This window comes from Bradyrhizobium sp. 33ap4 (assembly GCF_032654765.1).
Classification (GTDB): domain Bacteria; phylum Pseudomonadota; class Alphaproteobacteria; order Rhizobiales; family Xanthobacteraceae; genus Bradyrhizobium; species Bradyrhizobium australafricanum.
In genome coordinates this window covers 57,672-114,558 of the sequence record NZ_JAUMTJ010000021.1, presented here as the reverse complement: position 1 = coordinate 114,558, position 56,887 = coordinate 57,672, and the positions used below count along the sequence as shown (strand labels likewise).

Below are 56,887 nucleotides of genomic sequence, written 5' to 3'. Positions count from 1 at the left end.
CGAAGGGCGTCGCGAGATAGGTCCATAGGGCTTCGCCGTTGAAATAGGCGCGATGCAGGGGGTCCCAGGGCGTGTGCATCTGGTGTCCGGCAAATGAATCCCTGGGCATGCGCCGCTCGGCAACGACCGTGCCGTCCAGCTTCTCGATGGCGATCCGGTCGGGCGTGAACATCGTGCGCTGATCGGCCGCGCCGTAAGGTGCGACGGACGATCGCTCCTCGTGCAGCCATACAGTCATGCGGCGCGGATTCGCGTCCTGCAGGACGCCTTTCAAGGCAAAGAAACCGCCGCCACTGACAATCGTGGCCTCAACCTTGTTGTAGCCACGGCAGCGCTCCAGGCCGCCGTGGGCGTCGAGAACTTTCGTGAGCAACTCGTTCATGGCTTTCCCTTCCAATCCTCTAGTGCGATCGCTGGCATCTCAAAGCGCTCGCGCGTGCGCGTGTACCAACCGCCTTCCATGCGGCCGATCAGGTCAAGCTTTTCGGCATCGACGTGCTGGCGCGCCGCGTTGGTGACGGCCTCGTCCCTGACATGCACCATCAGGATCTTGCCGAGCACCAGGCTGAAGCTGCCGAGCGCGATTTCCTGCATGAAGGTGCACTCCATCGAGACCGGCGCATCCGCGATACGGGGAACGCCGACCCGCATCGAGGGCGCCAGCGACAGTTCCGCCTCTTTCGGCTCCTCGACGCCTCTGGGAAAGGCAATCGACGTGACGCGCATCTGCTCGGCCAGTGCGAACGGCACCAGATTGACGACGAACTGCTCGTTGCTGCGAATATTGGCGCGCGTGTCCTTTGGCTCAGCCGGTCCCTTGCTGCCAATGCCAATACCAACGGTCGCGGGGTCGCTGCCGAAGACATTGAAGAACGAGAACGGCGCGGCGTTGATGGCCCCGGCAGCATCACGCGTCGTCACCCATGCGATCGGCCGCGGCAAAACTGTCGCCAGCAGCAATTTGTAGCGCTCGGGCGCGCCCATCTTTTCGAAATCGAACTCCACAGCTTCTCCAGTCCTCAGCTTGCGTGGCCGATCCGGCACCATCGCGCGTTGGCTCTTTGGTTACGCATAAGCACATCAGCTTTGCGGCTTGCTTCCGATAAGCCGCTTATGCGCCGTCCCCCCGTATCGGGGAGCCGGAACGGCGCTTGAGAGCTTGCCGGACATCGCGCGGCGCGCGGCCTCGTATCTGTCCCAGTCGGCCTTGTCGGCGAGCGCGGGAATGGTGACAACCTCACCCTGGTCGAGACCGGCCAGAGCGGCGTCGACCATGTCGTCGGCGGACATCACGATCGCGGCCGGCAGGTGGTGCAACGGCACGCCGGCGGCGTCCCAGAAATCTGTCGCGGTTGCACCGGGCAGTACGGCCTGGATGTGCACACCCTTCTCGGCGAGTTCGTGATGCAGCGAGAGCGAGAAAGCCAACACGTAGGCCTTGCTGCCACCGTAAACGCCATTGAGCGTCTCGGGAGAAATCGCGACGATCGACGAAATGTTGATGATGGTGCCGACGCCACGGGCGACGAAGCCCGGGGCTGCGGCATAGCTCAGGCGCGTGAGCGCGCCGACATTGAGACGGATCATCTCATCCATTTTCGCGACGTCGGCGTTGAGCAGCGGCGCTGTGGCCCCGACGCCGGCATTGTTGACCAGGAGCGTGATGTCCGCGTTGGCGCGCAGGGTCGCCTCGACCTTGGCGAGATCCGCCTTGTCGTTGAGGTCGGCTGCGACCGTATCAACGGAGCGGCCGGTCGAGCTGCGCAGGCGCTGCGCCAGGCCGGCGAGACGGGTCTTGTCCCGGGCGACCAGAATCAGGTCATAGCCACGCTTGGCCAAACGATCGGCATAGATGGCTCCGATGCCAGCGGATGCGCCCGTGATCAGGGCAGTGCCTTTGCTCGTAATGCTCATGGACGTTCTCCTTTGCCGTCCACACCTATGATCTTCCAAAATTTGACGCTATGCGTTGATTTTGAGAGCTATCTTTCCACAAAATGGAAGGGACCGACCGATGGATCGCCTGGAGTCGATGTCGACTTTTTTGGCCGTGGTCGAGACTGGCAGCTTGTCGGCCGCCGCGCGGCGACTGAAGACGCCACTGGCAACGGTCAGCCGCAAGGCCTCCGAGCTCGAGTCCCATCTCCGGACGAAGCTGTTCAACCGTTCAAGCCGCAAGCTGGTCCTGACCGATGCTGGCAGCTCCTACTTCGCGGCGTGCAAGCGGATCTTGGCTGATGTAACCGAGGCCGAGCGCGCGGCATCCGGCGAATATTCTCAGCCGACCGGAGAGCTGATCGTAACCGCTCCGGTGGGACTTGGCCGCGCTTACCTCATTCCGATCCTCGCGGATTTCCTCAAGGCCTACCCGGATATCAAGGTGAGCTTGCAGCTCGCCGACCGCGTGCAGAGCCTGTTTCAGGAGCAGATCGACCTTGGCTTACGCATCGGTCCCCTGCCCGACAGCACCCTGATTGCGGTACGCGTCGGCACGACGCGTCGCGTGGTTTGCGCCAGTCCAGCCTACCTCGCAGCCCACGGAGCACCGCGCACGCCGGACGAACTCGCCGGGCATGATTGCATCGCCTATGCAGGTTTCATGTCGCCCGATGTCTGGACATTCTTCAAGGATAAGACAGCTGTCGCGGTGCCCGTACGCGCACGGCTCGTGGTCGGCAGCGCGGAAGCAGCCTGCGACGCAGCATGCGTCGGCATCGGCATTACCTCTGCCTTCGCCTATCATTTCCAGGCGGCGCTGAAGCGCGGTGACCTCACGACCCTGCTCGATGAATTCCAGCCCGAACCGCTGCCGGTCAATCTCGTGTACGCGGCCAACCGGTTTCTGCCGATCAAGGTCCGCGCTTTCCTCGATTTTGCTGCGCCGAGGCTCAAGACAGTTTTCGGGGAGCTCCAGCCGCCCGCTTCGGGTCAGCCACCAACAAAGAACTTGCGGAAATCTGGACCAAGATCAAGCTCGATCTGAACCACCGAACCCGCTGACGACCCAACTTCTACTCTAAGCTCCCCTGCCGTCCTGTTTGCCGATCACGCAGCGCCATGCCGCGAGACGCTCGGCCGGATGCTGCGTCATCCAGTCGGCAAGCTGCGGCGCGCCCATCAGGCATGACTGCACCGAGACGTTGGCGAAATCCGACGTGGTGACGATCTGCTCGTGGCAATTCGCCGGAGAAGACAGGCTGCAAAGCACCGCAATGATCTTAATCACGAGACAACTCCGGCATTGATGTTGCTGATTGCTTGACCCATCGGCGGCTTCTTGTCCTGCTTGCTGACGCGAGCCGGCGGGATGACGCTGTCGCTAATCGCGCAGGCTTCTTGAATCAGGCGCCTTCGTTCGCGCCCAGACGCTTGGATAAATCGAAAGAATTCTTCCATCTTCAGCCTCTTCTGAATTGCGCGCCGCCTGCCACTGCACGATCAACGCGATCGGCGTAGATGTAGAGCGGACGCGCGGTCCCCTCCGCCACTTCGCGCGAGATCACGACTTGCTCGACAGCTTCGAGGCCCGGCAGATCGAACATGGTCTCGAGCAGGATGCTTTCGAGGATCGAGCGCAGGCCGCGCGCGCCGGTCTTGCGTTCGATCGCCTTGCGCGCAACCGCGCCAAGTGCCTCGTCTGCGAAGGTCAGTTCGATGTTCTCCATCTCGAACAGGCGCTGGTATTGCTTCACCAGCGCGTTCTTTGGATCTGTGAGGATCTTCTTCAGCGAAGCCTCGTCCAGGTCCTCGAGCGTGGCGACCACCGGCAGGCGGCCGACGAATTCGGGGATCAGCCCGTACTTCGAGAGATCCTCTGGTTCGACCTGGCGGAAGATCTCGCCGGTGCGGCGGTCTTCCGGTGCGAGTACCTGGGCTCCGAAGCCGATCGAGGTCGAACGGCCGCGCGCGGAGATGATTTTCTCCAGCCCCGAGAACGCACCACCGCAGATGAACAAGATGTTGGTGGTGTCCACCTGCAGAAGCTCCTGTTCCGGATGCTTGCGGCCGCCCTTCGGCGGAACTGAAGCGACCGTGCCTTCGATGATCTTGAGCAGCGCCTGCTGCACGCCCTCGCCTGATACGTCGCGAGTGATCGACGGATTCTCGGACTTACGGCTGATCTTGTCGATTTCGTCGATATAGACGATGCCGCGCTGGGCACGCTCAACGTCGTAGTCGGCGGCCTGCAGCAGCTTCAGGATGATGCTCTCGACGTCCTCGCCGACATAGCCCGCCTCGGTCAACGTGGTGGCATCCGCCATCGTGAACGGCACGTCGAGGATGCGGGCGAGCGTCTGCGCCAGCAGCGTCTTGCCCGCACCTGTCGGCCCGATCAGCAGGATGTTCGATTTCGCGAGCTCGACGTCGTTGTGCTTGGTTTGGTGGTGGAGCCGCTTGTAGTGATTGTGGACAGCGACCGAGAGGACCTTCTTGGCGTGGCTCTGACCGATCACATAGTCGTCAAGGACCTTGCAGATATCCGTCGGGGTCGGGACACCATCACGCGACGCCACCGGCGAGGACCTGTTCTCCTCACGGATCATGTCCACGCAGAGTTCGACGCATTCGTCGCAGATGAACGCCGTCGGCCCTGCGATGACCTTGCGAACCTCGTGCTGGCTCTTGCCGCAGAAGGAGCAGTACAGCGCATTTTGTGTAAGTGAATGAACTGCCATAGCGACCTCAATGCGACTTGCCGAGCACGAAAGTGAAGGGAACAACAAACAGTTCACCGCCCTGCTCGTCGCTGACATGCAGGGCCCAGTCACGCCAATCTTCGAGGCTGCGCTCGTCGATCAAGGATCGCACGATGCGGGTCGCATGATCGCACGCCTCAGCGAGATCATCCACTAAGGCGCCGCGACGATCGACGAACACCTTCTTCGTGTTCGAGCAATGGAAGTAGACCTGGGTCACGTTCAGTCTCCTTTGGATCGAATGGGGAGCAGCGAGAGCCACGCGTAGCTCGTGTCCTCGAGGAGGCAGCGCGAGGTAGACAGCGGCGAGGCCACGAATATTTGGAACCACATCCAGGTGGTCATGAGCGAAAACAGGATCATCTGCGCACCTCTTGAGTTGCCATTGGCCACGAATATTGAGGCTCAGTTGCCGCACTTCGTCGCCAACAGGTCGTTGAAAGCGTTGATCACGGAATCGAGCGCGGCCAGGACCCGCGCGCCATCGACGCGGTTGGCTGCCATTTGCCGCAACATCACCGACTCGTAGAATGAGGCGGCGTAGGCGCGACAGCTCGTTTCCTTCTCGGCATTGGCCGGCTGGCTCTGAACAGTCGGCCAGCGCTTGCAAAAGGCATCGACGTCCCTGCTTGAGGTACATTCAGCCGCAACGGAGGGGGCCGTAGATGCGATGATCGCGGCAGAAGCGATGAGAACGGCTAATCTCCTCATGATCGAACTCCGCAAGGGGAATTGTTACGAGGAGAGTTACAGTTCTATAGGCTATCTTCCATTGCACGCGAGTCGTTCCGGGTACGGCTGTGGTTGCATCAACTGAACCTTGGCTTACCGAGCGACTCTGTATGGATGCAGCGGCCTACCTTCGTTCGAGGTGACACGAGTTGACGCAGTCAGCCCGCGCGCCAGCGAACAGGCTGACCGCGTTAAAGCTGTCGTGCAGGCTCACGCCGGGTTTGGAATGCAGCCCGGCCGCGCCGAGGCTCTGCCGATCAATCCGAAAAAGCTCGTTTCGAGTTCGGCGCGGACTCTTTGCAAGAGCGTCGCGCTCTCGCCATCCGTGCCGTCTCGAATCGTTACAGTTGCTGTCAGACCCGACACCAGCGGCACGCCGGCCGGAACGTGATCAATCGCGATCCGGACCGGCACGCGCTGCGCCAGACGGACCCAGGTGTAGACCGGATCGACGTTGGGCAAGCCTTGCGTGGCAGCGGCTGCGTTGGACACGCTGACGCCACGCGTCACTGTTGCGATATGGCCTGTAATCGGCGCCGAATAGCCCATCAGCTTGGCCTCGGCGCGGTCACCTACGCACAGCCTCGCCAGCTTGGTTTCCTCGAAATAGCCGTCGACCCAATAGCTATCTGTGTCGATGATGGAGACGTTTGCGGCACCAAGATGCGCGTAGTCACCCTCCCGGAGCAGGAGATTGGTGACGATTCCATTCACCGGACTGCGCACTTCAGTTCGCTCCAGGTTGATCTCCGCTTGCGCAACCTGCTGCTCGGCCGATTCGACAGCCGCCTTTGCCTGAAGCGCGTTTCCCTCATAGACCTGCTTCTGCTCGGTGGACGCAGCCAAATCAGACAGGCGGCTCCGCCGCTCGGACTGCAATGCCTTCACGCTCAGATCCGCCACCTTCTGCTGGAGGGCCGCCTTGTTCGTGCGCAGCGCCACCTCGAAATCAAAGGGGTCGACGACGTACAGAACGTCGCCCTTATGAACAAATTGGTTGTCGACGACTCGCAGCCCCTTGATTCTCCCGGAGATCTCCGGCGCAACACTCGCCACCTGCACGCGCAGCCGCCCATCGCGCGTCCAGGGTCCGGCGTTATACTGGTCCCAGGACACGAGCGCAGCCAATACCGCAGTGGTGGCGATTCCGAAGGTCGCCAGCTTGCGCACCAGAAGCCGCCCGGCTCGCGAGCCATCGTTTCGGAGTGGCGGCGTCGATTTCACTGGAGCCGGTGCGGTCGGCCCATCATCCGTGCGACCTTCCGATACCCTGAGCGCCGGTTGGTCGACCAGGCTCACTCGACGAACCGATTCCTCAGTTGCACTCGGCAAAGCGGCATTTGCCTGTATCTCACGAACAGTCACATCATGAACGACCGCATCCATTGCGCCCTCCTCTAGATCAACAGAATCAACAGGCCGAGAACCGTCACAAACAGGCTCATCTCGGCGATCGCGGCGTGGCTGAACATCTTCGCAAAGCCGACGGCATGCAGAAGGGGCCGAAGCGCGAGAATCATGATGAGAGCTACCGCGAGGTAAGTTACAAACGGAGCGAACAGGACGCCTCCGATCACCAGCTCTGCAAAGGTCTGTGCCATCAGGTTGCCTCCGATAAATCGAGATTTCGGCCCCAACGCCGATCCCCGGGCTGGGTCAGCTTCGTACCACCGCCCCGGATCATTGCTGATTGGTCGAAACAAGAGATCATTTCGGCGAGGGCCTCGCTGTCCTCCGCGCCGCCAGCGGAAAGAAACTGCCCAAGCCGTGAGGCATCCCGGAACATACCTTCTTCCGGCGCTTCTCCATTCTTGAAAGACGGCTCATGCAGATCGCTGCGGGCTTCCGCCAGAAGCTGCATCCTTCGTTTGTCATCGGATAAGGGAGGAATCAGTGTTTGCGTTGCGAGCAGCAGCGCGGCCGCTGCGATAATGAACACGGACGTAAAGAGGAAGGCTTGCGGATTGTAGGTCTGCGGATTACTCGGCGCCAGAAGGAGCATGATGAAGGGCAGAATGGTGCGACCAAGCGAGGACCACAGAAGATTGCTAGAGGTAACGAGGAGCCCACCGCCGATCACAAAGGGGGCAAGACCGATGGCCAGCAGCGGAAAGTCATCGGCACCATTGAGGATGAAGAACTCGAGTATGCCGGTCAGCACGATCGCGATCGGCGCAGCAACGAGTGCGATCGCCGTGAAGGCGCGCGGTTTCGGAGTTGTGGCCCCCAATCCGATCATCAGTGTCACGAACGATAGCGAAACGCTCGCGGCAGGCCACCCGGCCCACACGTAGAGCGCCGAGGCGATGGCGAGCCATAGCGCGGCGCGGACGGCGCTTTCGGCCGCAATTTGGTAGGAGCGATACAGGGGTGCACGCCACAATCGCCGCGGCCACTTCACCGAACTCAGGGCGAGCAGGTCGTGTGAGACTTGTTCGTCCCGTAGAAGCACCTCACTCCGTGCCAGAATTTCGGTTTCAGCGTCACCGCCGCGGGCACGCCCGCTGCTCAGGCTCCGAGCAGCCTGCAATTCGGCGATGAGCGAGACCGCGGTGCTGCGGGCAGCCGCGCTCCCAACCGACCCGCCGCTCGACTCCGGCGCTACGCTCGCGATCTCCGGCCGCAGCGCCACAATCTCCCGCAGCAGCATCAGGAACGTCGTCGAGTCGCCTGGTTCGCCACCGAGCGCAGCGCTGGCATAGAGGCGAACCCGGCGATGGATCACCGCTAGCTGGGTGACCAGGTGCGATCGGCGATCGGGAGCAAACATCAACGTATTCACCACTGCAATCGAGAGAATGCCGATCACGATCGCGGCGCCGCGCGCCATACCGGATTCGAAGACGTGCTGCGGGTTGTCGAGCTGCTGTGTCGCAATAAATGCTACGGTATAGCCGGACAGCACCGCCGCATAAGCCCTATAACCATCCAGGAGCTTTGCCGCGAAAACGCAGACACCAAGCCAGACCGCAAACGCTGCGAGGATCAGATCCCTCGCCTGCGAGAAGAGACCCGTGATTGCGATTGACGCTGCCACGCCCACGACAGTGGCGAGCAGACGCCAACGCGCCTTGTCCAACGCCTGACCGCGGGTTGGTTCGGCGAGAACAGCAACCGTAAGGGCGGCCGTCGTGGGCGATTCAAGCTGCAGCCAAAAACTCACGAACAGCGCCAGGATCGTGGCCAGCCAAAGCCGGATGGCGAAGCTCCAGGAGCCGACAGGTATCTTCGCTATGGTGAGCGGTTGTTCTGTTGTCGTCGCGACCACGGTTTGATCTCTACAATGCTTCACCATTCGCGCTCAGTTCGTCGACCCTGCCGACGAAGCAATAGCCACGTCCGGGAATGTTGACGATGAACCGGTGCCCGTCGCGGCCATCCCGCAGAGCACGACGTAGCGCGGACATATGGACCGTGAGGTTCGCCGGCTCGACAAAGACATTGGGCCAGACCCGCGCCATCAAGTCCTGCTTGCTGACCAGTTCACCGCGGCGTTCGAGCAACGCGATCAGGATCTCCAGGGCGCGACTTCCGAGGCAGACGGGCTTATCGCCTTCCAGGAGAAGAAGCTGCGTCGGATGTAGCCGGAACGGTCCGAAAGAAACGTCGGCTGGGGTGACGCCGGCCGATGCGGCTCGCTGCGAGACGAATGGTCTGGTCGAAACCGGTCCCTGAACCGTGTGCCCGGTGTCGAGCCTCGGTTCAGGATGAAATTGCTCCAGGCGGCCGAAAGCTGAAATCGATCGCATCGTGACCTCGAGTGCTTTTGCAGGGCTAATCCCCGCAAAGGTGCCAGTGGTCCGCAATTTGACGATTTGGAGAGCCGCGAGCTATTCCACGCTGGTCGCGCGCAATGACAGATTTGGTTGCATTAGCTAAACCTAGATTTACAGGCTGCGCGAGGGAGCGGGCCATCGATCACGAGTGCTGTGGCACGATCAAGACACCCGAGAACTCAGAGGCTAGCACGCGCCCTGCAGGGTACTTCGTGATCGATAAACCAACGTATAGCTGGCTGTGTCTAGATCATTAGCGCGGACTGCCTTCGGTACAGTCGCGCCATACCCGCGTGCAATGGTGCCGGGCATCGCTCCGCTGTAACGATCTACTCGATGCGGATCACCAGTGGATCACCAATTGCATGGTAGGCCGCTCCTTGTTTGCTCCGGCACCAACGCCGGAATCGCAGCGGAACCGGACCCACGAGCCGGCAGTTGCAAGAAACGGTCGGCGGCGTAACGCCCGCCGGCCTTTTCTGTTGGTTTGCCTGGAGATAAGCGACTGCGGATCCGAGCGTGCGAATGGCACGCATCAAAATGACCGTCAGGCGCGGTGCGTCGTGTCGGGCACCAGCTTGAGCTTGTCGGCCATCCGGCCAAGCTCGGGAAGAGAACCGGCCTGCATCTTCTGCATCGCCCTGCTCCGATGCACCTTCACAGTGGCTTCGGCGATGCCGATATCGTGGGCGATCTGTTTGCTCAGGCGGCCTCGCGCGACTTGAATCACGATTTCGCGTTCCCTGGGACTCAATGAAGCGAAACGCTCCCTCAAGGCAACCAGATCCTTGTCACTTTCACGCCGTTCACGATCGCGAGAAAGCCCGAGTTGAATGGCATCGAGGAGATCCTGGTCGCGGTACGGCTTGGTCAGGAACTCGATGGCCCCCCGTTTCATGGCCTGCACGGACATCGGTATGTCGCCGTGCCCCGTGACGAAGATGATCGGAATATCCCTTTTTGATGCAGCAAGCTCGCGCTGTAGGTCGAGGCCGCTTTGGCCCGGCATTCTGATGTCGAGCACCAGGCAGGTGGGCCCATCCGGTAGGTCGGACTTCAGGAAGTCGGGAATGGAGGCAAATAGCTGAACATTGATGCTAAGCGATCGCAGCAGCCGCCCGACCGACGCGCGGAGGTCCGGATCGTCGTCGATGACCAACACGGTGGAATCTGCACCAGGCATCGCTGCTGCTCGGAAGGCCGCGAAAATTTCGTCCTCATCTTGGACCGCGACCAGATTGCGCATTTCTAGTCCTAATCCCGGAGCCTGAACAGCCCATTTTTCCAGAGGATGCGCGCGGGGCATACACCAAAGTTTACGCAAGACCGACGCAGCTGGCGTCGCCCAACGCTGGTCGGCCTTGCCCGACCATCTACGGTTCGTCCGATAGCTGATGAGCAACACTGCCCATCAACTCATGCGCTCCACGCGCGTGCAACATCATTGGCCAATCGAGCCGACGCTTTGTCTGCATCATCGCGTGAAGCCTTCGCGGCTCGCCGCTCATAGTCGTCGGCAAGCGCCTTGAGCTGACCCGCAACCGCTCGATCAGTCATGGTTTTGGCGGTGCGGAGCAAAGTCTCCGCCGTTTTCAAATACTGCCTGCCTCGTGGTGAGATCTGGAGCGTCATGAGGCCCTCACACGGCTTTCGAGCGACTGGTCGGAGGTGACTCGGAGCCAGCCCATCCAGTTGCCGTCACTTTGGCGACGGGTCTTGAGGCGATCGACACAGTTCCGGGAGCAAAGCTGGGTTCGCCAGGAATAATGTCGGACGAGACCGAACCTGCCATCACAGACGGCGCATCGTGTGACCCTGCGAGACCCGTGACTTTCCATGCGGTAAGACATTGTTCTCTCCTCTTGGCCCCTGCGCATTCCGGACGCATGGACATTAGGAGGAACGTCACCGCCCCCTCAATTGACCGCGAGTCGATGTAGGCCCTCCGAGGGGAGCAGGACGGCGATACGAAGGCTTATGGGGTTCCGTCATGACCTGAGATCGGCACGCATGATCCCCGCGACCAGGACCGTTCAGCGGCAATTTTTCATCAGAAGCTACTTCTGCCGCGCTTGGCAATTGGTTGTCGAGATAAGCCAAAGTTTACGGGGCGCCAGCGTCGCATTGGTGTCATTCTTGACGCAAGTCAAGCAATCCCCCACGGAGTTGCGGCACGGTTACGCCGCCCGCGCGACGGGTCCTTCGAGTGGCCATAGAGGCATGATGAAGAAGGTATTGGTTTCGGTCGTCGATGATGACCGGTTCTTTCGGGACTCCATGTGCAGGCTCATGAGATCGCTTGGCCACACGGTCGATGTTTTCTCGTCTGCAGCCGAGTTTCTCGCGTCCCCACGCCTCCCGGAAACCGCGTGCCTGATCGCCGACATCCATATGCCTGGCATGACGGGACTCGAACTCCGTCGATCCATTATCGATACGGGCCTCGCGATTCCGACGATCCTTGTGACGGCGTTTCCCAATGACGTTGACCGGGCTCGCGCGCTCGAAGATGGCGCCTTGTGTTACCTGCGCAAGCCCCTGGACGAAGAGCATCTCACACGATGCGTTCGCGAAGCTCTCACACTCGCGGGCTCGCCTGAAGAGGAGCCGTGAGCTCTGTTTCGGCATCGGGCAAGGTGAACTGAAATGCGGCGCCGCGAGGCTCGTTAGCTTCGACCCACAACTTGCCTCCGTGCGCGTGGATGATGGACCGGCAGATCGACAGCCCCATACCCGTTCCACCGGACTTGGTGGTGTAGAAGGCGTCGAAGACCCGATCGAGATGCGCCGGGTCAATGCCCGGCCCGGAATCGCGTACGCCCACAATAGCGCCTGTCTGGTCGTGCTCGGTGCTGATCAACAGCTCTCTTGCTCCCTCTTCAACTGAGCTCATTGCTTCAGCCGCATTCAGAATCAGATTCAGCATGACTTGTTGCAGCTGAATACGATCCCCCAGAACCGGAGCCAATCCCTCCGCAAGCCGAACCTGGACCGAAACGCCATTCCTGACAGTCACGCTTTGCCCCAATGTGATCACCTCCCTAATAGCAGCGTTGAGATCAAACCGCCCCTTTCGCGGCGGGGCTTTCTTGATTTGCTCTCGGATGCGATCGATGATCTCCGCGGATCGATCCGCGTCCGCAACCACACAGGAGAGCGCTTCCCGGACCTCGCCCAGGTCCGGCGGCTGCATCTTCATGAAATTCTGGGCCGCCCGAGCGTTGTTGCGCGCGCTGGCGATCGGCTGTGCGATCTCGTGAGAGAGCGAAGCCGCCAGTTCTCCCATCACGCTCACGCGGTTCATGTGCGCGAGATCCGACTGCATCTGCTGCAACCGCGCCAGCGCCTGTGTCCGATCCTCGATGTCAGTAGACGACCCGTACCATTTGACAATATTGCCCAACTCATCGCGCAGCGGCACGCCGCGGAACAAAAACCGGCGATATTCACCATCGAAGCGGCGAAGTCGGGCTTCGAGCTCGCCGGGCATGCCCGACTCCCGTATTGCAGTCCATTTTTGCAACATACCCTTCTTGTCTTCCGGATGAAAGGCGCGAGGCCAGCCGGTTTCGGCCTGGTCCAATTTGAGGCCGGTGTAGTCGAGGGCCGGTTGATTGAGGAAGTCGGGAATCCCGTCCGGGCTGGCGCGCCAGACCAACGCTGGAATTGTGTCGACGACCAGTCGAAGGCGATCTTCTGACTTCTTGATATCGTTGAACGCCTTTTGCAGCCTCTCGTTTGCGAGGTGCTGCTCAGTAACATCGATATGCGTACTAACCACTTCGACTACTTCGCCATCCATTCCGAGCAAAGGATGCCCCACCGAATGTACGTACTTGATCGATCCGTCGGGCAGTGCAATGCGAAAATCGACTTCGCGACCTGCTTTCTCTTGAACCGCCTGCTGCGCCATTTCGATGACCTGCTCTCTGTCCCCGGGAAGAATACAATCATAGAAAGGCTGGGGTGATCTTATGCCCTTCTCCGGATCGAACCCAAAAAGGCGGTATGCTTCGGACGATAAATACACGAACTCTCGACGGCGCACGTCCAAGGCCCAACTGCTGGTACGACTCAAACGTTGGGCTTCAGCCAAATAGGCTTCGCTGCGTCGCAGCGCCTCCTCCGCCCGCTTGCGCTCAGTCAGATCGAGTACGAACGCAACGCCCTCGTTGCCTCCTTCCTTGAGCATCGTGGCAGCACCAACAAGCACGGGAACGCGGCTGCCATCTTTCCGGAAATATTCTTTCTCGAAGGGCTGAGCGAGCCCGGTCGAAATCAATTCTGCCCAGCGACGTTTATCGACTTCGCGCCATTCCGGCGGGGTCAGCTCGGTCAAGCTCGCCCTGCCCAAGGCCAAGTCTACACGATCATATCCCAGCATACGTAGAAATGCGTCATTGGCTTCAAGAATTCGACGTTCACGGTCAACAATGATTATCCCGATGATGTTGGAGTCGACAAGACTCCGAATCTTCTGTTCGCGATTCGCAAGGTCATGGTAGAGTCGCGCGTTTTCGAGCGAGATTGCCGCCTGCGACGCCAGTACCTTCAATAGAGCAACACGGTTTGGCGTGAAAACGTTCGGCGTTAGACTGTTCTCAAGGTAGAGTATCGCTGTGAGCTTTCCCTGATTGATCAGCGGCAAGCAGAGAATAGAACGGACGCGACTCTGAAGAATATAGCGATCGGCAGAAAATTCATTCTGAGATGACGCATCGTCGAGAATCACAGTCTCATGGGTGCGCGCTCCATAACGCACCAACGACTCCGGCAACGCGGCTGTGCTGAAGGATCCGTCCCGCAGACGCACGATTACATCGTCTCCACCAGCGATTGCTTCCGCTTCTATCTGCAGCACATCTCCTTGCGGAACGATCAAGAGACCTCGCTCGGCGCCGGCGTGCCCGATGGCCGCTCGCAGCAGCCTGTCGATAAGCTTTTCGAGAACCATCTCGCCAGAGAGTGCCTGCGAGGCTTCAATCATTGTCGCGAGATCGAGATGTTCGACCGGCGCTTCGATCGTGCCCGCTGGCCCCGGCGCGCGTCCGTCCTGCCTCAGATGCGGATAGAGCTGATCGAGTTGCCGTACCTTTCCGTCGGCGCCCCATCGAAGATAACCCTGCCGCGCGTTTCGCAGGTAGAGATGCGCAACTTCCTCGAAGCCGCGTGCCAAGTAAAAGCGCCCGGCCAGTTCATAGGCGATCGCCTCATTGTGGACAAATCCATTGATTCGCGCCGATCGGATAGCCTGTTCATACAATTGCTCGGCATCGAGCGTGCGGTCTTCGATCCTGGCGATCTCGGCGCCCACCAGCGCGGCGCGGGTCTCGAAATTTTCCGGGCAATTCGTCTCCCATGCGCGGAGCTGCCGGTGATGAGCAGTCAGTGCATCGAGATGCGGCTGCCGCTCCTCGGCAGGAGCGGTGTCGCAAAATGCGGCGCGGGAGAGCGCCGCGTAGAACTGGTATTCCGCACCTTCCCAGTACGAAGTGGCGGTCCACACCAGCGGTTGTGCCCTGGACAGTGCGTCAACGGCCGCGGCGTAGTCTCCTGCAAAAAAACTCGCCTGCAGCTTCTGAATGCAATACCAGCACGTGGCAAGCGCAAGATTCGGATTGCTGGATAACCGCTGCGCTACTTGATCTTCGTCGAATTCGTCGCAGTCCATTGAACCGAATGCTCGCGTCAACCCGCGTAACATTTTGACCAGCGCGAGCTGGGAAGCGATAACGTCAATCCCCCATCCCATCCGCGTCCTCTGCATAAACGCGTGACCACCCTCGACCGCTCGCTGCACCTCAATGAGCGGATCTCCAGCCGCCAGCATGTGGGTGACTAACTGGCTCCGGCTGTACGCCCCAATGGTGAGATCGCCGATTTGATCGGCCGACGTCACTGCGCGATGCAGCAGATCGCGTCCGGACTTCACATGTTTCGTCCAGGGTGCGACTAGGCCGAAGATCTGATAGGTCGTAGCCTGGAAGCGCGTTAATTCGTATCCTTCGCACAGTTCATAGCCAAGCTGGGCTAAGCGATACCCCGCCTCGTAATTGCCGAACGAAGGGCCGGCGAGCATGCCAACTCGAATATAGGCGACGCAAGAAGCGTCGCAGTTCCCATGCTCGATACTTAGATTGACGCCGCGGCAGGCCGCCAATGAATAGAGATTTATATCCGTGAATCGCGCGGGGGCCCCTAGCCTTACCAAAACACCGAAGGTAGCGAGGGATGAAGGATCGCTCACCAGCGGCAGTTTGATCAGATCCTCGATCGAGCGCTCGCCGAGCTGCGACCACATCAGGTCATACTCGCGCAGGGCCTCCTCTTTCGTTGGATGTGCCGACCATTCGATGCCCAGCTGGCGGAAATATTCCAGAGCCACGGCGACCGCGTCGCTGTTCCTGCCGAACATCGTATGCACGTCCATGCGTAAGCACGCGACGGTCGCACGTTCGACGGAGTTGGCGGCACGCGTTGCAAGCGCGGCGAGACGCTCATTCGCGGCGTTCAACTCGCCGGTCAGAAATTCGCATTCCGCTCGGAGCAGCTCCAGTGCGAAAATGAGCTCGTGCTGGCGCTCCCAGCAATCGTTCGTCAGCAGCGCCACGCCCGCGATGCTATATTTGAGCGCCGAGGCATAGGCGGTGGACGACCTGGCGCGCTGCCCTGCGCGCAGGTTAAGCTCGGCGAGTTGCTCACGCTCGTCTCGCGAAGCGATCAGTGCGGCGCCGCGGTCGAGCTGATTGACGATCTCGAAAATCGCCTCCGCTCGCTTAGATGTGTCTGCCGCGAGCAGCCAGCCGATCCGCAGATGCATCTCGGGGCGTAGATCCACGGGAATGAGCGAGTAGACAGCCTCCTGGACCCTGTCATGAAGAAAGCGGTAGGACCGTTCGGTACGGAAAACGAGCCCGGCACGGACCGATTCCCATAGCCGCTCATGCATTTCTTCTTGCGATAGCCGGGAAACCATGCCGAGGAGATCGAACTCCGCGCTGTTGCCGATGCACGCCAGCAGCCGCAACGCTTGCTGCGTTTCGACTGGAAGCCGCGCCAATTTGTCAACCATTAGGTCGACCACATTGTCAGTGTGGCCCTTCGCGCGGATGCTGTTGATGTCCCAGGACCACGCGCGCTCGTCATAGTTGAATGTCAGCAGATCCTCCTCGACAAGCGAAGAGATGAACTGAATGGCAAAAAATGGATTGCCTGCCGTCTTGTGATGGATCAGTTCCGCCAATGCTGCGGCACCTCCCGCTCCGCGGCGAAAACAATCGACGATCAGCTCCGTCAGATCGTCACGGGCGAGCGGCGCAAGCACGATCTGTTGAACGGGTGCTCCGGCTTTCCGGATTTCCTCCAGCTTGCGCATCAGCGGATGCGCTGCAGTGACTTCATTATCGCGATAGGCGCCGATAAGGAGAAGATTGTGGAGGTCGGACCGGGTCACCAAGTGTTCGAGCAAGTCGAGCGTTGCCGCGTCGATCCACTGCAAGTCATCGAGGAAGAGCGCCAAGGGATGTTCCGGCCGAGCGAAGACGCCTATAAACTGCCGAAGCACACGCTGGAAGCGCCGTTGCGTGTCCTGCGGCGGAAGCTCGGGCACCGGCGGGGGCTCTCCGATGAGGAGCTTCAGTTCAGGAACGAGATCCCGCATCAGTCCCGCGTTTGGTCCCAGCGTCTCACGTAACGCGTCGCGCCAGGGCGCAAGGTCCTCTTCACTCTTGCCCAGCAGCGGCCGGATCAGACTCTGAAGGGCCTGGATCAGCGTAGCGTAGGGAATGTCGCGCTTGTACTGATCGAACTTGCCGAAAGCGAACAGGCCGCGTGGCGGTACCAGCACCGGTTGCAGTTCATTGACGACCGACGATTTGCCAATGCCAGAGTAACCCGAAACCAGGACCAGTTCCGTGGGGCCATCGTTGGCGATGCGATCGAAGGAAGCGAGCAAAGCGTCGACCTCGCGTTGCCTCCCATAGAGCTTCTCAGGGATCAGGAGTCGGTCGGGCGTGTCGCGTTCGCCGAGTGAAAAGTCGTCGATCCGACCCTTCTCCTCCCATTCATTCTGGCAGTGACGAAGGTCGCTCTCGAGGCCGGCCGCGGTCTGATAGCGATCTTCGGCCCGCTTCGCGAGCAGCTTCATAGCGATCGCCGAGACGGCGCCAGGGATTTCCTTCAGCCGTTCGGCGGGCGGCACCGCCCGCCTGGCGAGATGGCAATGTACCCATTCCATCGGCTCAGCAGCGGTGAACGGCAAAGCACCGGTCAGCATTTGGTAGAACGTGACGCCGAGGGCGTACAAGTCGCTCCGGGAATCGATTGAACGATTCATTCGTCCGGTCTGCTCGGGCGCCATGTAGGCAAGCGTTCCGGCGATCGTCTCGGGAGGATGAGGCGATTGACGTTCGCGCGCGAAGCGCGAGGCGATGCCGAACCCGGTCAGCCGCACCTGGCCAGTCGCTTCGTTGAACAGGATATTGGCCGGCTTGATGTCTTTATGGACGAGCCCACGTTGGTGAAGCTTGCCCAGAGCCGATGAGATGGCGATGCCGAAGCGCAAGAAACGCCCTACATTCATGGGCACGCCGAGCAACGTCTCGAGCGGCTCGCCGCTCGCATCGTCGAGCACCAGCTTAATTCGATTGGCTTCGCGCACGAGCTCCAGTGGAAGCACCGCCCACGCGGCCTCGAGTTCATCTCTTAGGTCGTATTCGTGCGTGAGACGATCGAGGCAAGAGCGGGACGGATGCTCGGTGGCGGGAGCGACGAATAACACGCGGTGGCGCTTGCCGTCTTCATCCATTCGCCAACCGCGGTGAAAGACGCGTTCGCTGTCCCTCCATAAGACCTGAGCGTCACCGTCCGAATACGCGACATTCAGCGAATGCGGCACCATGTGAGCCTCCGGCGTTCGGCCAATCGAGCTTTACACCATGCGCGCGGCCGGTCTCTGGCCCCGCGAAAATCGTACCCGATCGGCTGAGAAATGCCAGCCGTCACTTGATCCCACCTGATCCAAATACGTCGAATCCACTGGCTCCTTAGCAGCAATTTGCCGCGATTTGGCGGGCTTTACTCGCGACGGCGGCACATTCGCGTCAAATCACGCACTGCGAAACAATGGAGATCCGCATGACCATCACCCTTGGCCTCACGCCGTCACTGAAGAAGCAACTTCCTGCATCGGAGCGGGTGGCCCCCGCACAGAAGTGGAGCAGCCCGCGCGTCGTCGAGATCGCGGTCGGCCTCGAAATCAACTCATACGCCCGCGCCGAGCTGAACTAGCACCGGCGAACGATCGTCGAGCTCTCACTGCGCATCAAGCCGGGTCGCCTCAGCGACTCGGCGTCGTTTCGAAACACTGGAAAAGGAGAACCACATGTCTTCGACAGTCCATACGGGCCCGGCCACGCCAACACGAGACCGGACCTCGGAGTTGCAGAGATACCTCGCGTGGACACCTGCGCTGTTGGGCGGCGTGATCGCCCTGCTCGGTTGCATCCTCGCGGGCGGCGGTGCTTACCTCGTCTCGCTCGGGGGCAGCCTCTACTACGTTGTCGCCGGTGCGACGCTGATCGCAGCGGGCCTGCTCATGATCAAGGGCAAGATCGCAGGCGTCTACACCTACATCGGCGCGGTCGCCTTCACGGCCGTTTGGACGTTCTGGGAAGTGGGCTTATCGGGCTGGGAGTTGATCCCGCGGCTCGTCGGACCCTTTGTCCTTCTCATCCTCGCAATCCTGGTCGCTCCCCTGCTGGACCGGACCATTGGTCGACGGGCCCGGAAGTGGGGATTGATCGGCGCCGGCGGCTTCGCTGCCGCACTCGCCGTTCTTATTCCGATCTTCAATCAGCAGGCGGCACCGAACCAGCTCCCTGAGGCGCACGCAAACGCTCCCTTCGCGGATTCCGCCTATGCTCCCAAGAAGGGTGAGTGGAACGCCTATGGCGGCGGTCAGAGCGCACAGCGCTTTTCGGACCTTGCGCAGATCACGCCCGCGAACGCCAAGGACCTCAAGCGCGTATGGACCTTCCACACGGGTGACATTCCGAAGAAATACGGATCGGAATTGACGCCGCTCAAGATCGGCAATGCGATCTACGGCTGCACGCCGATGAACAAACTATTCAAGCTGAATGCGGCGACCGGCCAGAAGGAGTGGATGTACGATCCCGAGGTTCCGGCGTCCTGGGTGCCCTACACGGCGGCCTGCCGCGGTGTGGCGTACTATGAGAACCCCAAGGCCGCAGCCGGCGAAGCCTGCGCGGCACGCATCATCGAGGGAACGCTCGACATGCGCCTGATCGCCGTGGACGCCAAGACGGGCCAGCCGTGCCAGGATTTTGGCAAGAACGGCGCCGCCGATCTCAAGGTCGGACTTGCGCAGAAGGATAGCGCCAATGGCGCCATCACCCCCGTCGTTCCGGGCACAGCGGCAATCACTGGCGTCCCTGTCATCGTGCACGGGGTCGTCGTCACCGGGCATCAGGTGCTCGATGGTCAGCGCCGCTGGGCAGCATCGGGCGTCATCCGCGGCTACGATGCTGTCACGGGTGAATTGCGCTTTGCCTGGGACATCAACCAGCCGGAGGTGACGAAGCTGCCGCCGGACGGCAAGCCGTACTCGTTAGGCACGCCGAACATGTGGACGACAGCCGTCGGCGACGAGAAACTCGGGCTCGTCTACCTCCCGATGGGCAATTCGGCCGGCGACTACTACACCTCGCTGCGCTCGGATGAGGAGAAGAAGTACAGCTCCGCGCTGGTCGCGCTCGATGTGGAGACGGGCAAGCCGCGCTGGGTGTACCAGACCGTGCATAACGACGTGTGGGACTACGACCTCGGCTCTCAGCCGACCCTGGTAGAATTCCCCACCGCCGGCGGCAAGGTGCCCGCGGTCTTGCTGCCGACCAAGCAAGGCGACATGTTCGTGCTCGACCGTGCCACCGGCAAGCCGTTGCACCAGGTCGACGAAGTTGCCGTCCCGCAGGGCGGCGCCGAGCCCGACCAGCGCTCTCCAACGCAGCCGTTCTCGCGTTACCACACGCTGCGTAAGCCCGATCTGGTCGAGCACGACATGTGGGGCATCTCGCCGATCGACCAGATGATCTGCCGGATCAACTTCAAGCGTGCTCGCTATGAGGGCCCGTTCACTCCGCCGGAGCTCGACCGTCACAACCTCGAATATCCCGGCTACAACGGCGGGTCGGACTGGGGCAGCGTCGCCGTCGATCCGCAGCGCGGGGTGATCATCGCGAACTACAACGACATGCCCAACTACGACAAGCTTGTCACTCGCAAGGACGCGGACGCGATGGGACTGTTCCCTGCCGGTGATCCGCGTGCGGCCGGAAGCGCCTCAAGCGCAGAAGGCGCCGGCGCGCAGACGGGAACGCCCTATGGCATCCTCGTCAACGCGGGCTGGCAGATGCCGACTGGCGTGCTCTGCACCAGGCCTCCCTATGGTGGCATCCGTGCGATCGATCTCGCCACCGGCAAGACGCTGTGGGATCGCCCGTTCGGTTCGGCACGCCGCAATGGTCCGTTCGGAATGCCGACCTTCATTCCGCTCGAGATCGGCACGCCGAACAATGGCGGATCGGTCGTGACGGCCGGTGGTCTGATCTTCATCTCGGCAGCAACCGACGATCTGATCAAGGCGATCGACATCAAGACCGGTGAGATCGTCTGGAGCGACGTGCTCCCCGCCGGCGGCCAGGCAGCGCCGATCGTCTACGAGCAGGATGGCAAGGAGTACGTTGTCATCATGGCGGGCGGCCATCACTTTATGATGACGCCGGGGGGCGACTCCCTGATCGCCTACGCTCTGCCGGACAAGAAGTAAGAGCACGCAATCTCCGCAACGCGCGGCATCGCCCGATGCCGCGCGTTGTGCCGTCTGCAGACCGAAGACAGCGCGCATTTGGCCGATCCGACCAACACCCGCGTACGCTTCTCGCAACGATTTGGCGCGATTTGCCGCGCTTTACTCGCGTCCACGTCACATCCGGATCAAATAACGCCCCACGCAAACACCAAAGGAGATCCAGATGACTGCAGCCGCATTGGGAGCAACGACTATTCCCGCCGCAACCCTGGCCGTGGCAATTGCGCTCGGTGCAATGTTTGCCCCGTTTGCAGCGCGCGCCGGCGAGTACTGCAGCCTGGACGGTGATTTCACAAAAGACTGCGGCTTCAGCTCGATGGAGCAATGCCAGGCAACGCGTTCCGGCATCGGTGGAGAGTGCTTCCTGAATCCATCGAACAAGGACACCAGCATCGCGACAATCAATCGCAGCACCTACGCCTACGTGCCCGGACCGATCCATCACGGGCACACCGGAAGAACAGTCAACCGAAACAAGTAAGCAAAGCGTTCTGATGCTCCGCAAAGGACAGACCATGACGGCACTCGAAGTAACCAAATCGAAGAACTCATCGGGAGTCACCCGCTCCGGTCGACTCTTCGTTCTCGAACTGAGCGGCGACCGCATTCACTCGATGAATCCCGATGGTTCCGACCGCAAGGTCATCGTTACCGGGGGCCGCTACCCCGACGGTATCGTGGTGGATGCGCAGGCGGGTCACATCTATTGGACCAACATGGGCGTTCCCCCTCACAACGACGGCTCGATCGAGCGCGCCGACCTCGATGGCGGGAATCGCAAGATCATCGTCCCGCAGGGCGGCACCCACACGCCGAAGCAGATTCACCTCGATAGGGAGAACGGCAAACTCTACTGGTGCGACCGCGAGGGCATGCGCGTGATGCGCGCCAATCTCGATGGCTCGCAGGTCGAAACGCTGGTCCAAACCGGCCACGGCGACGAGGATGCGCGCGATCAGAACCGGTGGTGCGTCGGGATCAACCATCGATCCGAAGTTCAAGAGAATCTACTGGACGCAGAAAGGCCCCGACAATGGCGAGCAGGGCCGCATCTTCCGCGCCAACATTGAGATCCCGAAGGGCGAGACCCCGACGAACCGTTCCGACATCGAGGTGCTGTTCGATCGTCTGCCGGAGCCGATCGATCTCGAGCTCGATGTGGCGAACCGTGTCCTCTACTGGACCGATCGTGGCGATGCACCGCGCGGCAACACCGTCAATCGTGCGCCGGTCGACACAAAGGCAGCGCCGGAGATCGTGGTTACGCATTTGATGGAGGGCATCGGCATCGCCCTCGACGTTCCCGGCAACCGGATGTTCGTCACCGACTTCGCCGGCTCGGTCTACTCCGCCGATCTCGATGGCAAGAACGAGCGCAACTTCCTCTACGCCCAGGGCAATCTCACCGGCATCGCCTACGCCGAAATCTGACTAACGCCTCGGAGAGATGACATGACCAACATCAAACCCATTCGCCGTATCACCATCATCGGCACCGGGGTGATCGGAGCGAGCTGGGCCTCGCTGTTCCTCGCCAAGGGATTGCAGGTCGTCGCGACCGACCCTGCGCCAAACGCAGAGACCTCGCTTCGGAAGTTCGTGGACACGGCCTGGCCGGCTCTCACGCGATTGGGCCTGTCGCCCGGAGCATCGCAATCGAATCTCAAGTTCACGGCCGACCTCCCCCAGGCTGTCGCCAACGCGGACCTTGTTCAAGAGAACGGCCCGGAGCGGATCGAGTTCAAGCAGAAGCTCTATGGTCAGCTCGACGAGCTGCTGCCAGCCGACGTGATCATCGCATCGAGTTCGTCGGGGCTCACCATGAGCGAGATCCAGAAAGGTGCCGCGGCACATCCCGAGCGCTGCGTCATCGGCCACCCGTTTAATCCGCCGCATCTGATCCCGTTGGTCGAGATTGTCGGGGGAACCAAGACTTCCGAGGAGACGATCCGGCGCGCGACGGAGTTCTACGCATCGATCGGACAGCGCCCGGTACGCCTCAACAAGGAAATGCCGGGGCATGTCGCAAACCGCTTGCAGGCTGCGTTGGCGCGTGAGGTTTATTATCTCGTTGCCGAGGGGATCGTGAGCGCCTCCGACGTGGACACCGCCCTCTCCTGGGGGCCCGGCCTTCGCTGGGGCGTCATGGGCAATATGATGCTCAACCATCTCGGTGGCGGGCCCGGCGGTATCGAGCACTTCTTTCATCAATTCGCCGGGCCGACGACAGCTTGGTGGAAGACCCTCGGTGCGCCGGTGCTGACTCCGGAAGTGCAAAAGAAGCTCATCGACAGCGTCCATGCCGAGGTCGGCTCGCGCACGATCGAGACGCTGGAGCAAGAGCGTGACGAAGTTCTGCTCGGCCTAGTCGAATTGCGCAAGCGGTCGGAGACGGCCGCTCCGCACGAATCCGCGGCCGAGTAGCGATCCGCTGCAGGCAGCATCTCCCCAAACGCAGGAATACACACGATGAACATCGAGACGACCATTCAGGCAGCGGAAGAGCTCAAACCCGATCTGCTCACCGAGACGATTGTATCGAAGCTCGCCAATCCGGAGACCAGCTCGGATTTTGACTTTCACGGCGCAGTCAACGACGTCCTGAAGGACGTCGGAATGTCGACAGCGGATAGCGGCGGCAAATTCACCTTCTACGGTCGCGATCCCATCATTCCTACCCCGTTTCGGTTTGGCACGATGGCGGCGATTGGTCTGGCTGCCAGGTCCACCGCCGTCGCGGCATTGTGGCGCGACCGGACCGGTGAGGGGCAGGATATCGCCGTCGATGTGCGCAAGGCGCTCCGGCGCTTCGCCGGTTTCTTCGATCTGAAATGGGAAACCATCAATGGACGTCCGCCGGCCTTCTTTGAGCCTCTGAACCCCTTCATCGATATCCCCATGTTTCGCGAAACCCGCGATGGGCGGCACGTCATACCTCTGAACATCTACCCAAGGCTCGCCGCCCGCGCACTTAACCTCCTCAAATGCAGCTCCAGCACCGACTCCGTGCGGAACGCCATTCTGCAGTGGCGTGCCCTGGACCTGGAGAACGCGGCGGCCGAGGCCGGCCTGCCTATCGTGATGGTGCGCACCTTCGATGAATTCCGGAAGGAGATTCAATACGCCGAAGTGCTCTCCAGGATGTCGCTGATCTCGGTCGAGAAGATCGGTGACAGCGATCCGTTCCCTTTCAAGAAGGATGGCAAGAGCCCGCTGGGCGGTATTCGCGCAATCGGAATGGGGCATGTGATCGCCGGAGCCGGTATCGGCAGAGACCTCGCTCAACACGGCGCCGATGTACTCAACATTTGGCGGCCTGACGACACCGAGATCGAAGCCTTTGCCTGGGATGTGCAAGTCGGGATGCGCTCGACGATCCTGAACAATTCGAAAGAGGACCGGGTACAATTCGATCGCCTGCTGAAGGATGCCGATGTCTTCTTCGCCAACAAGCGTCCGGGCTATCTGGAGCGCAACGGCCTCGACGCCGAAGAGCTCTGCGCGAAGAAGCCAGGCTTGATCCATGCGCGTGTCGTTCTCCATGGCGACAGAGGCCCCTGGAAGAACCGTGTCGGGTTCGACGAGATCGGCGGCGCCGTATCGGGGCTGTTCTGCATCGAGGGCACCCCCACAAATCCCAAGTCGCCTCCGATCATCCCGATTTGCGACAACGTGGTGGGCTGGCTTGGCACGGTCGGCATTCTGTCGGCGCTGCGCCGACGCGCGGTCGAGGGCGGCAGCTATCGGGTCACCGTTTCGCTGACCCGGACGCTACTGTGGCTGTATTCGCTCGGCATTTTCGACAAGGACTATGCACGAGCGACTGCCGGGTCATCCGACGAGCACGCTGACGTCGCTCCCGATCTGTTCACTGCGGAGACGCCGCTCGGCACGTATCAGGGAATAACCGAGGCAATCCTGTCGCGGACACCCCCAGCATTCAGGACGGTGCTCGCGCCGCGCGGCTCGAGCAAACCCGAGTGGCTGGAGCGTTGAGACGATAGAGGTCCAGCGACCTGTAAATGCATGGGGCTCCCATGAAGGACGTCTTGAGCGTGGTTGCGGTCCTCATGGGAGCCCTGTGCTTTGTTGTGTTTCTCATCGCGCTTAAGCCGGATGCGCACATTCCAGTTACAGCACCGGTAAAGCTCTCACTTTGCAAAAGGCCGGCTCCTGGTGCGCCAGGATGCCGTAACGGAACTGAATACACCGAGCGTTGAGAGACCGTCGCGGACGTAAGTTGCAGACTCTCTCAATGACCAAGAGCACGAACGAGGTGAGCCTATGAGTGCGATTCTGGCTGAGACCCGGGCTGACGAGGCGACTGCTGTTGCCGAGCCCCCCCGCCGTGAGCGCAAGCGCGTCGTCATCATTGGTGGCGGCTTTGCAGGGATCGCAGCCGCGCGTGCACTCCGGCGCGCCGATGTCGATGTCATCCTGATCGACCGCCGCAATCATCATATATTTCAGCCGTTGCTCTACCAGGTGGCGACGGCGGTCCTCTCGCCCGCGGAGATCGCCGCGCCGATCCGTCAGCTCGAAGTGAAACAGAAAAACCTCAGCGTGCTCCTCGCGGAGGTCACCAGCATCGACGTAGCCTCCCGCACGATCGAGGCGTCTTCGCCCGGCGCGGGCGCGCTCAACATCGCGTACGACTACCTGGTGGTCGCGACCGGCATGCGTCCGAGTTACTTCGGGCACGACGAGTTCGCGCAGTATGCGCCGGGACTCAAGAACCTCAGCGACGCCGAGACGATCCGAGCCAAAATCCTGGGCGCGTTCGAATTGGCCGCAACGACTGAGGACGAAAGTGAACGCGCGCGGCAGATGACGTTCGTGCTGGTCGGTGCAGGTCCCACTGGCGTGGAGCTCGCCGCGTCTCTTGCGCAGATGGTGAAGGTCACACTGAGCGGCAACTTCCGCCGCATCGATCCGGCAGAGGCGAACATCATTCTGCTTGACGCAGGCAAGCGGGTTCTGTCGAACTTTGCCGAGTCGCTGTCCCGCAGGGCGACCCGACGGTTGGAAAAGCTCGGCGTAAAGATCTTGACCGACGTGAAAGTCGAGACCGTTGACGCGCAGGGCGTGGTCGCCGGCGGAAACCGGATCCCCAGCGCCACGGTGCTCTGGACCGCGGGGGTTGCGGCATCGCCGATCCCAACGATGCTCGGCACCAAGACCGACCGCGCAGGGCGCGCGCTCGTTGATCCCTTCCTCAAGGTCGTGGAGGCGCCCGGCGTCTTCGTGGCCGGCGATGCGGCGTCAGTCATGCAAAAAAGCGAACACCCGGTGCCAGGCGTGGCGCAGGCGGCGATCCAGGAAGGACATTATGTCGGGCGGCTGATCGCCAAAGAACTGAAGGGAGGGAAGGTCAAGCGTCCGTTCAGCTATTTCGACAAGGGCAGTATGGCGGTCGTCGGCAGGAATTACGCCGTGCTGGAGCGCGGCTGGCTGCGCACGAGCGGGGCCCTGACGTGGTTGGTGTGGGCGTTCGTTCACGTCCTCGCCCTGCCGCAGTTGCAGAACCGTTGGCGCGTGCAGCACCAGTGGCTCTGGTCCTATTTCACCGGCCAGCGCAGCTCGCGATTGATCCCGGAACCGCCGAGGGACGTTGCTCCCGCACGGAACTCGCGTGAGGGCCACCAGCCGACATCGTAAGCGGCGCTACGCTTGCGGTCGATGATTAGGATCCCCGAGTTGATGGAATGCAGGTGCTCGATCACATTTTGAGATTTATGACGCTTGGGACCGTCGTAGTTAGCAGTATTGCTATCTACGCCGCGCTGCACACCAATAACAGGCGTGTAGGAGCTGACATTTTTCTCAAATATTCCGATCGGATCTCCAGCCTGAGGCGCAATCTACCGATAGCTGCTTTCGTTGAAAGAGACGCACCTTGCAACCTGGACATGACACCGGAAGAGCGTCGAGCAGCACATGAAATCATTTACTCAATCTACGAGCTTTATGAGCTTAAAGTGCATGGCTTCCTTCCATCGGCGATCTGGAAGATAAGAGAGCCCGATATTGAGAGAACGCTTTCTCTTCCGTTTTTTCGACAAGAATTAGCTGCTTTAGAGGGTCGATTTACCAGGCACCCACGTTTTGCGAGCTGGCTCGAACAGCTCAGGCGAGGATAGGCCGGCTTACGAGCAATCAAATCTGAGGACTTCAGCGAGCAACGCCGGGCCGAATTGCATACGGTCGATCACCGTTGAGTGTGTGCTCAACATCGTTGCTTCCGCTGCTTTTCGAAGAATTTGCCGGGATTTGGCAGCGTTTACTCATGCATCTGAACCTCGCCCGCTATTTTTGAGCGAGCCTGCATGCTGCAGACGGCTTTTAGAGAGCCCCTCGGCTGCTCTCTCGACACCACCGCAACAAAAGAGGTTCAGCGATGCACTTCGATCCAGTCCTGTTATCACGCATCCAGTTCGCCTGGGTCGTCGCCTGGCACATCCTGCTGCCAGCGTTCACCGTGGGATGCGCGTCCTTCATCGCAGTCGTCGAGGGCTTGAGTTTCGCGACCGGGCGCGAAGAATATGCCCGCATCTCGACATTCTGGACCAAGATCTTCGCCATCGCATTCGGCATGGGCGTCGTGACCGGGCTCGTCATGCCGTTCCAGTTCGGCACCAACTGGAGCCGCTATGCGGCCGCCGCCAGCGACGTCCTCTCGCCGCTGTTTGCATATGAGGGCTTAACCGCTTTCTTCCTGGAAGCCGGCTTCCTCGGCGTCCTCTTGTTCGGCCGCAAGCTGGTGCCGCCGTGGGCGCACTTCTTCGCGGCTCTCATGGTGGCAATCGGGACGTTGTTTTCCACGTTCTGGATCCTGTCCGCCAACAGCTGGATGCAGACGCCAGCCGGCTACGAGATCGTCAACGGCCAGTTCATTCCGACAGACTGGATCAAGGTGATCTTCAATCCGTCATTTCCTTATCGGCTGGCGCATACCGCATTCGCATTCTTCACCACCACCGGCTTCGTCGTCCTCGGTGTCGGCGCATACCTGCTGAGGCGCAACCGCTCGGTTCGGGAAGCGCGCATCATGTTCTCGATGGCGCTGTGGGCGCTGACCGTGCTCGTGCCGATGCAGATGGTGATCGGCGATATGCACGGTCTCAACACCCGCAAATATCAGCCTGCAAAGCTGGCGGCCATCGAATCTCGCTGGGAGACCGGCAAGGGCGTGCCGCTAACGGTCTTTGCGATCCCCGATGACAAGGCCGAACAGAACAAGTTCGCGATCGAAATTCCATTCCTCGGAAGCCTGATCCTGGCTCACGAACTCCATGGCGAGGTAAAGGGCCTGAAGGACTTCCCCGCCGATCAGCGGCCGCCGGCGACGATCCCCTTCTTCGCCTTCCGCGCGATGGTTGGATGCGCGGGCCTGATGTTGGGGCTCGTGCTGCTGGGCGGCTGGTTGCGGTGGCGCGGGCAGCTCTACGACACGCGGCTGTACCTGCTGGCATGTCAGTGCGCGCTTCCGCTCGGCTTCATCGCGGTCGTGGCCGGATGGTTCGTGACCGAGGTCGGCCGGCAGCCCTGGACGGTCTATGGGCTCTTGCGCACGGCAGCCTCGGTGTCGCCGTCCCTGACGAGCTTCGACGTGACGCTGTCGTTGCTGACCTACATGGCGGTCTATTTGCTGATCTATCCCTGCGGTGTCATGCTGATTGCCCGGCTCATTCGCAAGGGGCCGGTCGACTTCAGTGAAACGGCTTCGGCCGTCGAGGCTGGCATTGCCTCCGCGCCGGTCCTCACCCCCGCCATCAACGTCATCAAAGGAGAAGCGTAATGACCCAGATCCTCGACTTGGTCCCGATCTGGACAGTGATCCTGGCCGCGGCCGTGTTCTTCTACGTGCTGCTGGACGGCTTCGATCTCGGCGTCGGGATGCTCTATGGCCTGGCGGGCGACAAGCACTCTCGCAACACCATCATGAACTCGATTGCCCCCATCTGGGATGGCAACGAGACTTGGCTGGTGCTTGGCGGCCTTGGCCTCCTCACCGCGTTTCCCAAGGCCTTCGCGGTCATCATACCGGCCGTGTATTTCCCGATTCTGGTCATGCTGCTTGGACTGGTGTTTCGCGGCGTTGCGTTCGAATTTCGCGTTCGCGACGCCGAGAACAAGACGGTCTGGGATCGCGCATTCTGCTACGGATCCGCGATCGCCACCTTCGCGCAAGGGGTCGTGCTTGGTGCATTCGTCCAGGGTTTTCCGGTTCAAAACGGACAATTCGCGGGAACGTCCTTTGCGTTTCTCACGCCCTTCTCCGTTCTGACCGGCGTCGCTCTGATGTTCGGCTACGGCCTTCTCGGCGCTGGCTGGCTCATCCTGAAAACCGAGGGTGATGTCCAGGCCGCGGCACGTCGTTCCGGCCGCGTCTGTCTCATCGGTGTCGTGTCTGCGATCGCCATCGTGAGCGTCTGGACACCGATCATGAGCCCCGCGGTGGCGGCGCGCTGGTTCAGCTTGCCCAATTTCGTGCTGTTCCTGCCGGTGCCGGTGCTGTCAGGCGTGGTTGCGCTCTGGACTTGGCGATCCCTCAACGGCAAGGCTGAGGCCGCGCCATTCTTCAGTGCGATCGGGCTCTTCGTCCTGACCTACATCGGCATGGCCGTCAGCCTCTATCCGATGATCGTGCCCTACCAACTGACGCTATGGGAGGCAGCCTCCTCGCCGCGCACCCAGGCCTTCCTGCTGGTCGGAACGCTATTCCTGCTGCCCGTCATCCTGACCTATTCGAGTTGGTCGTATTGGGTGTTCCGCGGAAAGGTCAAGGCCGAAGTCGGATATCACTGATCGCCTCGCGTCAACGTTGGCGAGGTCAGATGATGACGACGACGAAACGTGCAAAACGCTTCGCGTCGTCATCGAGTTATTCCATGAGCCAAACTGCCCTGACGTGGACGGTGCATCCCGCAACCTGGGCGCTCCCACGATCCCGGATGCCAGAAGGCGCAATTACAATGATCATCTGCTCCTGCAATGTCATCAGCGATCATGATGTTAGAGACGCTGTCGAGTCCGTTGATATCGAATTGTGTTCGACCGCGCAGGTCTACAATTGCCTCCGTCACCTGGTGCACTGCGGGCTCGGCTCCCGCTCAGTCGGAAGAATCCTGCAAGAACCGGAAATGGCATCGCAGAGCTGATCGCCGTCCCGTTGAAGTCGTCGGGGAGGGCGTACCGTTTGAGCGAGGACGGCCATGTATTCCGCTCGCGAAATCCGTCCGGCGAACCCACAGTCAAAAGCTACGGTTTGCGCGGCGATTAGAGCTACCATCTCGGACTAACCGCAACAGCCTTTATCGCGCTACCCGTTGATTGTGCTGTCGATTCGAGCAATGGGACAGAAAGGAGAAGAGTGTTGTGGCGGAAGAACCCTCCTCCTGACCCACGGCGAAATAACTACAGCTTTCGCGAGGAATTAGCGCAACATCGCGGAGTTTTCGCGGTAGATTCGAACAATCGGATACTGGGGAGAACTGTGGCGTAGAATTGGCGGAGAGAGTGGAAGTCGAACCTACGAGCCAGGCCGTTCAGCGGTCGGGATCGAAAGCCAGGCCAACCGCACCAGTTTCGCACCAGAAACGATCCCTCCAAGAGCGATAAACGCGGTCAAACATCACGAAAAATGCTGAAAAATCAACGACCGCATCCCTTGTCCTGCCGCTCATAACGGTCTGGTTGCAGGTTCGAGTCCTGCCGGGCCCACCAGCAAATCAACTGTAAGTTCGTTATCGCAGCTTGCCGAGCCACAGCGCGGTGAGCGCCGAGCGATTACGCACGCCGAACTTGGCGTAGATCGACTTGACGTGGAAATGCGTGGTGTTCGGACTTTGGTCAAGCCTCTGCGCGATCTGCTTTTCCGTGTGCCCGTCGAGCAGTGCGAGCAACACCCTGCGTTCAGCAGGTGTCAGGGGTGCATTGGCGATGAGCAGGCCGTGGCTGAGCAGTTGCTGACGGTGAAACCATCTCAACCCGCGCATCACGAAGCCCAGACGCTGGCCGTCCTGTGCCGAGAAGCGAGGGGCCTCCGCATCGCGAAATACGAACAGGCGAATCCTCACGTCGTCGTTGAGCGCAATGCGCACGGAGATGCTGTCGGCGAATCCGACGTCCAGATAGTGCCGCCGATAGTGCTCGCCCTCGAACCATTCCGGCGGCAGCGCTTCGAACAGCAGGCGGACCCGGAACGGCTCATCTCCCGACATGGAAAGGATCTGAGACAGGTCGACGTCGCGGGACCAGAGCGTATCGAACTGCTTCTGCACGGATGCTGCCACCGCCGGTATCGGGTCCAGCACCCGGACGAGGCGCGGACGCCAACCGAGCAAGGGATCGGCCCGCTTCGGCGACGGCAATCGCACGACCACACCCCATAGCACATTGCGTGCCGACAACATGGTACGCAGTGCGGCTAGCAGATGTGTCAGTGCGGCGTCGCCGTCGCCGACGGAAAACTCGGCCAGCCGATCCCAGAGTGCATAGACATCTTGATTCTGCGGATTGGTGGAATCCGTGGATAGATACATGTCCCCCCCGAAACGAGTGCGCAGATCACCGACCTTCGAGCATAGGAGACACCGGACCACCTTTCTAGGTAGTTCCCAGACGCATCAACTGGCGAGATATTCAGTGCGGGTGTTGGGAAGACTGGCCTTCTCACCGTCACGATATTCGGAGATTAACGATGCGCACAGCAACGGGCGCGCGCCGGCTTGACACGCCCGACGACGACCGGACGGAGCGGCGGTGGCGTCTCGGCTTTTTCATCGCCCTATTATGCGCCGTTTTGATTGCACTCGCGGCCTTCACGCAGGAGCAACCTGCTAAAGCGTTGATCCGCCCCACTGGCCCGCTGCCGGCGATCAACATTCCCTGATCGAGGCGCTGTTGGCGCACCATTTGCCTGGAGCCGAGATTTCATTTGCATTGGAAATTGTGGATCCAGACCGTTCACGATCGGGCATCTTTGCTCATGCTGATTTCGGTTTGCCTTGGGCCCTGCTTTGTCTGGGCATTCTGGGAGATCGAAGAAGCCCCCGTCGCCGAGAGCCGAATCGCGGGCTCGTGCGTGAAGCACGAGGCTCGCTGACGCCCAGTCATTAGCCAACTCCTGGAGATCATCATGCGCGCCGCTGCAACTGCTGCGATTGCAAACGCTTTTGTCCGGGTATTCCCCGCATCGTCATTGCAGGCAAACGTCCTCAAGCAGACCGCGTTGTTCTGTGGAGCCGCCCTCTTGGTGTGGCTGCTGTCGATGACTTATGGGCTGGATCTTAGTGCCGGATTCTTCTAGCCGATCAGCATCTGATTTTGCGCTTGCTTCGGTATCCAAGCCCGTTGAGCCACATGTGCAGGGCTCGTCGCGCTCTTCAGGGTCAAGTTCATAGAAGGACGCGGAAATGCGCTGCTCAGACGTTCTGCTTTGCGGCTCGAAATCCTGGGTTGAAGCCGCCGGCTATCTCGCATCTCTTCTCGTCTTCGCCACGTTTTGCATGAGGACGATGCTCCAGCTCAGGATCACGGCCATCTTGAGCAATGTCGCGTTCATCGCATACGCGTTCTTCGACGGCTTGTATCCAATCCTCATCCTTCACTCGGTTCTGCTGCCTCTTAACGCCGTCCGAACAGTCCAAATGCTCCGCGTCAGGCGAATTGTGGAGCAAGCATCCAGGAGCGAATTCACAACCGAACCGCTATGCCCGTTCATGGTTGCAGGTTCGAGTCCTGCCGGGCCCAGCAATAAATCAATGGCTTGGCACTCACGATCGCCGAAGCCCTTGTCTCCTCCACGCAAAAAAGATGCCGCGCCCGAAGGACACGGCAAGTTTCAGGGAGGGTGAACCGGCAGACTTCCGGTGCATGCCTGAGACCCCGGCCCATCGTCGATCGGGGCGCAATCTGAAAATCAGCGGCCGCCCACCACGGCAGTCACCATTTCAATGCGGCCGTACGCACGGGATGATCCCAGAGCCCGGTGGTCTCGCTATCGAGCAGGCTTACGGTGAGCGAGCAACCCGCCATGTCCAGCGATGTGACATAGCTGCCGACCAGCGAACGGGCGATGCGCAGGCCCCGCTCCTCGAGCATCCGGCGCGTCGCGTTGTACATCAGATAGAGCTCGATCGTCGGCGTGCCGCCGAAGCCGTTGACGAGCAGCAGGGCCTCGGAGCCCGCGGGCGCCGCGAGATCGCCGGCGATCGCTGCCGTCATCTCCGATGCGATCGCATCGGCCTCCGCAAGCTTGACGCGGCGGCGGCCCGGCTCGCCGTGAATGCCGACCCCCATCTCCATCTCGTCTTCGGCAAGTGCAAAGGTCGGCGTGCCCGCAGCCGGGACGGTGCAGCTGGTCAGCGCAACGCCCATCGAGCGCGTCTGTGCGTTGATGCGCTCGCCGAGCGCCACGCAGGTCTTGAGATCGGCGCCCTTCTCGGCCGCGGCGCCGACGATCTTCTCGACAATCAACGTGCCGGCGACGCCGCGCCGCCCGGCGCTGTAGGTCGACTTCTCGACCGCCACATCGTCATCGGTCACGATGGTGGCGATACGACCCTCGGCGATCTCGGCTGCCATCTCGAAGTTCATGCGGTCGCCAGCATAGTTCTTGACGATGAAGAGAACGCCGGCATCGCCCGCGACCGCCTGTGCGGCCTCGACGATCTGGTCCGGCGTCGGCGAAGTGAACACCTGGCCGGGACAGGCGGCATCCAGCATGCCGTAGCCAACGAAGCCGGCATGCAGCGGCTCGTGCCCGCTGCCGCCGCCCGAGACCAGCGCAACTTTCTTCGAGTTCAGCTCGCGGCGGCGGACGAATTTGCGCTCGGCGCCCAGCACAACCAGATCGGCGTGCGCGGCCGCGAAACCGTCGAGGCTTTCGCCGAGCACGTTGTCGACCGAATTGATGAACTTCTTCATGGTGTCCTCCCCGCTTGGTCCGTTTGGCGTTTCTCGCCTATTTTTCCCGCATGATGGCAATCAGTCGCCGCGTGAACTCCTGGAGCAGCGTGTCGAGCTCGGCGTTGCGCTTGGCGCTGCCGAAGTCTGGCAGATGCAGCGTCAGCGTCCGCTCGTGCGAGCCTTCGCTCAACCGGCCGACGCGGCGCGGATGTGCGCGCGCATAGGCGCGAAGGAAGGCTGCCTTCGCCTGTGGCGGAAAGTGGCAGACATCGAAGATCGTGTTGAGATGCTGCACCGGGATCGGCACCGGATAGGCCGGGTTGCTGATCTGGCTGACGAAGCTGCGGTTCTTTCCCATGGCATGGGCCAGCCGCAGCCGCATGCCGGACGGGCGGCTCTCAAGGACTTCCTTGAAGATGCGCTTGTAGACTGCGACCGCGCCGGCTTCGGGCGCGTCATCGGCCGCCGTGTCAGCCAAGGCCGCCTCCGCTGCTCAGCCGGTCGATGGTGTGCTTGATCTGCGCCAGCGCCGAGGCGTTCACGGACAATTCGCGCAGTCCGCAATTCAGCAGAGCGGGCAGGCAGCGCGGATCACCGGCCATGTCGCCGCAGAGGCTGACACTGATGGCGGCGCGGCGGCCGTGCTCCGCGGTCCGCGCGATCAGTTCGAGCACTGCGGGATGCAGAGGGTCCATCAATGGGGCAAGAGCTCCGTTGGAACGATCGCAAGCCAGGACATATTGCGCGAGATCGTTCGAGCCGATCGAGAAGAAGGCGGCCTTGAAGCTAGATACCGCAAGGGCCGCCGCCGGGACTTCGACCATGATTCCCAGCTCGGGAAGCATCGCGGCAATGCCGTCCGCCTGCAAGCGCTGCACGAGATCGGCGAACAGCTTCCGTCCCGCCTCGAGCTCGTCCGCCGATGTGATCATCGGGAACATGACCTTGAGATTGCCGCGCACCGCGGCCCGCGCCAGCGCGCGGAGCTGAACCGCAAAGATCTCGGGCCGGGCGAGGCACAGGCGCAGGCCGCGCACCCCGAGGAACGGATTGGCTTCGCCGTCCACCGTGAAGCCCGGCACCGGCTTGTCGCCGCCCGCGTCAAACGTGCGAATGGTGACCGGTCGCCGGTCTGCCCAACGCAACACCGCATCGTAAGCCTGAAACTGTGTCTCTTCGTCGGGCAGGCCACCGCGCTCCGTCAGCAGGAACTCGGTGCGCATCAGGCCGATGCCGTCGGCATATTGCGCGTCGGCATGCTCGAGATCCTCGACGCGCTGGATATTGATGAAGAGCTTGATCCGCTCGCCGCGCCAGGAGGCTGTCGGCCGCCGCAGGGTCGCGCGCGCGGATGCCCTGCTCTTGAGATGGCTGTCGCGCCGCTTCTCGAAAGTACGGACCTGTTCGGCATTGGGATCGAGCTCCAGCATCGCGCCTTCGCCGTCGAGCAACGCCATGGTGCCGATGTCTGGAATTGAACCGAGCTGCACCACCATCGGGATGCCGCGCGCGCGCGCCAGCATCGCGACATGGCTGGTCGGGCTGCCGCGCAACAGCGCCAGGCCGCCGCCGCCGGACCAGTCAATCTCGAGGAATCGCGATGGCGGCAGATCGTCGGCGCAGACCACGCCCCCGCTCGGGATCTTCAGCGGCTGCCCCTGGTCGCCGCGCAGAATGTGGACCACGCGGTCGCGCAAATCCGCAAGATCGGAGGAACGCGCTTTCAGATAGTCGTCCGGTGCGGAATTGTAGTCGGCGATGTGCGCGTCGAGCGTCGAACGCCATGCGACATCGGCCGGACGTCCCTCGCCGATCGACGCGAAGATCGCCTCGATCAAATCCTCATCCTCCAGCAGCGCAACCTGGAATTCGAGAATCTGCGCAGCTTCGCCGCCGGCGCTGGCGGCAAGATCCGCGATCTGGCCACTCGCGACGTCGATCGCATTGCGCAAGGCCAGCGCCTCCTCGACCAGTGTGCCGGCCACGCGCTCGCCGGCCGCGCCCGCATCGACACGGACAAACGGGCCATGGGCAAAGCCGATCGAGGCGGTCCTGCCGCGGTAGGCCAGACCTGCAGCGCCGCCCTGCATGCTATGGTGCTCCATCCGGAAAATCGCTTGCGATCAGATCGACCAGCGTCGCGACCGCGGCCTCGGCATCGCTACCGGAGGCCTTGATCTCGATCGTGCTGCCATGTGCCGCGCGCATTGCCATGATCTTGGCCACGCTCTTGGCATTGATCCATTCAGGCGCGCCCGCGACCCGCACCGAGATCTGAGCCTGGAACTTCTTGGCGAGCTTGGTCAGCTTGACCGCGGGGCGCGCGTGCATGCCAACCGCATGCACCAACCGCACACTGCCGGTGAAGATCTGTTCGTCCGCTTTATCAAGCATGCTCATCATCCATCATCGCTTCCCCGCCGGCTCAGTCGGCAGAGAGTTCCTCGGCCACGGCCCTGACCTGGGCCAGCGAGCTGCCGCCCGCAGCTTCGGTCGCCGCCATGACGGCGCCCTCGACGATCGGGGCGTTGCAGACGACAACGAGATCACGCCGCGCCGGCTCCAGCATTTCGACCGCCATTTCGCTGTTCGTCTCGGCGCCGCCGAGGTCGACAAGCACAGCAACGCCTTTTGACGACCAGGCATCGTTGATGGCGTCGATGATCAGCGGCACGCTGGTGCCGAGACCACCATCGGGATTGCCGCCGCAGAAGGCGACCTTGACCTCGCTGCCGACCATCTGCCGCACCATGTCCGCGGTTCCCTTGGCGATATCCCGGGAATGCGAGACGATCACGATCCCTACGGTATCGGTCATTGCCGCGCCTCCAGGCCAGCGCACACAGCGTGCAGCAGAACGCAGCTCGATCGTGCCCCCGGATCGACATGACCGACGCTGCGCGCACCGAGGAACGACGCCCGGCCCTTGGTGGCTTGCATCGGCACTGTGCGCTCAACCGCTTCAGCCGCGGTGATGCGCACCCGCTCGATCAGATCGGGCTGGCCGGCGCCCGCTTTCAGTGTCTCCAGCACCGGAACGAGCACATCGAGCATCGTCTTCTCGCCGGCCTGCGAGCGGCCGCGCGCGCTCACCGCGTCCACTCCGCTACCGAACACGTCGGCGAGATCGTCGGGCAGGTGTTTGTCTTGCGACAGCGCCTCGCCCGCGGCGAGAAAGAAACTGCCATAAAGCGGGCCGGAGGCGCCGCCGACCGTCATGACAAGGGTCTTGCCAATCGCCTTGAATGCCTCGTTGAGCGGCTGCGCCGAGATGGCATCGAGCTTGCCGAGTACGGCTTCGAAGCCGCGCTTCATGTTGGTCCCGTGGTCGCCGTCGCCGATCGCCTGGTCCAGGCTCGTGAGCTCCGGCGCGCTGGCGATGACCTGCTCGGCGGCCGCCTTGAGCAGCGACTTGAATGTCTCCGGTTGCACAGACATCTATCTGAACCTCTCGCTCCCCTATTGGACCATCGCGCCGATGCGTTGCCCCGCCCGGTCGAAACACAGCGGACGCACCAGTTGCAATTCAACCTCCTGGCCGGCCCGCAGCGGTTGGTGCGGATCCGCCAGCGTCACCAGCGTTTCGCCCTTATAGTCGAGGTGAACGTGATTCTGCTCGCCGAGATGCTCGACGCGATGCACCCGACCGACCATCTGCCCGCCGTTGCGCGCGGCGATCTGAAGGTGCTCGGTGCGGATGCCGACCGTCTCCGTTTCCGGCGGTATCGCCATATCGGACAGCAGCCGTGCGGGCAGGAAATTGATCTGCGGCGTCCCGAGCCGCGACGCGACATAGCTGCTGGATGGATTTTCGTAGATCTCCCTCGGCGTGCCGAGCTGAAGCAGCCGGCCGTCCTTGATCACGCCGATCCTCGATGCCATCGTCATGGCTTCGACCTGATCGTGGGTCACATACAGGATGGTCGCGCCGAGCTCGAGCTGGATCCGCTTCAGCTCGAGGCGAAGCTCGGCGCGGAGCTTTGCATCCAGCGACGACAGCGGCTCGTCCATCAGATAGATCGAGGGATCGCGCACCAGCGCGCGGCCGATCGCGACCCGCTGCATCTCACCTCCCGACAGACGGGTGGCGCGATTATTCAGCTTGCTGGCGATATGCAGGAGCTCTGCGGTCTGCTCGACACGCTTGCGGATCTGTGGCTCCGGCACGCGCCGCGCAGGAGAGCGCAGCGGGAACGCGAGGTTGTCATAGACCGACATATGCGGATACAGCGAATATTGCTGGAACACGAATGCGATGTCCCGTGCACCCGGCGGATCATGCGTCACGTCGCGCCCGCCGATCATGACCGAACCGGCGTCGGGGCTCTCGAGCCCGGTGATCAGCCGCAGCGTCGTGGTCTTGCCGGCACCGCTCGGCCCGAGCAGGACGAGGAACTCACCGTCGTTCACCGTCAGTGAGAGGTCGCGCACCGCCTCCACCGCGCCGAAGCGCTTGCTGATGTTGCGCAAGCTGACGTCAACCATGGCGCCCTCCCTCCTCGCCGGCGGTCCTGATCGCAAGGCCGCTGCCGGCATCGAACAATGAGAGTCGAACGGAGTTGAATTCGAGGCCGACGGTCTCTCCGATCCGCACCGAGGCGCTCGACGGCAGCCGCGCCGCGACCCGTCCATAGGCCGTGTCGATCGTGACGATCTGCGTCGTGCCGAGATATTCCGCGCCGAACACCTCGCCGCGAACGGATCCGGCGTCGGTGAATCGAATATGTTCTGGACGAATCCCGAGGGCCAGCGCAGCGCTGGGGCGGTCCTCGCGGATCTCGGGCACCACGAGCCTGGTGTCGTGAAAATTGATCGCCCGGTCACCAGATCGCAGGCCGCCCTCGAAGCGCAGGAAGTTCATCGGAGGCGAGCCGATGAAGTCGGCCACGAACATGCTGGCGGGCCGGTCGTAGACCTCCTGCGGCGTGCCGATCTGTTCCACGCGCCCCTTGTTCATGATCGCAATCTGGTCGGCCATCGACATCGCTTCGAGCTGGTCGTGGGTGACATAGACCGTGGTCGCCTTGATGCGATCGTGCAAATCGCGCAGCTCGCCGCACATCAGATGACGAAACTCGGCGTCGAGCGCGCCCAGCGGCTCGTCCATCAGGAAGGCCTTCGGGCGCCGCACCATGGCTCGCCCGAGCGCGACACGCTGGCGGTCGCCGCCCGAGAGCTTTGATGTCTTGCTCGACAGCAGATGCTCGATCCGCAGCATCCGCGCGGTCTCCTGCACCCGCTCGCGAATCTCGTGCCGCGCCATGCCCTGGCACTTCAGCGGGAAGCCGATATTCTGCCCGACATTCATATGCGGATAGAGCGCGAACAGCTGGAACACGAACGCAATATCGCGGGCGGCGGCGCGGTGGAACGTGACGTCCTCCCCGTCGAGCAGGATCTTGCCCTCGGTCGGCAGCTCGAGGCCAGCAATCATGCGTAAGGTGGTGGTCTTGCCGCAGCCGGAAGGGCCGAGCAACGCGAAGAAAGTGCCGTCGTCGATGGTGAAGGTCGACCCTTCCACCGCGGTGAACTGATCGAACGACTTGCGAAGATTTTCGATGCGGATCTGAGCCATGTCCCTATTCCGGAAAGTGGCTGACGACGACGAAGCCTACCGTGCCGGCCAGAATCGTCACGAATGAATAGCTGTAGAGATCGATCGAGAAGGGCTGCACCAGCATGAAGATGCCGCCCCCGATCAGGGTCATCGCAACGGCCTCCCAGCGCCCGCGGCTGAAGAAGCGGTGCAATGTCCCCTTGGTTCCCTTGGCCTCCTTAACAACAGCTGAACCGCTCATTTGCGCACCGCTCCGAAGGTGATGCCGCGCAACAGATGCTTGCGGAGCAGCACGGTGAACATGACGATCGGGACGACGAACAGCGTGGTCGCGGCGGCAACCGCCGGCCAGTCCTGCCCGCCCTCACCGATGATGAAAGGGATGAAGGGCGGCATGGTCTGCGCCTCGCCGCTGGTCAGCAGAACCGCGAAGGCGTATTCATTCCAGGAGAAGATCAGGCAGAAGATCGCGGTCGCCGCAATTCCGGTGACGGCCTGCGGCAGCACCACCTTGCGCAGCGCCTGCAGTCGCGTGTAGCCGTCGACGAGAGCCGCCTCCTCGTACTCGCGTGGGATCTCGTCGATGAACCCCTTGAGCAGCCAGACCGCGAGCGAGACGTTCACGGCGGTATAGAGCAGGATCATTCCGAGCCTGGTGTCGGTCAGGTTGAGCTGCCGGTACATCAGATAGATCGGGATCGCGACCGCGACCGGCGGCATCATCCGCGTCGACAGAATGAAGAACAGGAGATCGTCCGCCAGCGGAATGCGGAAGCGCGAGAAGGCGTAGGCCGCGAGCGTACCGAGGAAGACGGCGAGGAAGGTCGAACCGAACCCGATGATGAGCGAGTTGACGAAGCGCGGGACGACTTTGGACGGTCCGGCAATGACCATGTCATGCTTGCGGACCAGCTTGTCATACCAGGTCTCCGGGGGCGGCAACTTGGCGATGAAATCAGGTGTCTGGCGGGTGCGCACCGTGAACAGGTTGACATAACCTTCGAGCGTCGGCTCGAAGATCACCTTGGGCGGATAGGCGATGGCATCGCTTTGCGACTTGAAGGCGGTGGCGACGATCCAGACCAGCGGCAGGATCGTGATCAACGCATAGAGGATGACGAGAGCACCAGCGAATGCCTTGGTGCGCGGCGAGGCCTCGACGATCGAGTGTGCGCTGGATCTGGCCAGGACCGATTTGGCTACGGCAGCGGTCATCGTTGCTTCACCTTGTTGAGCGCTTTGACGTAGATGTTGGCGGCCCCGAACACGGTCACGAACAGGATGATGGCGAGCGCGGAGGAATAGCCGGTGCGCCACTTCTCGAATGCCGCACGCTTCAGCGTGATCGATACGAGCTCGGTGGTCGACCCCGGCCCTCCCGAGGTCAGCAGGTTGACCATGTCGAACATCTTGAAGTTCTCGATCGCGCGAAACAGCACCGCCAGCATCAGGAACGGCACCGTCATCGGCAGCGTGATCGACCAGAACTGCCGCCAGGCCGAGGCACGATCGACTTCGGCCGCCTCGTAGATGTAATCCGGGATCGAGCGCAGCCCGGCGAGACAGATCAGCATCACGTACGGCGCCCACATCCAGGTGTCGACGAGCACGATGGTCCATGGCGCGAGCGCGACTTGCCCTGTCATGCTGAAAGAGCTCGGCGGCACACCGGTGAACAAGCTGATCAGATAGTTGAACGGGCCGATCTGCGGCTGCAGCAGCAGCGTCCAGAAATTACCGACAACCGCCGGCGACAGCATCATCGGCAGCAGGATGATCGTGGTCCAGAAGCTGTGGCCGCGGAACTGACGGTTGATCAGAAGCGCGAGCCCAAAGCCGACCACGACCTGCAAGGCGACCGAGCAGATCACGAATTGCGCGGTGGTCTGGAGCCGGAACCAGACGTCCTCGTCGTTGAGTATGTCGCTGAAATTGTCGAGCCCGACAAACCGCAGCGGCAGATAGGACATGCTGAGGTTGAGGCTGGTGAAGGACAGCCGGATCATCCAGACCAGCGGAAAGATGTTGATCGCGAGCAGCAGCGCAATCGTCGGCGCGACGAACAGCCACGCGATGGTCCGGTCGGACAGACCATGGCCGCGGCGCACGGCGCGGGATTTGGCGGGCTCGCTCACGCCCGGGATCGTAGCATGGTCGGGTTGCAGGATCGTCGTCATCTTGTCCATCGGCTGGTTCGTCTTCCCCGAGGCTGACCTCGGGGAAGCCAGTTCAGTTGGGACGCGGCGTTCGGGCTATTGCGAGGCGACTTGCTTGCCCTGTTCCTTGAACACCTTGGTCCAGTCCTTGACCAGGAGATCGAGCGCCTGCTGCGCCGTGCCCTTGTCGGCGACGACGTAGTCGTGCACCCGCTTCTGCATATCAAGCAGCAGCTGGGCGTAGGACGGTTCGGCCCAGAAGTCCTTGACGATACCCATCGACTCCAGGAATTGCGGCGCGAACGCCGCGCTCTTCGGGAAGTCCGGCGCGTCGACCACCGCCTTGAGCGCCGAGTAGCCGCCGATCTGCCACCATTTCTGCTGCACGGCGGGCTGCGCGAACCACTTGATATAGGCGAGCGCGTCGTCCTTGCGGTCGGAGGTCGCAACCACCGAGATGCCTTGTCCGCCGAGCTGGGTGAAGTGCCCGTTCGGGCCAGCCGGATTGACGAAGAAGCCGATCTTGTCGCCGCCCACATTCGGATCCTTGTAGAGGCCGGGGAAGAAGGCGAACCAGTTCATCTGCATCGCCACCTGGCCCGACTTGAAGGCATCGAGCCCTTCCTGCATGTAGGCGTTGGTCATGCCCGGCGCGGTGCAGCACTTGTAGAGCTCCTTGTAGAATTCGAGCCCCTTGGCCGCCTCGGCGGAATTGACGATGCCCTGCATCTGGTACGGCTTCTTCGGATTGTCGTAGCTGAAGCCGTAATTGTAGAGGACGTTGGTCACGCCCATCGTGATGCCTTCGGAGCCGCGCTCGGTGAAGATGTAGGCGCCGTAGACCTTCTTGCCGTCGATCTCGCGGCCCTGGAAGAACTCCGCGATCTGCTTCAACTCGTCATAGGTTTTCGGCGGCGCCAGATCACGACCGTACTTGGCCTTGAAAGCCGACTGAATGTCGGGCCGCGAGAACCAGTCCTTGCGATAGGTCCAGCCCACGGCGTCGGCCATCGCCGGCAGCGCCCAGTAGTTCGCCGAATTCTTCGGCCACTGCGAATAACCGACAACGGTCGCCGGGACGAAGTCGTCCATCGAGATGTGCTCTTTGTCGAAGAAATCGTTGAGCTTGACGTACCACTTGTTCTCGGCGGCGCCGCCGATCCACTGGCTGTCGCCGATGATCAGGTCGCAGAGCTTGCCGTGGGAGTTGAGCTCGTTGAGGAAGCGATCCGCGTAGCTCGTCCAGGGGACAAACTCGTACTTCATCTCGATGCCGGATTGCTTGGTGAAATCCTTGCCGAGTTCGACCAGCGCGTTGGCCGGATCCCATGCCGCCCAGCACAGCGTGAGCTGCTTACCCTGGGCCGCAGCTTCGCCTCCGCCAAATATCCCCAGCAGCGCCGCCCCGAGAACCGTGGTGGCCGCCGAGCTTCTCAGCCAATTGAATGTCCGCATATCCGTTTCCTCTCTCGTTGAAGCATCCAACCCGCTCGGCGCGCCCTGCCGGAGCGACGCCAAGACCCTGAAACCGAGTTTGAGGAGCGATGAGTGAAGGACGAGACGGACCGCTGCCGGAGACGGCTCCGGCATGGCTTGGGCTCCTCCTGCACATCGGCGCTCGATGCGCGATGTTTAGTTTTTTGTATTACTAAACGTAGTACTAAATTTTTTGGCCCGTCAAGCCGGTTCTCGCGACCTTGGCGAAAATATTCCCGACGCTCGCACGCGCAAGCGTCGACGTTTGCAATGCAGCAACTTCCCCATAATTGCAGCGAATGCGGCGAACAACGATTGCGACCTGGTCCGGAGGACGCAATTCGGTCCGTCCTGATAACAGGGAAGCCGGAAGGTCAGCCGCGGCCAGCATGTTTAGTATACCACTTTACTGAACGTTCAACAAAGCGATTGGGCGCGCGAGCAGCCTCAGCTTCGGCCGAAATCCGCCATTGCCGCGAACCGCACCGGTTTCGCGCCAGAAAACGACCTCACCAAAGCGCGACGAACGCCATCGAACTCAAGCATGGTGCAGCTAGATCAACGAAGCTGATCTTGCTCCGCCGCTCATAACCGGTCTGGTTGCAGGTTCGAGTCCTGCCGGGCCCACCAAGACACGTGGAGCCGTCACCGTTTCAATAGGCGCGCGCGAAGTCACCCTCCTGCTTGATGTCAGTGAATACCGGAAAGCGCGCTTTCCACGGCGTGCCCTTGGCCGTCGTCAGCTTGTTGAGCCGCTCAAGCACGCCGAGGCCATCCTTGCGCAGGCCCGCCGAAACCGCCGCAAGGTCCGGGAAATTCTTCAGGACGGCATCGAGCCAGATGGTGCGACCGGCCAGGAAACCGCCCGCGCCCGCGGCATAGGCGAAGTCGAGGACACGCTCGAATTTTTCCGGCGCGGCGCCGCCCGACAGCAGGACCCAGGGAATGCTCCGCTCGCGGCAGATATCGCCGATTGCATCGAATTCCTTCTGCGCGGCCGTGGCTTCGGCGCTGCCGTCACGGGCCGGCAGGCTGTTGGCCGCGAGGGGACTCTCAAGCTTCAGGAGATCGACGCCGTATTCGGGCTTGGCAAACTCGCGCACGCTATCGATGACGAGGCCCGGCAGCTTGCCGGGCGATTCCACGTAATCGGCGGTGTGATTGGCGCTGCCAAGGAACGGATAGACCAGCAGTTCAAGAACATAGGGAACGTCGTGGCGGGCGCACTCCTCGCCAATCTCGCGCACGAAGCGCTTCTGATGCTCATTGACCGCGGCGTCCGCATCCGGCCGATACCAGGCCAGCACCTTGACGGCGTCGCCGCCCATGGCGCGAATTTTCTCCACACTCCAGTTGGCGATCGCGCGCGACTTGCGACCGCCCGCGGTCTCCTCGACGCGATGCTCCTCCAGCGTCATGATCAGGCCGCAGCGCGGCGGCAACAGATCGATCGCTGCGGGCACGGCAAAATTCGGGTCGAACAACATCGAGCTGCAATGCGGTGCGAGGTTCTCCACGAGGAGCCGCTTGGCCGCCGTGACGTCGGAATATTCGACCTGATCCCGCGTGATTCCCTTCGCCTTCGCAATGGCATCGAACAGCGGCGGCCGCTGATCCAGCGCGACCATGCGAAAGTGGCCTTCCGCGTCAGCAAGGCGGCCCAGCCCGCGGTTCTTTCCAATCGTTCTCATGGCTTCGTCCTCATGAATGCAAGACAGTCGTTGATGGTGGGGATTCCGTTGCGGCCACCGGCGTGGCGACATTTCATCGCGGCCGTGGCTGCAGAAAACGCCATGGCGTTGCGCACATCGAGGCCGACGCCGATCGCAAGGGCATAGGCGCCATGGAAGACGTCGCCGGCGCCGGTGGTATCGACGACATCGACGGCATAGGCGGCGTGCCGGTGCAGCTGGCCATTCTCGTACCAACTGACGCCGCCCTCGCCGCGCGTGACGGCGATGACACTGCAGCCCAGCCGCGCCAGTGCTGCGAGAGATTCGTCTTTGGCAGACCCGGCGAAAGAAGCGAGCGCAGGCTCGGAAAAGATCGCATGGTCGGTCAGGGGCAGCAGTCGCTCGAATACCTCGGCATCAGCCATGTCGCCGTCGAGCACCGTCGGAATGCCGCGCGCACGCGCCTCGCGAAACAGCGTCGCGGCGCCCTCCACCCAACGCGGATCGGCCAGCACCGAGGATGCGCGAGCGACGGCTTCAAGCGGAAGCCAATCGGCCGCTTCCGGAAACAGACCACGGAAGTTCACGATCTGCCGCTCGCCCGAACTGTCGACAATGATCCCCGAGACCGATGAGCGGCCATCGGGAAACAGCCGGAAATTCTCGACGTCGACACCTTCGGCCGCAAAAGCCGACCGCATCTCGTGCCCGGCGGCATCGTCCCCTGCCCGCCCCCAGAACGCGACGGAGGCACCGAGCCGTGCGACCGCGACCGCGGCATTGGCGGCCATTCCGCCGCCAAGGGTACCGTAGTCGATGGCCTTTATCTTCTCGCTGTTGCCCGCAAAGAGCCGATCGACGCGCCAGACCTGATCGAGCGCGGATAGCCCAAGGCAGATCATCTGGACGCCCCTGGCTCCCGTCGCCACATCCGCGAGCGCCGAAAGAGCTGCTATGTTCGCCGACGCGCTCACCGCAAGACCTGCCCGTTCGCTGCATCGAACAAATGCGTCTTGCCCGGCTGCGGCCGCAAGCTAAGGCGATCGCCGGGCTTTGGTCGCAACGACGGATCGACCCTTGCGATCGCGGAGACGCCGGCGAGATCGAAATGGATCAGCGTATCCGAGCCGAGCGGCTCGACCAGCTTGACGTTGATGGCGATGCCGTCCGCCGCATCGGTCGTGACGGCAAAATGTTCAGGACGGATGCCGAGCACGGCATTTCCCGCCTGCTGCAGACGGCTTGCGGCCTCACCGTCCAGCGGCACCGCCGTTGCGCCTTGCGAAAGGATCGCGCGCTCCTCACGCCATTCGACCGGGAAGAAGTTCATGGCGGGCGAGCCGATGAAGCCGGCGACGAACTGGTTGGCCGGCCGCTCGTAGACCGTCTCCGGCGTGTCGTATTGCTGGATCGTCCCGTTCTGGAGCACCACGATCCGGTCGGCCATCGTCATGGCCTCGATCTGGTCATGGGTCACGAAGACCATGGTGGTCTTGAGCTCCTGCGATAGCGCCTTGATCTCGGCCCGCACCTGTCCGCGCAGTTTTGCGTCGAGGTTGGACAACGGCTCGTCGAACAGGAACGCCTTGGGATTGCGCACAATCGCACGGCCCATGGCGACGCGCTGGCGCTGTCCGCCGGAGAGCTCCTTCGGCTTGCGATCGAGATAGGGCTCGATGTGCAGGAGTGCGGCGGCACGCTTCACGCGCGCATCGATCTCCGCCTTTGGCGTTCCCCGCAGCTCCAATGCGAACGACATATTGTCGTAGACGCGCATGTGCGGATAGAGCGCGTAGTCCTGGAACACCATCGCGATGTCGCGCTGTGCAGCTTGCACGCCGTTGACGCGCTTGTCGCCGATGTAGAGGTCACCCGACGTGATCGGCTCGAGACCCGCAATGATTCGCAGCAGGGTCGACTTGCCACAGCCGGACGGCCCGACGAAGACGACGAATTCATGGTCCGCGATCTCCAGATTGAGATCGGGGATCACAGTGAAACTGCCGTAGCGCTTGACGAGGTTGCGGATCGAGATCGAGGCCATGATCGCTTAATCCAGCGCCAGTACCGGCTTGATCAGCTCGCCCCTGGCAAAGCGGGCGAAATTCTCAGGCAGGGCCGACAGGCCGAACTCGCCGTCGACGAGGACGCGGTATTCGTCCTTGAACTTGCGCAGCAGCTCGATGTTCGGCTCGAAATCCGAGACCGGAAAGTAGAAGGTCCGGATCATGTAGAAGTCCTTGCGGCGGAACACCTTGCCCTCCTCGATGGTCCAGGGCGCGGCGTTCTCGCCGACCAGCACCAGCGCGCCGCGCGGCAGGACAAGCTCGATGCCGAGGTTGCGCGCCGCATGCGCGCCGGAGCATTCCATGATGAGAGCAAAGCGCTTCGAGGCGTCGCCCACGGGATGCGCCTTCGCGCCGAAGGATTGCGCGATCTTCAACCGCGTCGCATTGGGGTCGGCAACGTAGATGTCGTTGTAGCTGAGCGCACGGAGCGCCAGCACGACGCCGAGGCCGACCGGCCCGGCGCCCATGACAAGAACAGGTCCGGCCTCACCGGGCGGCACCACGCGGCTGACGAAACGCACGGCGTGGCCCGACGTGCCGATGGTGTCGAGCAGCAGCGGCGCAAGGCTGTCCTCGATGTCATCGGGCACCGGCAGCAAACAGTTTTCCGGCACCGGCACGTATTCGGCGTAGCCGCCCGGCCGGTTCCAGCCGATCAAGCTGGAGACCTCCAGGCACATCTGGGTATCGCCGCGTTTGCAGGCCGCGCAATGGTCGCAGTGGAGTGGAATATAGACGGCACAGCGGCGACCATGCAGCCGGTGACCGGGCTGCTCGACCACGCCGAAAATCTCATGGCCGGCGGTGAACTCTGCGCCCTTGTGCCAGAGCTTGAAGTCCGAACCGCACAGCGCGGTGCGCGAAGCGCGCACGAGCACTTCACCTGTGCCGACGTCAGGCATTGCCACGCGCTCGATGGTGATGCGGTCGCCGCCGTGGAAGACCGCGGCCTGCATGATCGAATTCGGACGGGGTGACACGTTCATCAGATACCTAGCCTTTCACCGCACCGAGCGTCAGTCCGGACACCAGCCAGCGCTGAACCAGGGCAGCCAGCACCAGCGGCGGCAGTGCGATCAGCGTCGCCGCGGCCATGAGAGCGCCCCATTGCGTCGAGCCTTCGCCGATGAAGTTGAAGGCCGCCGCGATCAGCGTCTTGGTGTCGCCGTTGGAGAGCACCAGCGCAAACAGGAAGTAGTTCCATGAGAAGACGAAGGCGAGGATCGCCGAGACGGCGACGCCGGACGCCACCAACGGCAGCGCGATACGCCAGAGGATGCGCGTGACGCTGCATCCGTCGACCTGCGCCGCCTCGAAGACGCTGCGCGGGATGCCGTCGAAGGACGGCAGCAGCACCCAGATCACGATCGGCAGCGTGATGACCGCGTGGCTCAGGATCAGCGCGGTGTAGGAGCCGATCATCCCGACCTGCCGGAACATGACGTACCACGGCAGCAGGAACAGCGTGCCCGGCGCCATGCGCGCCGCGAGCGTCAGGATCGCCGGCCACGAGATCCGTGTCCAGGAGACGGCGAAAGCGGCGGGGATGCCGAACAGTAAGCCGAGCGCCGTCGAGCCGACGGTGACGATGAGGCTGTTGAGCGCATAGCTGAGGAACGGCGTGGTCTTGGTCAGCTCGACATAATTGTCGAGCGTCGGCGTGAAGATCAGCGTCGGCGGATAGGCCGTGACCTCGAACGACGGCTTGAACGAGGACAACACCATCCAGACCGTCGGCGCCATGATGAGCACGCCGGCGAGCACGAGCTGCACGGTGTTGAGCCAGCGGATCCAGCGGTCGGTGTTGGCGGCATCCGTCATGACATCACCACGCCACGGCGCCGCGCAGGCGGTTGAAGGCGAGCACGGCGCCGAACACGATCGCCGTCAGCGTCAGCATCAGGGCGCTGGCGTAACCGATGTTGAAGAACTCGAAACCCACCCGGAAGCCGTAGATGTTGAGCGTGTTCGAAGCGTTGCCGGGGCCGCCCTGGGTGGTGATGTAGATGATGTCGAAGAAGCGCAGGAGATCGACGCTGCGCAGGATGGCCGCGGTGACGATGGTCGGCAGCAGCAGCGGCAGCGTGATGCGCTGGAAGGTCTTGAACGGCGATGCCCCGTCGATCTGCGCGGCCTCGTAGACACTCGGCGGCAGCGATTGCAGGCCGCCCAGCACGATCAAGGCGACATATGGCGTCCACTGCCAGCTGTCGATCAGAGCGACGGTCGGGATAACCCACGTCGGCGACGCCAGCCAGTCCGACGGCGGCAGGCCGAGCGACTGGAGGATGTAGTTGGCCGCGCCCAGCGAGGGATCGAGGATCACCAGCCACATCATGCCCGCCACCACCGGCGGCATCATGAATGGGGAGATGAACAGCGAGCGCACGATTCCCGGCAGGCGCCTGGCGTGAAACAACACCAGAGCCAGCCACACGCCAAAGACGAGCTGGAGCACCAACGATAGCACATAGAGCGCTATGGTGATCCAGAGTCCGTGCCAAAACTCGTAGTCGGAGATCAGCTTTGAATAATTGGCGAGGCCCGCAAAGGACTGCTTGCCGGTCGAGGAGAATGTCTGGAAGCCGAGCCAGATCGTATAGACGACCGGAAACGCGATCATCGCGACCGTGAAGATCACGGCCGGCGCCGAGAGCGCCGCCATTTCCAGCTTCTGCCGGTCCTGCGTGAGTGTCGCAGCCGCGTCCGACATGCGTCCGTTTCCTTGAGAGTGAGGCGCCGGCAGGCATAAGCCTGCCAGCATCAGGCGGTTACTTCTGGGCGATCAGCGCATCGAGCGCCTTGTCAGCATCGGCACAGGCTTGGTCGATCGGCTTCTGCTTCAGGATCAGGTCCTGCACGGCCTGGCCGATGAACTCGCGCGATTCCGGATTGGCGATGATGGGATAGCCGACCTCGGAGGAGCCCTTCGTGGCCAGCACATCGAGCGCAGCCTGCCATTCCTTGCGGACGGGTTCTTCGTCGATCCATTTACGGTACTCAGGATCCTTGGCAACCGACGGCCGCGGCGGGGCAATGCCCTGGAGCGCCATTTTCTTCTGCACCTCGGGGCTGGTTGCCCACTGCACGAAGTACCAGGCCGCGTCCGGCTGCTTGCTGTGCGAAGACACCGCCATGCCCCAGCCGATCGTGGTCGGCACCTGGCCGGCCTCGCCTGCCGGGAACGGCAACAGGCCGGTATCCTTCAGGCGCACGCCGCCCTCCATCACCGTGCGCAACTCGTTCGAGGATTCGAATGCCATCGCGGCGCGGCCGCTGCGGTAGAGCGCCGAAATCTGCTGGAAGCTGTAGTTGACCACACCCGGCGGACCGAAGTCGCGCAGCAGCCGGCTATAGGTGTCGAGTGCTTCCTTGCCCTTGGCCGAGCAGAGGTTCGACTTGCCGCCTGCGATGTAGCTGCCTCCGATGTTGTGCAGCATGTTGCTGAAGGTGTAGGCGACCGCGGGCTTGAGGCCACGCGAGACAAAGGGCGTGACAGCGCTGTCGCAGGTCTTGATCTTCTCGGCCGCCGCCTCGACATCCTTGATGGTCTTCGGCGCCTCAATGCCGCACTTCTTGAAGATGTCGGTGCGGTAATAGAAGATCGGACCTTCGATGTTCATCGGCATGCTGGTCAGCTTGCCGCCGAAGGTCGCGGCCTTGAGCAGGGCCTGGCTCAACCCGGCCGGGTCGTATTCCTTGGCTACCTCGTTCTTGGCCATCGCAGTGAGATCGCCGTACCAGCCGGCCGCGGCGAACTGCTCACCCTCGCGCGAAGGCAGCGTCATGAACACGTCGACCTCGTCGCTGTTCGCATTCATGACGGTGACCAGACGCTGGCGCATCTGTTGTTCCTGATAGCCGTCGACCTTCAGGGTCATGCCGGTCAGCTTCTCGAAATCGGCCTTGTAGGTCAGCAGTGCCTGCGCGACCGGATTGTTATTGGCGAGAAAGGTGACGGTCCTGCCCTTGAACTTCATCCAGTCGAAATCGGCCGCATGAGCCTGCGCGCTGACGGCGACAAGCGCGAGAACGGGCAACGCGACGTGCGTCGCGAGCATCCTGACCTTCATCGAACTCTCCTCCCCGGCTGGCCGCCTTAAGCTGGCGGGCCATTTTGAACGCGGCTTGAAAACGGTTACAATCTAGACCTCACATCGGTTGTGTCAAGCAATGGACAAACCGGATATTCTGCGGCAAATTTACGAGATTGCCGCTACCACGCGGTTTGCCCCATCGAATGTAACGTTACATTGATACGATTGACCAACGCCAAATCCGTGAAACAGGGCATCCGCGCCGTCGCAGCCCGTGCCGGCGTCTCAACGGCCTCGGTGTCGCGCGCGCTCAACAATCCCGATGCGGTGAGCCCTTCCCTGCGGGCGCGCATCGAACAGGCCATCGACGCGCTCGGCTACATTCCGCATGCGCCGGCGCGCATCCTGTCGTCACGGCGCTCGCGCACGCTTGGCGCGATCGTTCCGACCATCGACAACACGATGTTCGCGCGCGGCATCGCCTCGCTGCAGCAGTATCTCTCCTCGGTCGGATACATGCTGTTTCTCACCACGAGCGGCTACGATCTCGACGTCGAATTGCAGCAAGCGCGCAATTTGATCAGCCGCGGCGTCGATGGACTTGTGCTGCGCGGTGATTGCCATCACGAGGGACTGCGCAAGTTGCTTGCGGACAACGCGGTTCCCTTCATCAATGTCGGCATCTACCAGCCTGATCGACCCCACCCGTGCGTCGGAACCAACAACGAAGCGGCCGCCCATCGCGCCGCTGCGCATGTCATCGAGCTTGGCCACCGCCGCATCGGGATCGTCTCGGCGCTCCAGCGCAACAACGACCGCGCCAGCGCTCGCGTCGCCGGCTTTCGCCGCGCGCTCACCGAGAACGGCCTGGAGCTTCCGCCGCAATGGCATGTCGAGGTGCCCTACACGCTGGATGACGCGCGCGAAGCGGCCCGCTATCTCCTCAACCTGAAGGATCGTCCGACCGCCGTCGTCTGCGGCAACGATGTGATCGCCTACGGCGTGTTGCTCGAGGCGGAGCGCGATGGATTTTCGGTGCCGCGTGACCTGTCGGTGGTCGGCTTCGACGATCTCGACTGGAGCCGCCACTTGCGGCCGAGCCTGACCACGATCCACGTACCGACCGGAGAAACCTGGCAGCGCGCCGGGGAATATCTGGTGCGCAGCCTCGCCGGCGAGCAGACCATCATGCATCGCGAGATCGACTTCTCCCTGGTGGTCCGTGAATCGACGGCTCCCCCTCTCAAATCCTGAAGCGAGACCCCTCCAATGCGCTCAAACTTCTCTCTTGCGTCCGACTTCCATGCCGTGGTGATCGGCGGCGCCGGCGACATTGGCGCCGCAATCAGCAATCAGTTTTGCGACCTCGGCGCGACAGTGACCGCAACGGCGGCCAACGAGACCGATCTGGCGCGCACTTTGCTGAAATCGCGCGCCGGACTCACACTCGCGACGCTCGACGTCACGAACGACGACGCTGTCGCTTCTTTTGCCCGACAGCAAAAGCGCGTCGATGCGCTGGTCAACTGCGCGGGAATCCTCGCCCGCGACAAGGAATACGAGATCGAGACCTTCATGAAGGTGCTCGACGTCAATCTCACGGGCACTTTTCGAACCTGCATGGCGTTCCGCCCGCTTCTCGCCGAGAGCAAGGGCTCGATCGTCAATCTTGCCTCGATGAACGCGACCTTGGCGCTGCCGCGAATCCCGGCTTATTGCGCCAGCAAGGGCGGTGTCGTGATGCTGACCAAGGCGCTCGCGTTGGCATGGGCCGAGCAAGGCATCCGGGTCAATGCGGTTGCGCCCGGCTATATCGAAACGGCGATCAATGCGGCCGGCCGCACCGATCGCGCGCACTATCAGCGCATCGCCGACCGCACCGCGTTCAAGCGGTGGGGTCAGCCGGAGGACATTGCGGGAGCCGTCGCATTCCTCTGCATGCCGGCATCACAATATGCGACCGGCACCGTCGTCGCGGTGGATGGCGGGTTTCTTGCCGGATGAGCCAAGAAACCAACGGATACGGCCTGCATAATGTCGCCGGAAATGTTTGGGAATGGTACGAGGACCGCCTCGCACCGTCGGGAGTCCCCTTGAATCGCGAGCCTGCACCGAACCGCTCGACGCGCGGTGAATCCTGCCTCGAGTCCCACGGCAGCCGCCACCGCTTCGCAGCGCGAAACCCGAACGCGCCGGTCGGCTCGTCGGGCACGACCGGCTTCCGTGTCGTGCGCACCGGGCAGCTGCGGGATTCGGCATAGGATGACGCTGGCGACAAATGCCGCGAAGCCGGCCCCTGCTCCCGGCACCCGTCTGTTGCCGCAGTTCTTGCGCAATTTCGTGCGCAATCGCGAGACCGGCCTCGTGCTGGTCGGCATTGTCGTCGGGTTGCTGAGCGGCGTCCTCGTTGCCGCGATCTCGGGCCTCAGCCAGGCTTCGCACGCGCTGCTGTTCGACATTCCCCTCGACGCACATCTGAGCGCCACCGGCGTGATTTCCTGGCAGCGCACCCTGCTGATCCCGGCAGTTGGCGGCCTGGTCCTGGCGCTGATCGGGCTGTACTTCGCGCGGCGCGTCAAGGGACAGCAGCTCGCTGACGCGATCGAAGCCAACGCGCTCTATGGCGGCCGGGTGTCGTTCCGCGGCAGCCTGCTGATCTCGATCCAGACTCTGCTGTCCAACGGGTTCGGCGGATCGGTCGGACTGGAAGCGGGATACACGCAAATCTGCTCGATGTTTGGCTCCCATGTCGGCCAGCGCCTCGCCGCCCGCCGCAACGACATGCGGCTGTTGGTGGCCTGCGGCGCGGCGGGGGCGATCAGCGCAGCCTTTTCGGCTCCACTGGCCGGCGCCTTCTATGCCTTCGAGGTCGTGCTGGGAGCCTACACCTCGGCCGCCCTCGTGCCCGTCATCGCCAGCGCCGTCACGGCCTGGCTGGTGGCGCGGGGGTTGACGCATCAGTCCTTTCTGATGGTGCCGGGCTTCCCATCGCCCGTGTCCGTCGAGATGATCGGACAGACCGTGCTGATCGGCATCATTTGCGCATTCGTCAGCATCCTCGTCATGCTCGCGGTCGCATTTTCCGAACGTTGCTTTCAGCGGGTCACGCTTTTCAGCGGCTTCGTGCGCCCGATCCTCGGCGGTCTGCTGCTCGGCGGCCTCGCCCTGCTGACGCCGACCGTGCTCGGCGCCGGCCACGGCGCAATGCAAATCCTGCTGGTCAGCAATCCGAGCTGGCTCCTGCTCACGACGACCATCGTGCTCAAGATCCTGGCATCGGCCGTCTCGCTCGGCTCCGGCTTTCGCGGCGGACTGTTCTTCGCCTCGCTGCTGCTCGGCGCGCTGATCGGGCAGCTCTACAGCGTCGTGCTGACCGGCCCCTTCCCCACGCTCGCGCTTCAGCCCGGCACCGCTGCCATCGCGGCTCTCGCCGCACTCGGAACCGGCGTACTGGGCGCACCGTTCAGCATGGTTTGTCTCGCGCTCGAAATCACCGGCGATTTCTCCGTGACCGTCGGGGCGGTGGTCGCATCATCGGTCTGCGCGCTCATCGTCCGCGAGTTGTTCGGCTACAGTTTTGCGACATGGCGCTTCCATCTGCGCGGCGAGGTGATCCGCGGTCCGCAGGACATCGGTTGGGTCCGTCAGATGAGCGCGGCCTCCCTGATGCGCGCCGACTTCGAGAATGCACTGACGACCATGCCGATCGGCGAGGCGCAGAAGCTGTTCTCGCCGGCCCAGGTCCGACAGGTCGTGCTGCGCGATCCGAACGGCAGCTATGCCGGCATCGTTGCGGCGGCGACGCTGCATTCCGTCACCAATCGGGACGACGATCCGCTCGGGTCGCTGGCCCAGCAGCAGGATGAGTACCTGCTTCCGACCACGTCGGTTCGCGAGATCCTGAAGGCCTTTGAACGGAGCGAAGCCGACGTCCTCGCGGTCATTGACCGTGCCGACCACCGCGTCACGATTGGTACCTTAAGCGAATCCCATGTGCTGCGCACCTATGGGGAAGAGCTCGAACGCCGGAACCAGGAGCTGTTTTCGCGGTGATGCTTGCGCGCTATGGCCTTAGATCCATATCGATCCGCACAAAATCGCCGCGATAGGTGACTTCACCGAGATAGATCACGGTGCGATCGCTCGCCGTGAAGACACGGCGGACTTCGGCGACCGGCGAATTCAAAGGCACGCGTAGCAGCCGCGCCGCCTCGATGTCCGCGGTTCCGATGGTCAATGTCTGGCGGGCGCTGGCGATCGCCGGATCCCTGAGATCGTTGAGGATCGGGATCACCGTCTCGTTGCGAAAGCGCTTGGGAGACCTGCGAAAGATCTTCTCATCGAGATAGATGGAAATGACGCAATAAGGCTGCTTCTGGCGCGAGTGCAGACGGCGCATGAAGACATATTTCTCGGCCGGCTTGCCGTCTTCTGGAAGCAACGGCGCATCGCTCCGGCTTTCCGAGATGTTGATGATCTCCGGCGAGGTGTCGCGGTACATGTCCGCGAGATCGGACAGTGTGGTCTCGACCTTGAGCCAGCGGTCCTGTCGTACAGTCCCGGTGACGAAGGTGCCGCGGCCTTGCTGCGCCTCAATGACACCGTCGCGGGCGAGCAACTCAACGGCCTGCCTGATGGTGACGCGCGAGACGCCGAACTCGGCCGCCAGATCCTCGTTGGCCGGCAGGCGAAAACCTTGACTCCAGACACCGCGCGCAATCCGCTGGCGAAAGATATCGGCAATCTGCGCGTATTTGGGGACGCGACTGTCGGAACTCAATTCCATCTCGCCCTCCGGAAATCAAGCGGCCCAATCACGGCATGACAAGGGCTGCACCGCGTTCCCCGATCATCAGGCTGGTCGCATTGGTGTTGGCCGAGGTGATCTGCGGCATCACCGAGGCGTCGATCACGCGCAGCCGCTCGACGCCGCGCACCCGCAGCTGCGGATCGAGGACTGCCCGCTCGTCGCTGCCCATGCGGCAGGTGCCCACGCAGTGAAACACCGTGCCGCCGGTGTTGCGCGCAAACTCCCACAGCCCGGCATCGTTACTTGCGGCCTCGCCCGGCACCATTTCGACGTCCCAGAGCGGGCGGAACGCCTTTTGCTGATAGATCTCGCGCAAGATCTTCAGGCCGGCAACAATGGTCTTGCGGTCGATCTCCTCGGCGAAATAATTGGGCGCGATCAGCGGCTGCTCGAACGGATCGGCCGAGCGGATCGCGAGCTGTCCGCGCGACCGGCCGTGGCATTGCCAGACCGAGGCCGTGAAGCCGGAATAGCTGTGGAGGGGTTCGCCGGGCTTGTCGACGGAGAGCGGCATCACGTTGAACTGCACGTCGGGACGGCCGCCGACCGCATATTCGGTACAGGCCGCTCCGCCCACCTGTCCCGCCCCCACCGTCAACGGCCCTCGCCCGGCCAGCATCCATTGCAACCCCATCTTCGCGAGTTCGACAGGATGGCGGACCTGGTCATTGAGCGAGATCCGCTCCTTCAGGCGCACGATCAGCCGCGCCTGGTAGTGGTCCTGCAGATTGGAGCCGACTTCGGGCGAGTCGGTGGCGACGGCAATGCCGTGCTTGCGAAGCAGGTCGGCCGGACCGATCCCGGAAAGCTGGAGGATTTGCGGCGATTGCAGCGCGCCGCCCGACAGGATCACCTCGCGATCGGCTGTCGCGCGATGAACCTGCCCTTTGCTGATCCACTCGACGCCGATCGCGACGCGGCCGTTGAAAATGACTTTGCTCACCTGCGCATGCGTGATGATGGTCAGGTTGCGCCGGTCGGCAATCGGTCGAAGAAAGGCGGATGCCGAGCTGGTCCGCCAATGCCGCCCGATGCCAAGCTGATAGGCACCGACGCCAAGCGTCGTCGCGCCGTTGAAGTCGGGATTGCGCGGCAGGCCGAA

56 protein-coding genes (2 of these 56 only partly in view) are annotated in these 56,887 nt (G+C 62.2%); 18 read left to right on the top strand and 38 right to left on the bottom strand.

Features of this window, described 5'->3' with window-relative positions; all coding sequences use genetic code 11:
- From Q2M23_RS18210 to Q2M23_RS18200, 3 genes are all read right to left on the bottom strand, one after another.
- A protein-coding gene (locus tag Q2M23_RS18210; protein ID WP_057020989.1) for a hypothetical protein crosses the window boundary here: on the bottom strand, positions 1-382 show its 5' portion. It extends 338 nt beyond the left edge of the window; only the first 382 of its 720 coding nucleotides appear in the window; the start codon lies at positions 380-382; its stop codon lies beyond the left edge, outside the window.
- Complete coding sequence (locus Q2M23_RS18205) at positions 379-1,005, bottom strand: flavin reductase family protein (RefSeq protein WP_057020990.1); 627 nt, start codon at positions 1,003-1,005, stop codon at positions 379-381. Before Q2M23_RS18205 ends, Q2M23_RS18210 begins: the two co-directional genes overlap by 4 nt.
- 75 nt (positions 1,006-1,080) lie before the next feature.
- Positions 1,081-1,914 (bottom strand): SDR family oxidoreductase, encoded by an 834-nt coding sequence (locus tag Q2M23_RS18200; RefSeq protein ID WP_316396355.1) that lies wholly within the window; start codon positions 1,912-1,914, stop codon positions 1,081-1,083.
- Positions 1,915-2,014: 100 nt separating this feature from the next.
- On the opposite strand from Q2M23_RS18200, the gene Q2M23_RS18195 reads away from it, so the two are divergent.
- Positions 2,015-2,983 (top strand): LysR family transcriptional regulator, encoded by a 969-nt coding sequence (locus tag Q2M23_RS18195; RefSeq protein ID WP_057020992.1) that lies wholly within the window; start codon positions 2,015-2,017, stop codon positions 2,981-2,983.
- A gap of 33 nt (positions 2,984-3,016) precedes the next feature.
- Here Q2M23_RS18195 and Q2M23_RS18190 read toward each other — a convergent pair whose 3' ends face one another.
- From Q2M23_RS18190 to Q2M23_RS18140, 11 genes are all read right to left on the bottom strand, one after another.
- Positions 3,017-3,226 (bottom strand): hypothetical protein, encoded by a 210-nt coding sequence (locus tag Q2M23_RS18190; RefSeq protein WP_057020993.1) that lies wholly within the window; start codon positions 3,224-3,226, stop codon positions 3,017-3,019.
- Positions 3,223-3,396 carry a hypothetical protein gene (locus Q2M23_RS18185; protein ID WP_199805377.1) on the bottom strand — a complete coding sequence of 58 codons (174 nt, stop codon included), beginning with the start codon at positions 3,394-3,396 and terminating at the stop codon, positions 3,223-3,225. The genes Q2M23_RS18190 and Q2M23_RS18185 overlap by 4 nt, the downstream gene beginning before the upstream one ends.
- Positions 3,397-3,398: 2 nt before the next feature.
- Positions 3,399-4,676 carry an ATP-dependent Clp protease ATP-binding subunit ClpX gene (gene clpX / locus Q2M23_RS18180; RefSeq protein ID WP_057020994.1) on the bottom strand — a complete coding sequence of 426 codons (1,278 nt, stop codon included), beginning with the start codon at positions 4,674-4,676 and terminating at the stop codon, positions 3,399-3,401.
- A 7-nt stretch (positions 4,677-4,683) separates the two neighbouring features.
- The gene (locus Q2M23_RS18175) at positions 4,684-4,917 is read right to left on the bottom strand and encodes a DUF6894 family protein (protein WP_057020995.1); all 234 of its coding nucleotides are present in this window, start codon (positions 4,915-4,917) and stop codon (positions 4,684-4,686) included.
- 185 nt (positions 4,918-5,102) lie between these two features.
- The gene (locus Q2M23_RS18170) at positions 5,103-5,423 is read right to left on the bottom strand and encodes a hypothetical protein (protein WP_316396352.1); all 321 of its coding nucleotides are present in this window, start codon (positions 5,421-5,423) and stop codon (positions 5,103-5,105) included.
- 216 nt (positions 5,424-5,639) lie between these two features.
- Positions 5,640-6,815: an HlyD family secretion protein gene (locus Q2M23_RS18165; RefSeq protein ID WP_082654066.1), complete on the bottom strand. Its 1,176-nt coding sequence runs from the start codon at positions 6,813-6,815 to the stop codon at positions 5,640-5,642.
- A gap of 11 nt (positions 6,816-6,826) precedes the next feature.
- On the bottom strand, positions 6,827-7,030 hold the full coding sequence (locus Q2M23_RS18160; RefSeq protein WP_057020998.1) for a DUF1656 domain-containing protein: 204 nt from the start codon (positions 7,028-7,030) through the stop codon (positions 6,827-6,829).
- Positions 7,030-8,697 carry an FUSC family protein gene (locus tag Q2M23_RS18155; RefSeq protein ID WP_168856312.1) on the bottom strand — a complete coding sequence of 556 codons (1,668 nt, stop codon included), beginning with the start codon at positions 8,695-8,697 and terminating at the stop codon, positions 7,030-7,032. The genes Q2M23_RS18160 and Q2M23_RS18155 overlap by 1 nt, the downstream gene beginning before the upstream one ends.
- Before the next feature lie 10 nt (positions 8,698-8,707).
- Positions 8,708-9,178: a transcriptional regulator gene (locus Q2M23_RS18150; protein WP_082654067.1), complete on the bottom strand. Its 471-nt coding sequence runs from the start codon at positions 9,176-9,178 to the stop codon at positions 8,708-8,710.
- Between the two features lie 574 nt (positions 9,179-9,752).
- Positions 9,753-10,388 (bottom strand): response regulator transcription factor, encoded by a 636-nt coding sequence (locus Q2M23_RS18145; RefSeq protein WP_057021065.1) that lies wholly within the window; start codon positions 10,386-10,388, stop codon positions 9,753-9,755.
- A gap of 233 nt (positions 10,389-10,621) precedes the next feature.
- Positions 10,622-10,837, bottom strand: a complete 216-nt coding sequence (locus Q2M23_RS18140) for a hypothetical protein (RefSeq protein WP_082654068.1) — start codon at positions 10,835-10,837, stop codon at positions 10,622-10,624.
- Between the two features lie 591 nt (positions 10,838-11,428).
- On the opposite strand from Q2M23_RS18140, the gene Q2M23_RS18135 reads away from it, so the two are divergent.
- Positions 11,429-11,818 carry a response regulator transcription factor gene (locus tag Q2M23_RS18135; RefSeq protein WP_316396349.1) on the top strand — a complete coding sequence of 130 codons (390 nt, stop codon included), beginning with the start codon at positions 11,429-11,431 and terminating at the stop codon, positions 11,816-11,818.
- Here the strand turns inward: Q2M23_RS18135 and Q2M23_RS18130 are convergent.
- Positions 11,784-18,104, bottom strand: a complete 6,321-nt coding sequence (locus Q2M23_RS18130) for an AAA family ATPase (RefSeq protein ID WP_316396347.1) — start codon at positions 18,102-18,104, stop codon at positions 11,784-11,786. The genes Q2M23_RS18135 and Q2M23_RS18130 overlap by 35 nt on opposite strands.
- Positions 18,105-18,340: 236 nt before the next feature.
- Here Q2M23_RS18130 and pqqA point away from each other — a divergent pair, with 236 nt between their 5' ends.
- From pqqA to cydB, 10 genes are all read left to right on the top strand, one after another.
- Positions 18,341-18,493: a pyrroloquinoline quinone precursor peptide PqqA gene (gene pqqA / locus Q2M23_RS18125; protein WP_316396345.1), complete on the top strand. Its 153-nt coding sequence runs from the start codon at positions 18,341-18,343 to the stop codon at positions 18,491-18,493.
- 94 nt (positions 18,494-18,587) lie between these two features.
- Positions 18,588-21,053 (top strand): membrane-bound PQQ-dependent dehydrogenase, glucose/quinate/shikimate family, encoded by a 2,466-nt coding sequence (locus tag Q2M23_RS18120; RefSeq protein ID WP_316396344.1) that lies wholly within the window; start codon positions 18,588-18,590, stop codon positions 21,051-21,053.
- A 205-nt stretch (positions 21,054-21,258) separates the two neighbouring features.
- Positions 21,259-21,576 (top strand): DUF3551 domain-containing protein, encoded by a 318-nt coding sequence (locus Q2M23_RS18115; protein WP_316396342.1) that lies wholly within the window; start codon positions 21,259-21,261, stop codon positions 21,574-21,576.
- A 34-nt stretch (positions 21,577-21,610) separates the two neighbouring features.
- Positions 21,611-22,165 carry a hypothetical protein gene (locus Q2M23_RS18110; RefSeq protein WP_316396341.1) on the top strand — a complete coding sequence of 185 codons (555 nt, stop codon included), beginning with the start codon at positions 21,611-21,613 and terminating at the stop codon, positions 22,163-22,165.
- A gap of 382 nt (positions 22,166-22,547) precedes the next feature.
- Complete coding sequence (locus Q2M23_RS18105) at positions 22,548-23,519, top strand: 3-hydroxyacyl-CoA dehydrogenase NAD-binding domain-containing protein (protein WP_316396339.1); 972 nt, start codon at positions 22,548-22,550, stop codon at positions 23,517-23,519.
- A 45-nt stretch (positions 23,520-23,564) separates the two neighbouring features.
- Positions 23,565-25,091, top strand: a complete 1,527-nt coding sequence (locus Q2M23_RS18100) for a CoA transferase (RefSeq protein WP_057021004.1) — start codon at positions 23,565-23,567, stop codon at positions 25,089-25,091.
- Positions 25,092-25,379: 288 nt separating this feature from the next.
- The gene (locus tag Q2M23_RS18095) at positions 25,380-26,753 is read left to right on the top strand and encodes an NAD(P)/FAD-dependent oxidoreductase (RefSeq protein ID WP_316396337.1); all 1,374 of its coding nucleotides are present in this window, start codon (positions 25,380-25,382) and stop codon (positions 26,751-26,753) included.
- A 47-nt stretch (positions 26,754-26,800) separates the two neighbouring features.
- A complete protein-coding gene (locus Q2M23_RS18090; protein ID WP_316396336.1) occupies positions 26,801-27,235 on the top strand; it encodes a hypothetical protein in 435 nt (144 codons plus the stop codon).
- Positions 27,236-27,492: 257 nt separating this feature from the next.
- Positions 27,493-28,893 (top strand): cytochrome ubiquinol oxidase subunit I, encoded by a 1,401-nt coding sequence (locus tag Q2M23_RS18085; protein WP_316396335.1) that lies wholly within the window; start codon positions 27,493-27,495, stop codon positions 28,891-28,893.
- A complete protein-coding gene (gene cydB, locus Q2M23_RS18080) occupies positions 28,893-29,903 on the top strand; it encodes a cytochrome d ubiquinol oxidase subunit II (protein ID WP_316396334.1) in 1,011 nt (336 codons plus the stop codon). Before Q2M23_RS18085 ends, cydB begins: the two co-directional genes overlap by 1 nt.
- Before the next feature lie 938 nt (positions 29,904-30,841).
- Here the strand turns inward: cydB and Q2M23_RS18075 are convergent.
- Positions 30,842-31,639 carry a helix-turn-helix transcriptional regulator gene (locus Q2M23_RS18075; protein ID WP_057021007.1) on the bottom strand — a complete coding sequence of 266 codons (798 nt, stop codon included), beginning with the start codon at positions 31,637-31,639 and terminating at the stop codon, positions 30,842-30,844.
- 158 nt (positions 31,640-31,797) lie between these two features.
- Between Q2M23_RS18075 and Q2M23_RS18070 the strand changes: the two genes are divergently transcribed.
- Both Q2M23_RS18070 and Q2M23_RS18065 read left to right on the top strand, forming a co-directional pair.
- Positions 31,798-31,989 carry a hypothetical protein gene (locus Q2M23_RS18070; RefSeq protein WP_092085983.1) on the top strand — a complete coding sequence of 64 codons (192 nt, stop codon included), beginning with the start codon at positions 31,798-31,800 and terminating at the stop codon, positions 31,987-31,989.
- A gap of 246 nt (positions 31,990-32,235) precedes the next feature.
- Complete coding sequence (locus tag Q2M23_RS18065; protein ID WP_156436579.1) at positions 32,236-32,406, top strand: hypothetical protein; 171 nt, start codon at positions 32,236-32,238, stop codon at positions 32,404-32,406.
- A gap of 115 nt (positions 32,407-32,521) precedes the next feature.
- Here the strand turns inward: Q2M23_RS18065 and Q2M23_RS18060 are convergent, their stop codons facing one another.
- The 20 genes from Q2M23_RS18060 to Q2M23_RS17965 all read right to left on the bottom strand — a co-directional run bounded on the left by Q2M23_RS18060 (position 32,522) and on the right by Q2M23_RS17965 (position 51,011).
- Positions 32,522-32,707 (bottom strand): hypothetical protein, encoded by a 186-nt coding sequence (locus tag Q2M23_RS18060; RefSeq protein WP_210262651.1) that lies wholly within the window; start codon positions 32,705-32,707, stop codon positions 32,522-32,524.
- A 334-nt stretch (positions 32,708-33,041) separates the two neighbouring features.
- The gene (dhaK, locus tag Q2M23_RS18055) at positions 33,042-34,025 is read right to left on the bottom strand and encodes a dihydroxyacetone kinase subunit DhaK (RefSeq protein ID WP_076823874.1); all 984 of its coding nucleotides are present in this window, start codon (positions 34,023-34,025) and stop codon (positions 33,042-33,044) included.
- Between the two features lie 37 nt (positions 34,026-34,062).
- Positions 34,063-34,485 (bottom strand): hypothetical protein, encoded by a 423-nt coding sequence (locus Q2M23_RS18050; protein ID WP_316396333.1) that lies wholly within the window; start codon positions 34,483-34,485, stop codon positions 34,063-34,065.
- The gene (gene ptsP / locus Q2M23_RS18045) at positions 34,478-36,097 is read right to left on the bottom strand and encodes a phosphoenolpyruvate--protein phosphotransferase (RefSeq protein WP_316396332.1); all 1,620 of its coding nucleotides are present in this window, start codon (positions 36,095-36,097) and stop codon (positions 34,478-34,480) included. Before ptsP ends, Q2M23_RS18050 begins: the two co-directional genes overlap by 8 nt.
- A gap of 1 nt (position 36,098) precedes the next feature.
- The gene (locus tag Q2M23_RS18040; RefSeq protein WP_233475452.1) at positions 36,099-36,401 is read right to left on the bottom strand and encodes an HPr family phosphocarrier protein; all 303 of its coding nucleotides are present in this window, start codon (positions 36,399-36,401) and stop codon (positions 36,099-36,101) included.
- A 31-nt stretch (positions 36,402-36,432) separates the two neighbouring features.
- Positions 36,433-36,825: a dihydroxyacetone kinase phosphoryl donor subunit DhaM gene (dhaM, locus tag Q2M23_RS18035; protein WP_028163196.1), complete on the bottom strand. Its 393-nt coding sequence runs from the start codon at positions 36,823-36,825 to the stop codon at positions 36,433-36,435.
- On the bottom strand, positions 36,822-37,445 hold the full coding sequence (dhaL, locus tag Q2M23_RS18030; RefSeq protein ID WP_057021013.1) for a dihydroxyacetone kinase subunit DhaL: 624 nt from the start codon (positions 37,443-37,445) through the stop codon (positions 36,822-36,824). Before dhaL ends, dhaM begins: the two co-directional genes overlap by 4 nt.
- 21 nt (positions 37,446-37,466) lie before the next feature.
- Positions 37,467-38,492: an ABC transporter ATP-binding protein gene (locus Q2M23_RS18025; RefSeq protein ID WP_316396331.1), complete on the bottom strand. Its 1,026-nt coding sequence runs from the start codon at positions 38,490-38,492 to the stop codon at positions 37,467-37,469.
- A complete protein-coding gene (locus tag Q2M23_RS18020) occupies positions 38,485-39,582 on the bottom strand; it encodes an ABC transporter ATP-binding protein (protein ID WP_316396330.1) in 1,098 nt (365 codons plus the stop codon). The genes Q2M23_RS18025 and Q2M23_RS18020 overlap by 8 nt, the downstream gene beginning before the upstream one ends.
- 4 nt (positions 39,583-39,586) lie before the next feature.
- Positions 39,587-39,805, bottom strand: coding sequence for a hypothetical protein (locus Q2M23_RS18015; protein WP_057021016.1), 219 nt, complete (start codon positions 39,803-39,805; stop codon positions 39,587-39,589).
- Positions 39,802-40,779 carry a carbohydrate ABC transporter permease gene (locus tag Q2M23_RS18010; protein ID WP_016843403.1) on the bottom strand — a complete coding sequence of 326 codons (978 nt, stop codon included), beginning with the start codon at positions 40,777-40,779 and terminating at the stop codon, positions 39,802-39,804. The genes Q2M23_RS18015 and Q2M23_RS18010 overlap by 4 nt, the downstream gene beginning before the upstream one ends.
- The gene (locus Q2M23_RS18005) at positions 40,776-41,750 is read right to left on the bottom strand and encodes a carbohydrate ABC transporter permease (RefSeq protein WP_141339626.1); all 975 of its coding nucleotides are present in this window, start codon (positions 41,748-41,750) and stop codon (positions 40,776-40,778) included. Before Q2M23_RS18005 ends, Q2M23_RS18010 begins: the two co-directional genes overlap by 4 nt.
- Positions 41,751-41,816: 66 nt before the next feature.
- On the bottom strand, positions 41,817-43,175 hold the full coding sequence (locus Q2M23_RS18000; protein ID WP_028335636.1) for an ABC transporter substrate-binding protein: 1,359 nt from the start codon (positions 43,173-43,175) through the stop codon (positions 41,817-41,819).
- Positions 43,176-43,849: 674 nt separating this feature from the next.
- The gene (locus Q2M23_RS17995) at positions 43,850-44,887 is read right to left on the bottom strand and encodes a tagatose 1,6-diphosphate aldolase (protein WP_316396326.1); all 1,038 of its coding nucleotides are present in this window, start codon (positions 44,885-44,887) and stop codon (positions 43,850-43,852) included.
- Positions 44,884-45,843, bottom strand: coding sequence for a sugar kinase (locus Q2M23_RS17990; protein ID WP_316396325.1), 960 nt, complete (start codon positions 45,841-45,843; stop codon positions 44,884-44,886). Before Q2M23_RS17990 ends, Q2M23_RS17995 begins: the two co-directional genes overlap by 4 nt.
- A complete protein-coding gene (locus tag Q2M23_RS17985; protein ID WP_168856297.1) occupies positions 45,840-46,913 on the bottom strand; it encodes an ABC transporter ATP-binding protein in 1,074 nt (357 codons plus the stop codon). The genes Q2M23_RS17990 and Q2M23_RS17985 overlap by 4 nt, the downstream gene beginning before the upstream one ends.
- Positions 46,914-46,919: 6 nt before the next feature.
- Complete coding sequence (locus Q2M23_RS17980; RefSeq protein ID WP_316396323.1) at positions 46,920-47,924, bottom strand: zinc-binding dehydrogenase; 1,005 nt, start codon at positions 47,922-47,924, stop codon at positions 46,920-46,922.
- 7 nt (positions 47,925-47,931) lie between these two features.
- Positions 47,932-48,759 (bottom strand): carbohydrate ABC transporter permease, encoded by an 828-nt coding sequence (locus tag Q2M23_RS17975; protein WP_028335651.1) that lies wholly within the window; start codon positions 48,757-48,759, stop codon positions 47,932-47,934.
- 4 nt (positions 48,760-48,763) lie between these two features.
- Positions 48,764-49,651: a sugar ABC transporter permease gene (locus Q2M23_RS17970; RefSeq protein WP_316396321.1), complete on the bottom strand. Its 888-nt coding sequence runs from the start codon at positions 49,649-49,651 to the stop codon at positions 48,764-48,766.
- Positions 49,652-49,709: 58 nt separating this feature from the next.
- Positions 49,710-51,011: a sugar ABC transporter substrate-binding protein gene (locus Q2M23_RS17965; protein WP_316396320.1), complete on the bottom strand. Its 1,302-nt coding sequence runs from the start codon at positions 51,009-51,011 to the stop codon at positions 49,710-49,712.
- A 183-nt stretch (positions 51,012-51,194) separates the two neighbouring features.
- Between Q2M23_RS17965 and Q2M23_RS17960 the strand changes: the two genes are divergently transcribed.
- The 4 genes from Q2M23_RS17960 to Q2M23_RS17945 are packed head-to-tail and all read left to right on the top strand — an operon-like array spanning position 51,195 to position 55,028.
- The gene (locus Q2M23_RS17960; protein WP_057021071.1) at positions 51,195-52,229 is read left to right on the top strand and encodes a LacI family DNA-binding transcriptional regulator; all 1,035 of its coding nucleotides are present in this window, start codon (positions 51,195-51,197) and stop codon (positions 52,227-52,229) included.
- Positions 52,230-52,244: 15 nt separating this feature from the next.
- A complete protein-coding gene (locus Q2M23_RS17955; protein WP_316396318.1) occupies positions 52,245-52,979 on the top strand; it encodes an SDR family NAD(P)-dependent oxidoreductase in 735 nt (244 codons plus the stop codon).
- The gene (locus tag Q2M23_RS17950) at positions 52,976-53,236 is read left to right on the top strand and encodes an SUMF1/EgtB/PvdO family nonheme iron enzyme (RefSeq protein WP_057021025.1); all 261 of its coding nucleotides are present in this window, start codon (positions 52,976-52,978) and stop codon (positions 53,234-53,236) included. The genes Q2M23_RS17955 and Q2M23_RS17950 overlap by 4 nt, the downstream gene beginning before the upstream one ends.
- Before the next feature lies 1 nt (position 53,237).
- A complete protein-coding gene (locus tag Q2M23_RS17945) occupies positions 53,238-55,028 on the top strand; it encodes a chloride channel protein (RefSeq protein ID WP_092086040.1) in 1,791 nt (596 codons plus the stop codon).
- A gap of 10 nt (positions 55,029-55,038) precedes the next feature.
- On the opposite strand, the gene Q2M23_RS17940 is transcribed toward Q2M23_RS17945, so the two are convergent.
- Entirely contained in the window at positions 55,039-55,761 is a 723-nt protein-coding gene (locus Q2M23_RS17940) for a GntR family transcriptional regulator (protein ID WP_316396315.1), read from the bottom strand.
- Between the two features lie 28 nt (positions 55,762-55,789).
- On the bottom strand, positions 55,790-56,887 hold the 3' portion of the coding sequence (locus Q2M23_RS17935) for a GMC family oxidoreductase (protein WP_316396313.1). Its footprint extends 498 nt past the window's final position; the window shows 1,098 of its 1,596 coding nt (coding positions 499-1,596); its start codon lies off the right edge, out of view; the stop codon is at positions 55,790-55,792.

Coding starts and splice junctions, on each gene's coding strand:
- Q2M23_RS18200 (WP_316396355.1), bottom strand. CDS start 1,914: ATGAGCATTACGAGCAAAGGCACTGCCCTGATCACGGGCGCATCCGCT.
- Q2M23_RS18195 (WP_057020992.1), top strand. CDS start 2,015: ATGGATCGCCTGGAGTCGATGTCGACTTTTTTGGCCGTGGTCGAGACT.
- Q2M23_RS18185 (WP_199805377.1), bottom strand. CDS start 3,396: ATGGAAGAATTCTTTCGATTTATCCAAGCGTCTGGGCGCGAACGAAGG.
- clpX (WP_057020994.1), bottom strand. CDS start 4,676: ATGGCAGTTCATTCACTTACACAAAATGCGCTGTACTGCTCCTTCTGC.
- Q2M23_RS18165 (WP_082654066.1), bottom strand. CDS start 6,815: ATGGATGCGGTCGTTCATGATGTGACTGTTCGTGAGATACAGGCAAAT.
- Q2M23_RS18160 (WP_057020998.1), bottom strand. CDS start 7,030: ATGGCACAGACCTTTGCAGAGCTGGTGATCGGAGGCGTCCTGTTCGCT.
- Q2M23_RS18150 (WP_082654067.1), bottom strand. CDS start 9,178: ATGCGATCGATTTCAGCTTTCGGCCGCCTGGAGCAATTTCATCCTGAA.
- Q2M23_RS18145 (WP_057021065.1), bottom strand. CDS start 10,388: ATGCCTGGTGCAGATTCCACCGTGTTGGTCATCGACGACGATCCGGAC.
- Q2M23_RS18140 (WP_082654068.1), bottom strand. CDS start 10,837: ATGACGCTCCAGATCTCACCACGAGGCAGGCAGTATTTGAAAACGGCG.
- Q2M23_RS18135 (WP_316396349.1), top strand. CDS start 11,429: ATGAAGAAGGTATTGGTTTCGGTCGTCGATGATGACCGGTTCTTTCGG.
- Q2M23_RS18130 (WP_316396347.1), bottom strand. CDS start 18,104: ATGGTGCCGCATTCGCTGAATGTCGCGTATTCGGACGGTGACGCTCAG.
- pqqA (WP_316396345.1), top strand. CDS start 18,341: ATGACCATCACCCTTGGCCTCACGCCGTCACTGAAGAAGCAACTTCCT.
- Q2M23_RS18120 (WP_316396344.1), top strand. CDS start 18,588: ATGTCTTCGACAGTCCATACGGGCCCGGCCACGCCAACACGAGACCGG.
- Q2M23_RS18115 (WP_316396342.1), top strand. CDS start 21,259: ATGACTGCAGCCGCATTGGGAGCAACGACTATTCCCGCCGCAACCCTG.
- Q2M23_RS18110 (WP_316396341.1), top strand. CDS start 21,611: ATGACGGCACTCGAAGTAACCAAATCGAAGAACTCATCGGGAGTCACC.
- Q2M23_RS18105 (WP_316396339.1), top strand. CDS start 22,548: ATGACCAACATCAAACCCATTCGCCGTATCACCATCATCGGCACCGGG.
- Q2M23_RS18100 (WP_057021004.1), top strand. CDS start 23,565: ATGAACATCGAGACGACCATTCAGGCAGCGGAAGAGCTCAAACCCGAT.
- Q2M23_RS18095 (WP_316396337.1), top strand. CDS start 25,380: ATGAGTGCGATTCTGGCTGAGACCCGGGCTGACGAGGCGACTGCTGTT.
- Q2M23_RS18090 (WP_316396336.1), top strand. CDS start 26,801: ATGCAGGTGCTCGATCACATTTTGAGATTTATGACGCTTGGGACCGTC.
- Q2M23_RS18085 (WP_316396335.1), top strand. CDS start 27,493: ATGCACTTCGATCCAGTCCTGTTATCACGCATCCAGTTCGCCTGGGTC.
- cydB (WP_316396334.1), top strand. CDS start 28,893: ATGACCCAGATCCTCGACTTGGTCCCGATCTGGACAGTGATCCTGGCC.
- Q2M23_RS18075 (WP_057021007.1), bottom strand. CDS start 31,639: ATGTATCTATCCACGGATTCCACCAATCCGCAGAATCAAGATGTCTAT.
- Q2M23_RS18070 (WP_092085983.1), top strand. CDS start 31,798: ATGCGCACAGCAACGGGCGCGCGCCGGCTTGACACGCCCGACGACGAC.
- Q2M23_RS18065 (WP_156436579.1), top strand. CDS start 32,236: ATGCGCGCCGCTGCAACTGCTGCGATTGCAAACGCTTTTGTCCGGGTA.
- dhaK (WP_076823874.1), bottom strand. CDS start 34,025: ATGAAGAAGTTCATCAATTCGGTCGACAACGTGCTCGGCGAAAGCCTC.
- ptsP (WP_316396332.1), bottom strand. CDS start 36,097: ATGCAGGGCGGCGCTGCAGGTCTGGCCTACCGCGGCAGGACCGCCTCG.
- Q2M23_RS18040 (WP_233475452.1), bottom strand. CDS start 36,401: ATGCTTGATAAAGCGGACGAACAGATCTTCACCGGCAGTGTGCGGTTG.
- dhaM (WP_028163196.1), bottom strand. CDS start 36,825: ATGACCGATACCGTAGGGATCGTGATCGTCTCGCATTCCCGGGATATC.
- dhaL (WP_057021013.1), bottom strand. CDS start 37,445: ATGTCTGTGCAACCGGAGACATTCAAGTCGCTGCTCAAGGCGGCCGCC.
- Q2M23_RS18025 (WP_316396331.1), bottom strand. CDS start 38,492: ATGGTTGACGTCAGCTTGCGCAACATCAGCAAGCGCTTCGGCGCGGTG.
- Q2M23_RS18020 (WP_316396330.1), bottom strand. CDS start 39,582: ATGGCTCAGATCCGCATCGAAAATCTTCGCAAGTCGTTCGATCAGTTC.
- Q2M23_RS18015 (WP_057021016.1), bottom strand. CDS start 39,805: ATGAGCGGTTCAGCTGTTGTTAAGGAGGCCAAGGGAACCAAGGGGACA.
- Q2M23_RS18010 (WP_016843403.1), bottom strand. CDS start 40,779: ATGACCGCTGCCGTAGCCAAATCGGTCCTGGCCAGATCCAGCGCACAC.
- Q2M23_RS18005 (WP_141339626.1), bottom strand. CDS start 41,750: ATGGACAAGATGACGACGATCCTGCAACCCGACCATGCTACGATCCCG.
- Q2M23_RS18000 (WP_028335636.1), bottom strand. CDS start 43,175: ATGCGGACATTCAATTGGCTGAGAAGCTCGGCGGCCACCACGGTTCTC.
- Q2M23_RS17995 (WP_316396326.1), bottom strand. CDS start 44,887: ATGAGAACGATTGGAAAGAACCGCGGGCTGGGCCGCCTTGCTGACGCG.
- Q2M23_RS17985 (WP_168856297.1), bottom strand. CDS start 46,913: ATGGCCTCGATCTCGATCCGCAACCTCGTCAAGCGCTACGGCAGTTTC.
- Q2M23_RS17980 (WP_316396323.1), bottom strand. CDS start 47,924: ATGAACGTGTCACCCCGTCCGAATTCGATCATGCAGGCCGCGGTCTTC.
- Q2M23_RS17975 (WP_028335651.1), bottom strand. CDS start 48,759: ATGACGGATGCCGCCAACACCGACCGCTGGATCCGCTGGCTCAACACC.
- Q2M23_RS17970 (WP_316396321.1), bottom strand. CDS start 49,651: ATGTCGGACGCGGCTGCGACACTCACGCAGGACCGGCAGAAGCTGGAA.
- Q2M23_RS17965 (WP_316396320.1), bottom strand. CDS start 51,011: ATGAAGGTCAGGATGCTCGCGACGCACGTCGCGTTGCCCGTTCTCGCG.
- Q2M23_RS17955 (WP_316396318.1), top strand. CDS start 52,245: ATGCGCTCAAACTTCTCTCTTGCGTCCGACTTCCATGCCGTGGTGATC.
- Q2M23_RS17950 (WP_057021025.1), top strand. CDS start 52,976: ATGAGCCAAGAAACCAACGGATACGGCCTGCATAATGTCGCCGGAAAT.
- Q2M23_RS17945 (WP_092086040.1), top strand. CDS start 53,238: ATGACGCTGGCGACAAATGCCGCGAAGCCGGCCCCTGCTCCCGGCACC.
- Q2M23_RS17940 (WP_316396315.1), bottom strand. CDS start 55,761: ATGGAATTGAGTTCCGACAGTCGCGTCCCCAAATACGCGCAGATTGCC.